The 55214-nt window shown below is 73.4% G+C and carries 48 protein-coding genes and 4 pseudogenes; 26 read left to right on the plus strand and 26 right to left on the minus strand.

Annotated features, from left to right (window positions below):
- Positions 1-209 precede the first annotated feature (209 nt).
- A complete protein-coding gene (locus MOTC310_RS09775; RefSeq protein WP_331301624.1) occupies positions 210-476 on the plus strand; it encodes a hypothetical protein in 267 nt (88 codons plus the stop codon).
- 237 nt (positions 477-713) lie between these two features.
- On the opposite strand, the gene MOTC310_RS09780 is transcribed toward MOTC310_RS09775, so the two are convergent.
- Positions 714-1475 (minus strand): sigma-70 family RNA polymerase sigma factor, encoded by a 762-nt coding sequence (locus MOTC310_RS09780; protein ID WP_331291468.1) that lies wholly within the window; start codon positions 1473-1475, stop codon positions 714-716.
- Positions 1476-1581: 106 nt separating this feature from the next.
- Entirely contained in the window at positions 1582-2574 is a 993-nt protein-coding gene (locus tag MOTC310_RS09785; RefSeq protein WP_331301625.1) for an SDR family oxidoreductase, read from the minus strand.
- Positions 2575-2759: 185 nt separating this feature from the next.
- On the opposite strand from MOTC310_RS09785, the pseudogene MOTC310_RS09790 reads away from it, so the two are divergent.
- The 6 genes and pseudogenes from MOTC310_RS09790 to MOTC310_RS09815 all read left to right on the plus strand — a co-directional run bounded on the left by MOTC310_RS09790 (position 2760) and on the right by MOTC310_RS09815 (position 9121).
- Positions 2760-3957 (plus strand): annotated as a pseudogene (locus MOTC310_RS09790) (YihY/virulence factor BrkB family protein).
- Between the two features lie 392 nt (positions 3958-4349).
- Positions 4350-5060 carry a Crp/Fnr family transcriptional regulator gene (locus tag MOTC310_RS09795; RefSeq protein ID WP_331291467.1) on the plus strand — a complete coding sequence of 237 codons (711 nt, stop codon included), beginning with the start codon at positions 4350-4352 and terminating at the stop codon, positions 5058-5060.
- Positions 5061-5171: 111 nt separating this feature from the next.
- Positions 5172-6461 (plus strand): nickel pincer cofactor biosynthesis protein LarC, encoded by a 1290-nt coding sequence (gene larC / locus MOTC310_RS09800; RefSeq protein ID WP_331301626.1) that lies wholly within the window; start codon positions 5172-5174, stop codon positions 6459-6461.
- On the plus strand, positions 6458-7279 hold the full coding sequence (gene larE / locus MOTC310_RS09805; RefSeq protein ID WP_331301627.1) for an ATP-dependent sacrificial sulfur transferase LarE: 822 nt from the start codon (positions 6458-6460) through the stop codon (positions 7277-7279). Before larC ends, larE begins: the two co-directional genes overlap by 4 nt.
- Positions 7276-7956, plus strand: a complete 681-nt coding sequence (gene larB, locus MOTC310_RS09810) for a nickel pincer cofactor biosynthesis protein LarB (RefSeq protein WP_331301628.1) — start codon at positions 7276-7278, stop codon at positions 7954-7956. The genes larE and larB overlap by 4 nt, the downstream gene beginning before the upstream one ends.
- Positions 7957-8011: 55 nt before the next feature.
- Positions 8012-9121: an aldo/keto reductase gene (locus MOTC310_RS09815; protein ID WP_331301629.1), complete on the plus strand. Its 1110-nt coding sequence runs from the start codon at positions 8012-8014 to the stop codon at positions 9119-9121.
- 179 nt (positions 9122-9300) lie between these two features.
- On the opposite strand, the gene MOTC310_RS09820 is transcribed toward MOTC310_RS09815, so the two are convergent.
- Entirely contained in the window at positions 9301-11577 is a 2277-nt protein-coding gene (locus tag MOTC310_RS09820) for a xanthine dehydrogenase family protein molybdopterin-binding subunit (protein WP_331301630.1), read from the minus strand.
- A gap of 233 nt (positions 11578-11810) precedes the next feature.
- Positions 11811-12380 (minus strand): PepSY domain-containing protein, encoded by a 570-nt coding sequence (locus MOTC310_RS09825; RefSeq protein WP_331291462.1) that lies wholly within the window; start codon positions 12378-12380, stop codon positions 11811-11813.
- A 225-nt stretch (positions 12381-12605) separates the two neighbouring features.
- Between MOTC310_RS09825 and MOTC310_RS09830 the strand changes: the two genes are divergently transcribed.
- On the plus strand, positions 12606-12854 hold the full coding sequence (locus tag MOTC310_RS09830) for a hypothetical protein (RefSeq protein ID WP_331291461.1): 249 nt from the start codon (positions 12606-12608) through the stop codon (positions 12852-12854).
- Between the two features lie 4 nt (positions 12855-12858).
- Here MOTC310_RS09830 and MOTC310_RS09835 read toward each other — a convergent pair whose 3' ends face one another.
- The 4 genes from MOTC310_RS09835 to MOTC310_RS09850 all read right to left on the minus strand — a co-directional run bounded on the left by MOTC310_RS09835 (position 12859) and on the right by MOTC310_RS09850 (position 16300).
- Positions 12859-13635: an SDR family NAD(P)-dependent oxidoreductase gene (locus MOTC310_RS09835; protein WP_331301631.1), complete on the minus strand. Its 777-nt coding sequence runs from the start codon at positions 13633-13635 to the stop codon at positions 12859-12861.
- 332 nt (positions 13636-13967) lie between these two features.
- Complete coding sequence (locus tag MOTC310_RS09840; RefSeq protein ID WP_331301632.1) at positions 13968-14513, minus strand: hypothetical protein; 546 nt, start codon at positions 14511-14513, stop codon at positions 13968-13970.
- Entirely contained in the window at positions 14479-15072 is a 594-nt protein-coding gene (locus MOTC310_RS09845) for a hypothetical protein (protein WP_331301633.1), read from the minus strand. Before MOTC310_RS09845 ends, MOTC310_RS09840 begins: the two co-directional genes overlap by 35 nt.
- A gap of 1 nt (position 15073) precedes the next feature.
- Positions 15074-16300: a phosphopantetheine-binding protein gene (locus MOTC310_RS09850; protein ID WP_331301634.1), complete on the minus strand. Its 1227-nt coding sequence runs from the start codon at positions 16298-16300 to the stop codon at positions 15074-15076.
- Between the two features lie 421 nt (positions 16301-16721).
- Here MOTC310_RS09850 and MOTC310_RS09855 point away from each other — a divergent pair, with 421 nt between their 5' ends.
- From MOTC310_RS09855 to MOTC310_RS09870, 4 genes and pseudogenes are all read left to right on the plus strand, one after another.
- Complete coding sequence (locus MOTC310_RS09855) at positions 16722-17789, plus strand: GNAT family N-acetyltransferase (protein ID WP_331301635.1); 1068 nt, start codon at positions 16722-16724, stop codon at positions 17787-17789.
- Positions 17790-17818: 29 nt separating this feature from the next.
- On the plus strand, positions 17819-19150 hold the full coding sequence (locus tag MOTC310_RS09860; protein ID WP_331301636.1) for a lysine N(6)-hydroxylase/L-ornithine N(5)-oxygenase family protein: 1332 nt from the start codon (positions 17819-17821) through the stop codon (positions 19148-19150).
- Between the two features lie 95 nt (positions 19151-19245).
- The gene (locus tag MOTC310_RS09865; protein WP_473753822.1) at positions 19246-20163 is read left to right on the plus strand and encodes an MATE family efflux transporter; all 918 of its coding nucleotides are present in this window, start codon (positions 19246-19248) and stop codon (positions 20161-20163) included.
- Positions 20118-20303 (plus strand): annotated as a pseudogene (locus tag MOTC310_RS09870) (MATE family efflux transporter); the annotation flags it as partial. The gene MOTC310_RS09865 and the pseudogene MOTC310_RS09870, both read left to right, overlap by 46 nt.
- On the opposite strand, the gene MOTC310_RS09875 reads toward MOTC310_RS09870, so the two are convergent.
- Positions 20274-21098, minus strand: a complete 825-nt coding sequence (locus MOTC310_RS09875) for a sigma-70 family RNA polymerase sigma factor (RefSeq protein WP_331301638.1) — start codon at positions 21096-21098, stop codon at positions 20274-20276. The pseudogene MOTC310_RS09870 and the gene MOTC310_RS09875 sit on opposite strands and share 30 nt — an antisense overlap.
- A 345-nt stretch (positions 21099-21443) precedes the next feature.
- Here MOTC310_RS09875 and MOTC310_RS09880 point away from each other — a divergent pair, with 345 nt between their 5' ends.
- Complete coding sequence (locus MOTC310_RS09880; RefSeq protein WP_331291456.1) at positions 21444-21839, plus strand: DUF3307 domain-containing protein; 396 nt, start codon at positions 21444-21446, stop codon at positions 21837-21839.
- A 32-nt stretch (positions 21840-21871) separates the two neighbouring features.
- On the opposite strand, the gene MOTC310_RS09885 is transcribed toward MOTC310_RS09880, so the two are convergent.
- From MOTC310_RS09885 to MOTC310_RS09955, 15 genes and pseudogenes are all read right to left on the minus strand, one after another.
- The gene (locus MOTC310_RS09885; RefSeq protein ID WP_331301639.1) at positions 21872-24127 is read right to left on the minus strand and encodes an SLC26A/SulP transporter family protein; all 2256 of its coding nucleotides are present in this window, start codon (positions 24125-24127) and stop codon (positions 21872-21874) included.
- Positions 24128-24689: 562 nt separating this feature from the next.
- Positions 24690-24959, minus strand: a complete 270-nt coding sequence (locus MOTC310_RS09890) for a hypothetical protein (protein WP_331291454.1) — start codon at positions 24957-24959, stop codon at positions 24690-24692.
- 144 nt (positions 24960-25103) lie between these two features.
- Positions 25104-26279, minus strand: coding sequence for an FMNH2-dependent alkanesulfonate monooxygenase (gene ssuD / locus MOTC310_RS09895; protein ID WP_331301640.1), 1176 nt, complete (start codon positions 26277-26279; stop codon positions 25104-25106).
- A gap of 118 nt (positions 26280-26397) precedes the next feature.
- Complete coding sequence (locus MOTC310_RS09900; protein ID WP_331301641.1) at positions 26398-27249, minus strand: ABC transporter ATP-binding protein; 852 nt, start codon at positions 27247-27249, stop codon at positions 26398-26400.
- Positions 27249-28031 (minus strand): aliphatic sulfonate ABC transporter permease SsuC, encoded by a 783-nt coding sequence (gene ssuC / locus MOTC310_RS09905; RefSeq protein WP_331301642.1) that lies wholly within the window; start codon positions 28029-28031, stop codon positions 27249-27251. The genes MOTC310_RS09900 and ssuC overlap by 1 nt, the downstream gene beginning before the upstream one ends.
- Positions 28031-29080 (minus strand): sulfonate ABC transporter substrate-binding protein, encoded by a 1050-nt coding sequence (locus MOTC310_RS09910; protein WP_331301643.1) that lies wholly within the window; start codon positions 29078-29080, stop codon positions 28031-28033. The genes ssuC and MOTC310_RS09910 overlap by 1 nt, the downstream gene beginning before the upstream one ends.
- Before the next feature lie 18 nt (positions 29081-29098).
- Positions 29099-30058, minus strand: a complete 960-nt coding sequence (locus MOTC310_RS09915; RefSeq protein WP_331301644.1) for an aliphatic sulfonate ABC transporter substrate-binding protein — start codon at positions 30056-30058, stop codon at positions 29099-29101.
- Between the two features lie 37 nt (positions 30059-30095).
- A pseudogene (msuE, locus tag MOTC310_RS09920) lies at positions 30096-30644 on the minus strand (FMN reductase); the annotation flags it as partial.
- Positions 30645-31114: 470 nt separating this feature from the next.
- Positions 31115-31456 (minus strand): hypothetical protein, encoded by a 342-nt coding sequence (locus tag MOTC310_RS09925; protein ID WP_331301645.1) that lies wholly within the window; start codon positions 31454-31456, stop codon positions 31115-31117.
- A gap of 163 nt (positions 31457-31619) precedes the next feature.
- Positions 31620-32660, minus strand: a complete 1041-nt coding sequence (locus MOTC310_RS09930) for a sensor histidine kinase (protein ID WP_331291448.1) — start codon at positions 32658-32660, stop codon at positions 31620-31622.
- On the minus strand, positions 32647-34155 hold the full coding sequence (locus tag MOTC310_RS09935; RefSeq protein WP_331301646.1) for an ATPase domain-containing protein: 1509 nt from the start codon (positions 34153-34155) through the stop codon (positions 32647-32649). The genes MOTC310_RS09930 and MOTC310_RS09935 overlap by 14 nt, the downstream gene beginning before the upstream one ends.
- A gap of 211 nt (positions 34156-34366) precedes the next feature.
- The gene (locus MOTC310_RS09940; RefSeq protein WP_331301647.1) at positions 34367-35893 is read right to left on the minus strand and encodes a carbohydrate porin; all 1527 of its coding nucleotides are present in this window, start codon (positions 35891-35893) and stop codon (positions 34367-34369) included.
- Between the two features lie 84 nt (positions 35894-35977).
- Positions 35978-36904: a Gfo/Idh/MocA family protein gene (locus tag MOTC310_RS09945; RefSeq protein WP_331301648.1), complete on the minus strand. Its 927-nt coding sequence runs from the start codon at positions 36902-36904 to the stop codon at positions 35978-35980.
- A gap of 2 nt (positions 36905-36906) precedes the next feature.
- Positions 36907-37887, minus strand: a complete 981-nt coding sequence (gene araD1 / locus MOTC310_RS09950) for an AraD1 family protein (protein ID WP_331301649.1) — start codon at positions 37885-37887, stop codon at positions 36907-36909.
- Positions 37888-37959: 72 nt separating this feature from the next.
- Positions 37960-38493, minus strand: a complete 534-nt coding sequence (locus MOTC310_RS09955) for a hypothetical protein (RefSeq protein ID WP_331301650.1) — start codon at positions 38491-38493, stop codon at positions 37960-37962.
- 138 nt (positions 38494-38631) lie between these two features.
- On the opposite strand from MOTC310_RS09955, the gene MOTC310_RS09960 reads away from it, so the two are divergent.
- Positions 38632-39381, plus strand: coding sequence for a FadR/GntR family transcriptional regulator (locus tag MOTC310_RS09960; protein ID WP_331301651.1), 750 nt, complete (start codon positions 38632-38634; stop codon positions 39379-39381).
- 39 nt (positions 39382-39420) lie between these two features.
- Here MOTC310_RS09960 and MOTC310_RS09965 read toward each other — a convergent pair whose 3' ends face one another.
- A complete protein-coding gene (locus MOTC310_RS09965) occupies positions 39421-41220 on the minus strand; it encodes an IlvD/Edd family dehydratase (protein ID WP_331301652.1) in 1800 nt (599 codons plus the stop codon).
- Positions 41217-42380, minus strand: a complete 1164-nt coding sequence (locus MOTC310_RS09970; RefSeq protein WP_331301653.1) for an aldose epimerase family protein — start codon at positions 42378-42380, stop codon at positions 41217-41219. Before MOTC310_RS09970 ends, MOTC310_RS09965 begins: the two co-directional genes overlap by 4 nt.
- 161 nt (positions 42381-42541) lie before the next feature.
- Here MOTC310_RS09970 and MOTC310_RS09975 point away from each other — a divergent pair, with 161 nt between their 5' ends.
- The 12 genes and pseudogenes from MOTC310_RS09975 to MOTC310_RS10030 all read left to right on the plus strand — a co-directional run.
- Entirely contained in the window at positions 42542-43867 is a 1326-nt protein-coding gene (locus MOTC310_RS09975) for a sugar MFS transporter (protein WP_331301654.1), read from the plus strand.
- A gap of 25 nt (positions 43868-43892) precedes the next feature.
- Positions 43893-44756 (plus strand): SMP-30/gluconolactonase/LRE family protein, encoded by an 864-nt coding sequence (locus MOTC310_RS09980; protein WP_331301655.1) that lies wholly within the window; start codon positions 43893-43895, stop codon positions 44754-44756.
- Positions 44757-45193: 437 nt separating this feature from the next.
- Positions 45194-46306: an NAD-dependent epimerase/dehydratase family protein gene (locus MOTC310_RS09985; protein WP_331291440.1), complete on the plus strand. Its 1113-nt coding sequence runs from the start codon at positions 45194-45196 to the stop codon at positions 46304-46306.
- Positions 46303-47367 carry an SDR family NAD(P)-dependent oxidoreductase gene (locus tag MOTC310_RS09990; RefSeq protein ID WP_331301656.1) on the plus strand — a complete coding sequence of 355 codons (1065 nt, stop codon included), beginning with the start codon at positions 46303-46305 and terminating at the stop codon, positions 47365-47367. Before MOTC310_RS09985 ends, MOTC310_RS09990 begins: the two co-directional genes overlap by 4 nt.
- Complete coding sequence (locus MOTC310_RS09995) at positions 47364-48671, plus strand: TIGR04295 family B12-binding domain-containing radical SAM protein (RefSeq protein ID WP_331301657.1); 1308 nt, start codon at positions 47364-47366, stop codon at positions 48669-48671. The genes MOTC310_RS09990 and MOTC310_RS09995 overlap by 4 nt, the downstream gene beginning before the upstream one ends.
- Positions 48672-48700: 29 nt before the next feature.
- Positions 48701-49135, plus strand: a pseudogene (locus MOTC310_RS10000) (glycosyltransferase); the annotation flags it as partial.
- A 321-nt stretch (positions 49136-49456) separates the two neighbouring features.
- A complete protein-coding gene (locus MOTC310_RS10005) occupies positions 49457-50569 on the plus strand; it encodes a CgeB family protein (protein ID WP_331301660.1) in 1113 nt (370 codons plus the stop codon).
- Positions 50566-51675, plus strand: coding sequence for a CgeB family protein (locus MOTC310_RS10010; protein WP_331291434.1), 1110 nt, complete (start codon positions 50566-50568; stop codon positions 51673-51675). The genes MOTC310_RS10005 and MOTC310_RS10010 overlap by 4 nt, the downstream gene beginning before the upstream one ends.
- On the plus strand, positions 51672-52811 hold the full coding sequence (locus MOTC310_RS10015; RefSeq protein WP_331301658.1) for a CgeB family protein: 1140 nt from the start codon (positions 51672-51674) through the stop codon (positions 52809-52811). The genes MOTC310_RS10010 and MOTC310_RS10015 overlap by 4 nt, the downstream gene beginning before the upstream one ends.
- Positions 52812-52826: 15 nt before the next feature.
- Positions 52827-53834 carry a UDP-glucuronic acid decarboxylase family protein gene (locus tag MOTC310_RS10020; protein ID WP_331291486.1) on the plus strand — a complete coding sequence of 336 codons (1008 nt, stop codon included), beginning with the start codon at positions 52827-52829 and terminating at the stop codon, positions 53832-53834.
- Between the two features lie 27 nt (positions 53835-53861).
- Positions 53862-54944 (plus strand): inositol-3-phosphate synthase, encoded by a 1083-nt coding sequence (locus MOTC310_RS10025; protein WP_331301659.1) that lies wholly within the window; start codon positions 53862-53864, stop codon positions 54942-54944.
- 109 nt (positions 54945-55053) lie between these two features.
- A partial coding sequence (locus MOTC310_RS10030) for a phosphoglycerate mutase family protein (RefSeq protein WP_331301661.1) occupies positions 55054-55214 on the plus strand: 161 nt, incomplete at its 3' end.

A 55214-nucleotide genomic window follows, 5' to 3' on the forward strand; every position in this document is an offset into this window, starting at 1 on the left:
GCCCGGCCTGGACGGCGCGCTCGCGCGCGCCCTCGGCCGCCCCGATCCCGCGGCCGCCCGGGACGAGCTGGCCCGCGACGCGGCGAACACCGTGCTGGCCGAGAAGGGCGAGGTCTTCGCCCCCGAGGACGATGCCTGAGGCGGACGAAAGCGGCCCGTCGGACCGGCCGGTGGTTGCCGTGGTGGGGGTGCGGGCCGATGTAGAGGGCATGCCTCATCCCGAACACCGGCCCGAACACCGGCCCGAACACCGGCTTGCCGCCCCGAGACCGACCGAACGCTACGCTCCCGGCGCGGCACCGTCCGCCCTGCGGGTGGTGCCCATCGCGGGCGGCCCGATCCTCGACGCGCAGACGCGCGTGCGGCTCGGCCATCAGATGCGGGCGATGTACGATCCGGTGATCGACGAGGCGCTGGATCCCCGGCTGGCGGAGCTGCTGCAGCAGCTCGACGCGGATCGGGGCGGCGCGACCTGAGATTCGGAGGGGGGAGCATCCGGCCCGCGCACCCGCCGCGGCTGCCGGTGAAGAGGCTCCCATCGGTGGATCGGGGGGATGTCACACCGATGGGAGCCCGGCCGAGTCGACGGATCGACCCAACCCGCTCCATATCGCCCAGGCGGGGGCGCGGCCGCTTTCACCTAAGTCAATTTGTTGACGAATACGGCCGTCGAAGTTTCGGATTGGCGTATTCGATCGTGAAAATCCTCGTGATCAGGCCGAGGTGCCGGTCACCGACAGCATGACCCCGTCGCTGCCGATCTCGTCGCCGCCGTAGCCGAGCATCCGCGCGAGCTGCTCGCGGGCGCGCCAGACCCGGCTCTTCACGGTGCCGATCCGGCAGTTCATCACGACGGCGGCTTCCTCGTAGCTCAGGTTCTCGATCGCCACGAGGACCAGGGCCTCCCGCATCACCGGAGCGAGGCGGTCGAGGGCCGCGCGCACGTCCTGCAGGTCGAGATGGCCCCCCTGCTCGGGGATGCTGGTCAGCCGCTCGGCGTAGTTGCCGTCGGTGTCGGCGACCTCGCGACCCTGCTTCCGGTGCTGGCTGTAGAAGACGTTGCGGAGGATCGTGAACAGCCACGCCTCCAGGTTGGTCCCGGGGGTGAAGCCGCCGCGGCCGCGCCAGCCGCGCAGCAGGGTGTCCTGCACGAGATCGTCCGCCGCGGCGGGGTCGCGCGTCAGCGAGACCGCGAACCGGTGCAGCGCCGGAACCACCTCCAGCAGGCCGGCGCGGAAGGTCTTGTCCCGATCGCCCTCGGCCTGCGCGAGGGCGATCTCCAGGCGCGCGAGCAGGTCGGCGAAGGGGTCCGTGGCGGCGCCCGCGTCCAGGCCGATCCGGTCGTAGGTGCGGCCGAGCAGGGTGCCGAGATGGGCCCGCACGGCCTCCGGCAGGCCGAAGCGGGTCTCCTCCCCGGCCTCCTCTGCGAGATCCGCGACGGGATCGAGGAGCGATGAGCCTTCGGTATCGGGCATTCGGTCCGGTCGTCGGCGGGCGGGCCGGTCAAGCCCCGAGGACCGTTTGTGGCGTGCCCGGGCCACCCATGCCGCAACATGGGTTAGCGCTTCGCCCGATCGGGGCTCAGCCGCGCCGACCGAACCGGCGCGTCGCCGCGAGGCCGGCGAGGATCGCCGCGCAGGCCCCCGCGGCGGCGAGCGCCGCGCTCAGCGTCCCGGCATCGGGGACGTGCTTGCGGGTACGCCAGCCGCCGTCGGCGCGCGTGCCCTGCGGCGTCGGCGCGCGCAGGGCCCCGTGCGTGCGCGGCCCGGGCTCTGCCCGATCGAGGGCCCACCGGAACCCGGCGCCCATCAGGTGCTCGGTTGGGTACGGGGCGAGCGCGTAGCCGACCTGGGCAAGGCGGGCCGGCCAGCCGACCGCGACCTCGTCGCGCGGGTGGCGCACGAGGCGGAGATAGGTCTCGGCCACGGCCTCGGGCGCGTAGTACAGGTGCCCGGGATTGAGCCGCCGGCCGCTGACATTGGCGCCGTGCTCCAGGCCCGGCGTGTCGACGATGGCGGGGAACACGGCGCAGACGTGGACGTGCCGGTGCCGGGCGAGTTCCTGGCGCAGGCTCGCCGAGAAGCCGCGCAGGCCGAACTTGCTCGCCGTGTAGGCCGCGGCGAAGGGCGTCGGCGCCCAGCCGCCCATCGAGACCGTGTTGATCAGCGTCCCCCGGCCGCGGTCGAGGAAGTGCGGCAGCACGGCGTAGGCGCCGTGCACGGCGCCCAGCAGGTTCACCGCGATCGTCTGCCGGTGCAGGTCCAGGGGGGCGTCCAGCAGGGGGCCGAACACCCCGACCCCGGCGTTGTTGATCCAGACGTCGATACCGCCGAAGGCCCGGAGCGCCGCCCGGGCCAGGGCGTCCACGGCCTCGGGCTCGGTGACGTCGGTGGGCACCGCGACGGCCTCGGCGCCCGACGCGCGCAGCTCGCGGACGATTCTGTCGAGCACGTCGGCCCGCCGCGCCGCCAGGACCACCCGGGCGCCCCGCGCCGCGAAGGCCTCGGCCGCCGCCCGGCCGATGCCGCTCGAGGCCCCGGTGATGACCACCGTCCCGCCGTCCAGGCGCGCCATGCCGGTTCTCCGCGTCGTCCGCCGTCGAGTTGCAATTGCACGGCGAACCCATTCGCGCGCCGCGGCGTTCCTCCTCGCAGCTGCGGCCATTCGATCGCGCCGCCCCGGACGCGTCGACCCAAACATGTCCGGGGCGGACCCGAAGGTCCCGCCCCATGTCTGCCCGAATCCTGCCGAGGTCGCCGATGCCTGCCCCCGATCCAGCCCGCGCCGGGACCGCCGCTCCCGAGGGAGGCGCCTCGACGGTCTGGACGCTCGCCCTCGCCACCGCGCTGATCGGCCTCGTCGCCCTCCCCCGCCGGCCGGCGGGGTCGGCCCGAGGCGCGGCCGGTCCCTCGGCCGGCCGACCGGGCCCCCGGCCGGTCCGCCGACCGGGACGGGGCGCGCCGGCCGTCGCCCGCGCACGCCGGGTTGGAGGCCCACGCCGTCGCCCGGACCGAGGCCGATCGCGGGCGGAGGGCCTCGACGCCGACCGAGATCCCCGCGAAGGGCTGGAAGGACATCGCGCTGCGCGCCTATCACGATATCGGCGAGAACCGCCTGTCGCTGATCGCGGCCGGCGTCACCTTCTTCACGCTCCTGGCGATCTTCCCGGCGGTGGCGGCCCTGGTCTCGTGCTACGGGCTCGTGGCCGATGCCTCGACCATCAACGACCAGCTCGCCAGCCTCCAGGGCATCCTGCCCCAGGGCGCCCTGGAGATCGTCGGCGATCAGGTGAAGCGGCTGAACGAGCAGGGTAACACCACCCTCGGGTTCAGCCTGCTCATCAGCATCGTCCTGTCGGTGTGGAGCGCCAATGGCGGCGTGAAGCACGTCTTCGACGCCCTCAATCTCGTCTACAACGAGCGCGAGAAGCGCAACTTCTTCGTGCTCAATCTCGTCTCCCTCACCTTCACGGCGGGCGCGCTCCTGTTCCTCCTGCTGGCGCTGGCCGCCGTGGTGGTGGTGCCGGTGGCCCTGGAATTCGTCGGGCTCGGCGCTGATGCGTGGTGGCTGGCGCTGCTGCGGTGGCCGGTCCTGCTCGTGGCGGTGCTGCTCGGGCTCGCCGTGCTCTATCGCTACGGGCCGAGCCGGGACGCGCCGCGCTGGCGCTGGGTCACGCCCGGTGGCGCCCTCGCGGCCGTTCTGTGGATCGTCGCGTCGCTGCTGTTCTCCTGGTACGTCGCCCATTTCGGCAGCTACAACAAGACCTACGGCTCGCTCGGCGCGGCGATCGGCTTCATGACCTGGATCTGGCTCTCGACCATGATCGTGCTGGCCGGCGCCCAGGTGAATGCCGAGATGGAGCATCAGACCGCCGAGGACACGACCGTCGGCGAGCCGCAGCCGCTCGGCACCCGCCGGGCGCGCATGGCCGATACGGTGGGCGCCGCCGCGGAGTAGCGCCGCACCCGGCCACCCTCACGGGCGAAGGGCCTCGTGGGGAGGGCCTCGTGGGGAGGCCATCGCGGGCGAGAAGGCCGACTTAACACAGGTTGGCGCACGTTTTTCTGCTGCAGGCACAAGCCGATCAAGAAGATCCGGACTTCGATGTTCGGACGACGGTTTGGCCCCCTGCCGATAGAAATATCCGTGCCTCATTATTTCATCGACACCCTTGGTGGCGCCGTCGTGCGGGCCGCTGCGGACGGACGCGCCCTCGCCCGGTCCCGTGCCGTTGCCGGCTCGGGCGCCCGCCCTCCCGTCCGCAGCGCCGTCGCGCCGCCGGTCCCGGTCGCGCTCCGCCTGACGGCCGCCGGCACGCCGGCGCCGCGGTGATCTGACCGGAGGCGGACGTGGAGAACCCGTTCGTTCGGAAGATGGAGCGGCATGTCCGGCTCGCGCCCGAGGACCGCGCGGTGCTCGACGGGTTGGGGCGCCTGCATGTCCGCCACGTCGCGGCCCGGCAGGATATCGAGGGGCAGCAGAGCGACCCGTATCACACGCATCTGATCCTCGACGGCTGGGCCTGCCGGTACAAGCAGTTCCCGGACGGGCGGCGGGCGATCGTGGCGCTGCTCCTGCCGGGCGACCTGTGCGATCCGTTCGTGTTCCGCCGGGCGCGCATGGACCACGCCATCGGTGCGCTGACCCCCGTCACCGTCGCGCGGATCGCCCCGGACCAGATCGGCGAGGCGATCCGCGGCCGCCCCGCCGTCGAGGAATGCCTGTGGCGGGAATTGCTCGCCGCCACGGCCATCCACCGCGAGTGGATCGCCAGCGTCGGCCGGCGCTCGGCGATCGAGCGGCTGGCGCACCTGTTCTGCGAGCTGCATCTGCGGCTGACGCGCGTGGGCCTCGCGGACGGGATGACGCTGCCGATGCCGGTGACCCAGCCCGACCTCGCGGACGCCCTCGGCCAGACGAGCGTGCACATCAACCGCACCCTGAAGGAGCTGCGCACCGGCGGCCTCGTCGCCCTGCGCAGCCGGCGCCTGACGATCCGCGACCTCGACGGGCTGCGGGAGCGCGGGCTGTTCGATCCCGCCTACCTGCAGCTCTCCTGAGCGGCGCGGGCGATACGCCGCGGCACCGGAGGCCGCGCGCGCCTTGTCGCGGGAGCGCCGCGGCCGATCTGAGGCGGACTGTCACCCGCCACGGGCCCCGCGCGACACACGATGCACATCCATCTCGACGCGCTCGGCGGCGTCGCCGGCGACATGTTCGCCGCCGCCCTGCTGGACGCCTTCCCCGAGCATCAGGCCGGCGTGTCCGCCAGCATCCGGGCGGTCGACGCGCGCATCGCCTGCGCGGTCCGGGCGCACAATGACGGGATCCTCAGCGGGGCGCGCTTCGCCGTGTCGGCGCCCGGCCCGGAGCCCCGGCCCGCGCCACTTCGGCACGAACACCCCGCGCCGCACGACCATGCCCACGGGCACGATCACCCTCACACTCACAGTCACGATCACAGTCACGCGCACGACCACGGCCACCGGCCCTGGTCGGAGATCCGCGCCGCGCTGGGAGCGGCCGATCTCGCGCCCGCCGTGCGGGCGCACGCGCTCGGCATCTTCGGGCATCTGGCCGACGCCGAGGCCCGGGTGCACGGCATCGCGGTCGAGGCGGTGGCGTTCCACGAGGTCGGGGCCTTCGACTCGATCGCCGACATCGTGGCGGCCGCCCACCTGATCGCCGCGCTGGAGGTCCGGAGCTGGAGCGTCTCGGCCCTGCCGCTCGGCTCCGGACGGGTGCGGACCCAGCACGGTCCCCTCTTCGTCCCGGCGCCGGCCACGACGCTGCTGCTCGACGGCTTCGCGACCCTCGACGACGGGATCCCCGGCGAGCGCGTCACCCCCACAGGGGCGGCGATCCTGCGCCACCTCTGCGGCGACGATCCCGGGCGGGGCCGCCCCCGGGGCATCCTCGGGCGCACCGGCATCGGCTTCGGCACGAAGGTCCTGCCGGGCCTGAGCAACTGCCTGCGCGCCCTGGTGCTGGAGGAGGCCTCCCCCGGTCCGGGCCGGCGGGCGCTCACCGTCATCGCGTTCGAGGTCGACGACCAGTCCGGCGAGGATCTCGCCATGGGCCTCGACCGGCTGCGCGCGGAGCCCGGTGTCGTGGACGTCGTTCAGATGCCGGTCATCGGCAAGAAGGGCCGGATGATGGCCCGGATCCAGGTCCTGGTCCGCCCGGAATGCCTGGAGGCGGCGATCGCTGCCTGCTTCCGGGAGACCACGACCATCGGACTGCGTTACCACCGGGTGGAGGGCGCGGTGCTCGAACGCGCCGCCCGCGCGGTGGAGCACGACGGCCGGTCCGTTCGCGTGAAGATCGTCGATCGCCCGGGCGGGCGCACCGCCAAGGCCGAGGCCGACGACGCCCGCGATCGTGCGGGCCACGCGATGCGGGTCGCCCTGCGCCGCGAGGCCGAGCGCCTCGCCCTGGAACAGGAGCAGGAGGAGCGGTGACGCGCCAGAATCTCGAATCTGTCCTGGCGGGGCTCGGCCCCGTCGCGGTGGCGGTGAGCGGCGGGGTCGACAGCCTGACGCTCGCCACCCTCGCCCACCGGCTGGCGCCGGCCGCCACCCTCGTGGTGCACGCGGTCTCGCCGGCCGTGCCCGCGGAGGCGACCGCGCGGGTCCGCGCCGAGGCCGCCCGCGAGGGCTGGTCCTTACGGGTGATCGAGGCCGGCGAGTTCGCCGACCCGGCCTACCGGGCGAACCCGGTCAACCGCTGCTTCTTCTGCAAGACCAACCTGTACGGCGCGGTCCGGCGCGTCACCGACCGGCAGATCCTGTCGGGCGCCAACCGCGACGACCTCGGCGAGTACCGCCCCGGCCTCGACGCCGCCCGGGAGCACCGCGTGCGCCATCCCTACGTGGAGGCGGGGTTCGACAAGGCCGCCGTCCGGGCGCTGGCCCGCGACCTCGGCCTCGGCGCCGTGGCGGAGCTGCCGGCCGCGCCCTGCCTGTCGAGCCGGGTCGAGACCGGCATCGCGATCGAGCCGGAGACCCTGGGCTTCATCCACGCCGTCGAGCGGCTGGTCGGCGGGGCGCTCGATGCGGATAGCGGCGCCAAGCGCGCCGTCCGGTGCCGGGTGCGCGCCGAGGGGGTGGTGGTGGAGCTCGATCCCGGGAGCCTCGCCGCCCTCGACGCCGCGGATCGCGAAAAGCTCGGGGCCGGCATCCGGGCGATCGCGCCGGCGCGTCTCGCCGGCCTCGTCCGGTTCGCCCCCTACCGGGTCGGGAGCGCCTTCCTGGTCGAGCCGCGGGAGGCCCGGGCGTGAGCATCGCCGAAGAATTCACCCTGGATTTCGCCCGGTCCGAGCGGATCGGGCTGGAGGAGGCGATCTTCTGCGCCGGCAAGAGCCCGGAGCAGATCGACGCGATCTTGGAGGCTGCCCAGGCGCGCGGCGCCTCGCTGCTCCTCACCCGCCTCGACCCGGAGAAGCGCGACCGGCTCAGGGATGCGGCGCGGCTCGACTATTGCCCGGTCTCGCGCACGGCGGTGTTCGGCGAGGCGCCGCGGGTCACCGGCCCGGCCCGGGTCGCCGTGGTGGCGGCCGGCACCTCGGACGTGCCCGTCGCCCGCGAGGCCCTGCGGGTGCTGGCCTATGCCGGGCGGCCGGCCTCGCTCTTCGCCGATGTCGGCGTCGCCGGCCTGTGGCGGCTGACCACGCGGATCGAGGAGATCCGCGCGCATCCGGTGGTGATCGTCGCCGCCGGCATGGATGCGGCGCTGCCCAGCGTCGTCGGCGGCCTCGTGGCCGGCGCGGTGATCGCGGTCCCGACCTCCGTGGGCTACGGCGTCGCGGCGGGCGGCCGGGTGGCGCTCGAGGCGGTGCTGGCGAGCTGCGCGCCGGGCATCACGGTGGTCAACATCGACAACGGCTACGGCGCCGCCTGCGCCGCCCTGCGCCTGCTCCACGCGGCGGGACGCCTCGCCACGGGGACCGAACGATGACGCGGCCCGACGCAATACTTCCCCTCACCAGGACATCCTCGAACGGAGACAGCCGATGGAACGCCGCAGCTTCCTCCAGGGCGCCGTGCTCGGCGCGGGCCTTGCCGGCGCCGGCAGCGCGGGTGCGGCCGTGAACGCCCCCGCGCTCCCGAACACCCGCCCGCAGGACCCCGCGGACCTGCCCTTCGTCAACGATCCCGGCGAGCGCCGGGGCGAGATGCTCTATCGTTCCTTCGGCCGGACGTCGGAGAAGATCTCGGCGATCGGCATGGGCGGGTTCCACCTCGGCAAGAGCGCGGTGACCGACGACGAGGCGACGCGGCTGATCCATGCCGGGATCGACCGCGGCATCACCTTCATGGACAATTGCTGGGACTACAACGACGGGCGCTCGGAGCTGCGCATGGGCGCGGCCCTGGCCCAGGGCGGCTACCGCGACAAGGTCTTCCTGATGTCCAAGATGGACGGGCGGACCAAGGAGGAGGCGCTCAAGCAGATCGACCAGTCGCTCCTGCGCCTGCGCACCGACCGGATCGACCTCGTCCAGCACCACGAGATCCTGCGCTACGACGACCCGGACCGGGTCTTCGCCGAGGGCGGCGCCATGGAGGGCTTCCTGGAGGCCAAACGCCAGGGCAAGCTGCGCTACATCGGCTTCACCGGCCACAAGGATCCGCGCATCCACCTGCAGATGCTGGAGGTGGCGGCCGAGCGCGGCTTCCACTTCGATTCCGTGCAGATGCCCGTCAACGTGATGGACGCGCATTTCCGCTCGTTCAGCCACCTCGTCCTGCCGTATCTCGTGCAGAACGGCATCGCGCCGCTCGCCATGAAGACCTTCGGTGACGGCGTTATCCTGAAGGCGGACGCGCCGATCAAGCCGATCGAGTACCTGCACTTCTCGCTGAACCTGCCGGTCTCGGTGGTGATCACCGGCATCCAGAACCAGCGCGACCTCGACCAGGCCTTCGAGGCGGTGAAGACCTTCAAGCCGATGGACAAGGCGGCGGTGGCCGAGCTGCTGTCGCGGTCGAAGCCCTACGCGCTGGAGGGCAAGTACGAGCTGTTCAAGACGAGCGCCACCTTCGACGGCACCGCCAAGAACGCGGCGTGGCTCGGCGAGGACGTCGCGAGCGTGAAGAAGCTCGCGCCGACGATGGAGTAGGGGGCGGGACGTCCGGCCCTCGGGCGACGTCCAACCCTCCCCTCATCCTGAGGTGCCGGAACGCAGCGGAGGCCTCGAAGGAGACCTCCGCTGCGTTCCCTGGAGCCCCCCCTTCGAGGCGGCTGCGCCGCAGCTCACGATGAGGGGGGCGATTTGCAAGTCCGCGCCCGTCCTCTCCCTCACGCCACGTCCTCCAGCCGGATCGGCAGGCTCCGGATGCGGCGGCCGGTGGCGTGGTGGACGGCGTTGGCGATGGCGGCGTTCACGCCGATGATCCCGAGCTCGCCCAGGCCCTTCAGGCCCAGCGCGTCGACCTGATCGTCGGGATCGGGCACCAGCAGCGCCTCGACCTCCGGCGCGTCGGCCGCCGTCGGGACGAGGTACTCGGCGAGGTCGGGGTTGCGGTAGGCGGCGCCGTCCAGCACCGTCTCCTCGAGCAGCGCCGAGCCGAGGCCCCAGATCATCCCGCCCATGAGCTGGCTCTTCGCGGTCAGCGGGTTGAGGATCCGCCCCGCCGCGAAGGCGCCGGTGAGCCGGGCCACCCGGATCTCCCCGGTCTCGGCGTGGACGTGGACTTCCGCGAACTGCGCGCCGAAGCCCCAGGACACCGCCTTCCCCGCGCCGCCCAGGCTGAGCCCGATATGGCCGCCGCGCAGACCCTTGAGCGCCGTCTCCCGGTCGCTGCCCTCGGGCACGAACTCCGCGACCGTCTCCGCACCCCCGGTGCCGACCGCCTCGGCGAAGGTGATCCCGGTCCCGTCCGGGGCCGCGAGCCGACCCCCGACGAGGCGCAACGAGCCCGGATCCCGGCCGGCGAGGCGCCCGCCCTGCCCAGTCGCCGCCTGCGCCAGGGTTTCGCGGAGCTGCGCACAGCCCAGCGCCAGGGCGCCCATCAGGCTGGTGGTCGTGCTCGACCCGCCCGAGATGCCCGCCGCCGGCAGGTCCGTGTCGCCGAGCCGGACCCTGACCCGCTCGACCGCCACGCCGAGCCCGTCCGCGGCGCCCATCGCGAGCAGCGTGGTGATACCGTTGCCGATCTCGTGGTGCGCGCAGGCCACCTCGGCGGACCCGTCCGGGCCGAGCCGGACCCGCATCGTCGCCGCGGCGATCTTGGTGGGCCGCACCGAGGTCGCGCAGCCCAGGCCCACCCGCCAGGGTCCTTCGTGCATCGAGCCCGGGCGCGGCACCCGGCGCGACCAGCCGAAGGCCCGCGCGCCGGCCTCGAAACAGGCCATCAGCGGCCGGGTCGAGAACGGTTTTCCGCTGACCGGATCGACCGCCGTGTCGTTGCGCCGGCGCAGCTCGATCGGGTCCAGGCCGAGGGCCGCGGCCATCTCGTCGACGGCGCTCTCCAGGGCGAACAGGAACGGCACTTCCGGCGGCGCCCGCATCGGCCCGGGCGTGTTGCGGTCGACCCGCACGGCCCGCTCCTCGGTGCGGATGTTCGGGCAGGCGTAGAGGCTCGCGGTCACCTCCGCGCCCTCCATCACGAAGGGATCGAAGCGCGACGTCACGGTGTCGGCCTCGTGCACCAGGGCGCTGAACCGGCCCGTCCGGTCGGCGCCGAGGCGGATGCGGTGGCGCGATTCCGGCCGGTAATTGGCGATGGTGAAGCACTGCCGGCGGCTCGGCACCAGCGAGACCGGCCGGCCGAGGCGCCGGGCCGCCAGGGCGACCAGCGCGGTGTGCTGCGACAGGGCGAATTTCGAGCCGAAATGGCCGCCGATCAGGCCCGCCACCACCCGCACGTTCGCGGGATCGAGCCCGAGCTGCGCCGCGAGCCCGTGCTGCACGGCGCCGACGTAGCGGGTCGGCTCGTGGACGGTGAGCCGGTCGCCGTCCCAGGCGGCCCGGGTGGTGAACAGCTCGATCGGGTTGTGGTGCTGGACCGGGGTCTCGTAGCGCGCCTCGACCCGGACGGCCGCGTCCGCCAAGCCAGCCTCCGCCTCGCCCCGGGCGATGTCCTCGTGGTGGGGCTTCAGGTCGGCGAGGCGCACGGTCTCGGCACCGGGCGCGTCGAAGCCGCCGGCGGCGGGCTCCTCCGCGTAGGCGACCCGGACCGCGCCGGCCGCCGCCTCGGCGGCTGCCAGGGTCTCGGCGACCACGAGGGCCACGATCTGGCCGGCATACGCCACCGCGTCGGAGTCGAGGGGCCGGTGCGAGCTGTTGGCGAAACCGCCCGCCATCAGGTGCTTCACCGGCGCCACCGCGCCCGCGAAGTCCCGGTGGGTGAAGATCCCCAGGAGTCCCGGCACCCGCTCGGCCACCGCGAGGTCGAACCCGGTGACGCGGCCCCGGGCGATGGTGCTGGTCACCAGGGCCGCGTGGGCGATGCCGGTCTCCGGCCCGGTGTGGTCGGAGCTGTACAGGGCCCGGCCGGTGACCTTGTCGGGTCCCTCGACCCGGGTGTGGGACTGGCCGAGATGGCCGTCGGTTTCCCCTGCGCGCGCGTCCATGCCGCCCTCCCCGCCCCGCGGCCGCTCGGGCCGCCGCGTGCGAGGGCAATGGCCGGGACGGGCGTTCGGGTCCGGGGCGACAGGTTGCAGCGGCCGACGCGACCGTGCTGCTGTCGCGCCGGAGTGCGGCGACCCGGGGCGGCGCGCCCCGGATCAGCGCGGCGCCGCCCTGACGGCCGCGCGCCGCGCGGAGACGTGGGGGCTGCGACGGGCTTCCGTCGCAGCCCGAGGCCTCAGTTCAGGACCTTGCCGTCCGGCCCGACCTTGACCTCCTGCTCCTTGTCGGCGCCGGCGACCTTGATCTCGTACTGGACCGCGGAACCGTCCTTCTCGACCTCGGCCTCGTAGGCCTTGCCGCCGCCAGCCTTCTGCTCGGCGATGGCGAGCGCGTCCTTCAGCGAGGTCTTGGCGTTCTGGAAGTCGGAGGCCTTCAGCCGGGTGAAGTAGCGCTCGATCGGCTGGTTCTCGGTCTTGTAGAGGGCGCCGGTATCGGCGTTGATGCCGTACTCGACGAGCTTGCCGCTCGGGTACACGACCTTGATCGCGTAGTGGGCCGGATCCTTGCTGCCGGCCTTCTCGAAATCGGCGTCGATGGCGCGGCCGCCCTTCTCGTCGCCCTGCGACTCGGCGGTGGCGAGCGCCTGGGCGAGGCCGACCTTGGCGGCCTTGGCGACCTGCCACTCCTTCAGGTTGCTGTCGGCCTTGGAGGCGGGCTCGGCGGGGGTCGCGGTGGGCGTCTGGGCCAGGGCGAGGCCGGTGGAGAGGGCGAGGAGGCCGGCGGCGGCGGTGAGACGGGTGATCATGGCGGGGTGTCCCTTCGCGGGTTCATTCACGGGTGCGTGAAACGTCGGGTCCGGAAATCCGGTTGCCCGCGATCGGGAAAAAATTCGGCTCCGGTCTCCCGGCGGAGCATCGGGCCGCGCGGGCTCGACCGTCCGGCGAGACGGGCGGCCGGCGCCCCTGTATGACACGCGGACGATCCGGCGCGCCCCTGGGCGACGGCGGAGGTCCCCCCGATGGAGCAGGCCATGACCGCGCACGAGCCCGAGCCGCTGGACGAGTTCACCCGCCTGCACGCCAAGCTGTCCGCCCTGGAGATCGTGCTCGGCGTCCTGATCGGGCGGCTCTCCGAGGAGAACCCGGAGATCCGCGAGGATGTGAAGCGCGACGTCGCGGCGATCCTGTCGGACATGCCGATCGACGGCCCGAGCGAGGAGATGATCGCCGCCGAGGTCCGCCGCGCCGCCGATGTCCTGACCAGCGTGTCGATCGGCTGAGCCGTCAGCGCGGCGGCATCCGGAGCGCCCCGTCGAGCCGGATGGTCTCGCCGTTCAGCATCGGGTTCTCGCAGATGTGCCGGACGAGATCGGCGTATTCCGACGGGCGGCCGAGGCGCGGCGGGAACGGCACGCTCTGGCCGAGCGTGTTCTGCACGTCCTGGGGCAGGCCCGCCATCATCGGCGTCTCGAAGATGCCAGGGGCGATGGTCACCACCCGGATGCCGTGCCGGGCGAGTTCCCGGGCGACGGGCAGCGTCATGGCGACCACGCCGCCCTTCGAGGCCGCGTAGGCGGCCTGCCCGATCTGACCGTCGAAGGCCGCGATTGAGGCGGTGTTCACGATCACGCCCCGGGCGCCCGCCGCGTCCGGCGCCTCGCGGGCGATGGCGTCGGCGGCCAGCCGGATCATGTTGAACGTGCCGACGAGGTTGACCGAGACCGCCCGCGCGAAGGTCTCGAGCCGGTGCGGCCCGTCGCGGCCGACCACCTTCTCCCCCGGCGCGATGCCGGCGCAGTTCACGAGCCCGTGGAGGTGCCCGAACGCGTCCAGCGCCGTCCGGACCGCCGCCGCGCCGTCCGCCTCGCGGGTGACGTCCGTCTCGGCGAAGCGGGCCTGCGCCCCGAGATCCGCCGCCACCCGGGCGCCGGCCTCGCGGGCGATGTCGGCGACGACCACCCGGGCCCCCGCCGCCGCGAGGCCCCGCGCGGCCGCCTCCCCCAGGCCCGAGCCCGCGCCCGTGACGATGAAGACCCGGTCCCTGATCATCTCGCTCGCCATCCTGGCTCCCCGACGCTCCCGGGCGGCCGACGGCGCCCCGCGATCTCCGAGGTAGCGCGGCGGCGCGGCCGCCGGAAGGCGTCCGGCCCGCCACCGGGGCCCGTCACCCCGGCCGCCCGATTGACGTGTGATTTTTTCCCACATACAGATCGGGAAGACGGCCCATGTATCGGATCGTCTCTCCAAGTGTTTCCGACGCCTCATCGCGCGGCGGCAAGTCGTCCGGCCGCGCGCGGCCTGTTGCGGCCCGTCTTCGGGCGACGGGCCGGCCCCACCCGTCGTCCTCCGGTCCCGCCCGTACGGGAGCGGCCGATCCCTCACGCCTGATCAGGTCAGCCATGGGCGCCCACTGGATCGAGACCGCCGCCCGCCACTGGCGGCACGGCCGGATCGTCGGGCATCGCTTCGCCGAGCGGAATCCCGGCATCCGCGCGGCGCTCCGGGCGGCCAAGCCCGGCAGCGTGCTGCTCGCCGGCAATTCCCACGCCGAGTTCGTCGGAACGCCGGATCTCGGCGGCCGGCGCTGCATCAACATCGCGGCCGGCGGCAGTACCGCGGCCGCGGTGCTGATCATCGGCACCAACGACATCCCGCTCTGGCGGCATCCCGAGCGGGCCCGGGTGGTCGACCGGTTCGAGGCCGATGTCCGGGCCATCCTGCGCAGCCTGGAGGCCTGGGCCGCGCAGGTCTTCGTCGCGGCCGTCCCGCCGATCGGGGCCGACGCGACCGGCCGGGATCCCGCCGCCGTCGCGGTCTTCTCGGATCGCCTCGCGGCGCTCTGCGCCGCGGGGGGCCACGCCGTCTTCGACCCGTTCGCGGCGTGGCGCGTCGGCACCGGGGGGCTCACCGGCCCGGGCCCGCACCGGGACGGCGTGCATCTGGCCGATTGCGCGCCCCTGGCGGCGGCGCTCGCCCGCGCGGTGGCGATCGACATCGGGGTGATCGACGCGGCCCCGCCCGCGCCCGTCCGGAGGCCCGCAGCGCCGGGATGTAGTAGCGGCGCAGATGCGCCCGCACGCCCGGCGCGTCGGACAGGTGGGCGAAGACCCGCTCGAAATCCGGCCCCGGCGCGGGCCTCGCCTGCACGGTGACGGCGCTGCCGGCCGGGGCCGGCGCCGGAAGCGGCCGTGCCACCATCCAGCTCGCCGGGTAGAGGATCGCGGGCTCGAACAGGGCGCGCAGCAGCGCGATCTCCCCGTCGTCCCGGGCCAGGAAGGCCGGCGCCCGGGCGCGCCCGAGGGCCGCCGCGCCCGCCCAGGCGAACTGGTCGGGACGGTGCACCCCGAAGGCGAAGTTCAGGGTCGGGTCCGGGATGCTGCGCGACCAGACGTAGCCGGCGCCCCCGGGGCCGTGCTCGAGGCCGTCGATCAGGGAGCCGGTGAGCGCCGCCACATGGGCGTCGCGCAGGGTCTCGAAGGTCGGTTCGGGCTCCCGCATGTCAGGCGGCGGTCCAGGCGGGGGCGTGTGCAGGGCCCCGGGCGGCGGGCGCCGTCAGCGCGGCGATCCGGTCGTGGAGGTGCGGCGACAGGACGATGTCGAGGTGATCCGTCTCGGGGACGGTCTCCACCCCGAGGAGCCGGTCGGTGAGGGGCGCCCAGTCGATCACCGGCAGGCCGCGGGCCCGCGACTCCGCCGCCACGAAGCTGCGGACCGGCACCGTGCCGGGATCCAGGCGGAGGGACCGGAACTGGATCGCGTGGTCGACGAGCGTCCAGAGCATCCGCTCCCGGCTGCCGACCTCGGGACCGTCGGCCGGCAGGGGCTGCGGCTCGGCGGCCAGGAAGCGCAGGAACTGCACGGCGGCCTCCGGGTCCATGCGGGCGCGCAGGGCCTCCCAGTGCGCGCGCATCGGCGCGCGCGCGAGCCACGCCTCGACGAGGGCCTCGTGCGCCGCCCGCTCCGCGGGCTCGACCGGCCGGCCGGCGCCGGGGGCGAAGTTGGCCTCCAGGCCGCAGGCGTCGAGCATGCCGACCCAGTCCAGGGGGAAGCCGGGGCCGAGCCGCCGGGCGGTCTCGTAGGCGAGCACGCCGCCCCAGGACCAGCCGAGGAAGACGCAGGACCCCGCGCGGCCGCGCATCAGGTCGCGGACCCGCTCGGCGTAGGCCGCCGCGAGGTCGGCCACCGGCGGCAGCGGCCGGACCGCCTCGACCAGGGAGGCGCAGAGGAAGCCGTGCGCCTCCTGCCCGGGGCCGAGATGGGCGACCAGGGGCTCGTATTCGCGGGTGCTGACGAGCAGCCCCGGGAACAGCACCAGCAGCGGCCGGCCGCTCTCCGCCCGGCCGGCGGACAGCCGGACCAGGGGGGCGAGGCCCTCGTCGGCGGCCTCCGATCCGGCGTCGATCCGGTCCGCCAGCTCCGCGACGGTCGGGTCGCGCAGGAGATCCGCCACGCCGATCCCGCCCCGCGGGGCGATGAGGCGCAGGCGCGCCACCAGCCGCAGGGCCGACAGGGAATCGCCGCCGAGCGCGAAGAAGCGCCGGTCCGCCGCCCGGACCGGGAAGCCCAGGCACTCGGACCAGATCCCGGCGAGGCGCCGCTCCGTGGCGGTGCCGGGCGGGCGCCCGCGCGGGTCGTCGGCGGCGGGATCCGGCAGGGCGTTGCGGTCGACCTTGCCGTTGGCGGTGACCGGCAGCCGGTCGAGGATCGTCAGGCTCGCCGGCACCATCGGCTCCGGCNGTGCGCCGGATCCGCGATCCAGTCCCGCGCCGCCGCGATCCCGCAGGGGCCGTGCGCCCTGGTCCAGCCGGCGGGCAGCGCTCGGTCGGGCGGCCAGAAGGCGCCGTGCCCGGCCCGGTCGAAGGCCACCACGACCGGCCCGCGGGTCCAGTCCGCGGCCGCTTCGTCGACCGTGCTCGGGGCCGCGCCCGCACCCGTGTCCGCGCTCGCCTCCTGGCCGTCCCTGTCCATCCGCTCGCTCCTGCGCCGCTCCGGGCTTCGACGGAGTGACGGTTGAGGCGGGGCGCGGTTCACGATCGCGCGCCCGGAGTCGGCGGACGCCGCCCGCACGAAACTCCTGAACGCCGGGCGGTCCCATCCGTCAGGAAGGTGCCGGCGACGCGGCGGTGCCGGCGACACGCGGAGGACGGATGACGGACGCTTCGAGGCCACGGTCGCGCGATGCCGGCGCGCATCCGGCGCGGATCCACGATGACGGAGCGCAGGCAGCCGCGCAGGCGGCCGCGCAGGTGGTCGCACAGGTGCCTCTCACCCTGGGCGGGACCCGGGACGCACCGGTGATCCGCCTCGCCGAGCCGGTCGAGCCGGCGGCGGCCGCGGAGGCAATCCTGGCGCGCGCCGAGGCGCTGACCGCCGAGGACACGCAGGTCCTGCGCATCGGCGTCGCGGCCGATCCGGCGACGTACGGACGGCTGCTCGACCTCGGCGCGGCCCGGCCCGCCGGCGACGGGGTCGAGATCCTGCCGGGGCTCCTCTGGCAATGCGCCGCCCGCTGGCTCCCGGCGGCGCGTCCGCCCTTCCCCGAGCTGTTCACCGTCACGGCCGGCCGCCGCCACCCGCTGCGGCCCCGGACGCCCGCCGGCACGGTCTACGCGCGGGCGATCCCCTGGCTCGGCCGGCGCCTGAGTTTCCGCACGATGACGGAGCCGGGCGACGTCGCCCTGTTCTCGGCCTGGATGAACGACCCCCGGGTCGCCGCGGTCTGGCAGGAGACCGGCACCCTGGAGGCGCACGCCGCCTACATCGCCGCGCTCCGGGCCGACCCCGCGACCCTGCCGCTGTTCGGCTGCCTCGACGGCAAGCCCTTCGGCTATTTCGAGCTGTACTGGGCGCGGGAGAGCCGCCTCGGGCCGCTCTACGAATCCGGTCCCTACGACCGCGGCTGGCACGTCGCGATCGGCGACGCGGCCGTGCGCGGGCGGCCCTATCTCTCCGCCTGGCTGCCGTCGCTGATGCACTACCTGTTCCTCGACGAGCCGCGCACGCGGCGCGTCGTCGGCGAGCCGCGGGCCGATCACGCCCAGCAGATCCGGAACCTCCACGGCTCCGGCTTCGCGACGATCGCCACCGTCGACTTCCCCCACAAGCGCGCGGCCCTCGTCGCCCTGTCGCGCGAGCACTTCGTCCGCGACCGGCTCTGGGTGCCGGGCGCGGCCGCCGCCGACGCCGCGCCGCGGCCCCCCGCCGTGCCGGCCTAGACCGCCCTGCGCGAACAGAGATGCGAGCGATGACGGATCACCCCGCGACCGACGACATCATCGGGATCGGCTTCGGCCCGGCCAACCTGTCCCTGGCCATCGCCCTCCGGGACGCGACCGGCGACGGGCCGCCGCGGCCGTCGCTGCGGTTCATCGAGCGGCAGGAGCGGTTCGGCTGGCACCGGGCGATGATGCTGCCCGGCGCCGACATGCAGATCAGCTTCGTGAAGGACCTCGTGTCCCTGCGCGACCCGACGAGCCCGTTCAGCTTCCTCAACTACCTGCACGTGAAGGGGCGGCTCAGCACCTTCCTCAACCTCAAGACGTTCACTCCGTCGCGGGTCGAGTACAACGACTACCTCGCCTGGGCGGCGGACCAGTTCTCGGACGCGGTCGCGTACGGCGAGACCGTCGAGATCGTGCGGCCGGAGATCCGCGACGGCCGGCTCGCCGCCTTCGTGGTCGAGGCCCGGGACGGCGCCGGGACGCGCCGCCCGCGCCGCTGCCGCCACCTCGTCGTGGCGGCGGGCGGTGACCCGGCGATCCCCGCCCCGTTCGCGGCCCACGCGCGGGACCGGCGGCTGATCCACTCCTCCTGGTACCTGCCGGGGATCGCCCAGGCCCTCGGGGCGCCGCGCTTGGACGGGCCCGAGCCCCGCATCTTGGTGGTGGGCGGCGGCCAGAGCGCCGTGGAGATCGTCACCGATCTCGGCGCGCGCTACCCGCGGGCGCTCGTCGACCTCGCGATCCGCGGGCCCGCCCTGAAGCCCGCCGACGACAGCCCCTTCGTCAACGAGATCTTCGACCCGGCCTCCGTCGACCGGATCCACGACGCCCCGGCGCCGGTTCGGGCGGAGCTGATCGCGGCCCACCGCGCCACCAACTACGCGGTGGTCGACGCCGACCTGATCCAGGACTTCTACGCCACCCTCTACGAGCAGACGGTGAGCGGGGTGACCCGCTACCGGCTGCGGCGCAGCACCCGGGTCGTGGCGCTGGACCCGGCCGCCGAGGGCTTGAGCGCGACCCTGCGCGACGACGTCGACGGGACCACGGAGCGGCAGAGCTACGCGGCCGTGATCTGCGCCACCGGCTACCAGCGCGCCACCGTGCCGGCGCTCCTCGAGCCCCTGCGCCCGTTCATGGCCGCCACGACCGCCGACCGGAACTACCGCCTGCCGCTGCAGCGGGCCGAGCCCCGGGTGAGCCTGCACCTCCAGGGCTTCAGCGAACCGACCCACGGGCTGACCGAGACGCTGCTGTCGATCCTGCCCGTGCGGGCCGGCGCGATCGCGCGGACGATCCTCGCCGAGGAGCGGGCCGCCCGCGCGGCGATCCGCTCGGCCGCCGCGACCCCGTGATGCGGCCGGTCGATCTCGACCAGGACCGGGTCGTCGCCCTGGTCCTGCGGCTGTCCGGGCCGGCGATCCTCGGCATCTCGGCCCACGCGCTGCAGATGCTGGTCAACGCGTGGTTCGTGGCCGATCTCGGCGCCGCCGCGATCGCCACCATCGCCCTGGCGTACCCGGTGACGCTGCTGGTCGCGGCGCTCGGCTACGGGGCCGGGATCGCGGCGGCCTCGCAGGTCTCCCGCGCCCTCGGGGCGGGGGATGCCGACCGGGCCGCGGCCGCCGCCGGCCTGGGCTTCTGGCTGAGCCTGCCGGCCGGGCTCGCCGTCACGGGGGCGATCGCGGCCGACACCCCGTTCTGGCTGCGACTCCTCGGCGCCGACCCCGCCCTCGCCGCGGAGGCCGCGCCCTACACGGCGCTGGCCACGATCGGCACGGCCCTCATGCTGGTGATGATCGTCGGCGGGTTCGTCGTGCGCGCCCAGGGCCACGCGCGCCTCAGCGGCGCCGTCATGGTCGGCAGCTTCGGCCTCAACATCCTGCTCGACGTGCTGCTGATCCGGGTCTGCGGCCTCGGCACCGTCGGCGCCGGCTGGGCGGCGATCGGCGCGCAGCTCGCGGGGGCGGCCGCCTACGGCCTGCATTTCGCTCGGGCGCGGGGACCGGACCGGGTGTCGATCCGGTGGCCCGGCGGCCGGATCGGGCGCGGGGCCCTCGGCGAGGCCCTGACGCTCGCGCTGCCCGCCACCGGCTCCAGCCTGCTCGCGGCCTTCGCGATGGCGCTGTTCGTGGAGGCGGCCGCCCCCTACGGCGACGCCGCGGTCGCCGCGCAGGGGATCGCCCTGCGTCTGACCCTGGTGGCGGCGCTGCCGCTCCTCGGGACGATGGCGGGCGCCCAGGCGGTGCTCGGCCACGCCGCCGGCGCGGGCCGCCGGGACCGGCTGCACCGCGCCNCCGGCTGCACCGCGCCCTCGCCTTCGTGCTCGCCGCCGCCCTCGCCTACGGGCTCGTCGTCGGTGGCCTGATGCTCGCCTGGGCCGAGCCCCTCGCTGGCCTGTTCGCGCGGGATCCCGCGACCGCCCGCGAGGGCGCGCGCGCCACCGCGGTCTTCGCTCTCGCCTTCATGCCGGTGGGCCTACAGCTCACGGCCGCGACCCTGTTCCAGGCGATCGGCGCGCCGCGCCGGGCCGCCGCCGTGTCGCTGGCGGCGCAGGGGCTGGCGCTGATCCCGCCGCTGCTGATCCTGCCGCCGCTCCTCGGCTACGCAGGGGTGCTCGCCAGCCGGGTCGCGGCCGAGTTCCTGGCCGACGGGCTCGGCCTCGCGCTGATCCTGGCCTGGGGCGTCGCCGCGCGCCGGGCAGGCGGCGCAGCGCCGGTCGAGGGCCGCGAGGCAGTGCAGGTGGCCGCGGCGCACGAGACCGCACACCAGGGCGCGTGAGACCCCGAGCCGGGCCGCGATCTCGATCTGCGGCACGCCCTCGACACGGTGGAGCCGGAAGGCCGTGCGCACCGGCTCCGGCAGCTCGGCCACAGCGGCCTGCACCTGCCGCAGGGATTCCCGCGATGCCGCGGCCGCCTCGGGGGTCCCCGTACCGGGATCGGCCGGGTCCGGGGCGGCGTCGAGGCCGGTGAACAGGCGCCGCTCGAAGCCCTGCCGCCGCGCCCGGTCGAGGGCGAGATTGCGCACCATCCGCCCGACATAGGCGGCCTGGATCGCCGTCTCGGCCGGGGGCGGTGGATCGGCGATCAGCCGGAGCAGCACGTCCTGGACGACGTCCTCCGCCTGGGCCGGGCAGCCGAGGATGCGGCGCGCGCCCGCGAGATAGGCGGCGCGGTGGCGCTCGAACGCCGCGAGATTCCAGGATCCGCCGGGCGGCGGCCGGCCGGGCCGGCGCACCGCGACGATCCCCCGGCCGGAGGCGCCGGCGTCGCAGTTCCAGGTCGTCACTGTCCCGCTCACGATGTCCCACCGGCATGGCCGGTGCGGGTAGGACGATTATCATGCGGCTGTTCTGTGCAACAACGTCTATCTTCGCGGATTAGAATGATTAAAACTTACCGCATCAGCGCGTTGCTAGCGGAAATAGCTGAGATGCTCCGGATTTCTCCGTGGAGAGCGGCAAAACATCGGACTGAGTTTTGAATTCTACAGTGCGGCGTCCGCGAACGGGCCGGCCGCCGCGCCGGGTTTCGGTCCGCGCCAGGGTCCGTCGGCGCGTGTATGCTGACGCTTCCTCGATTCGGGGCGCGGTGCGCGCATCCGAACCCTTCCCCGCAGGATCGCGGCAGGAGAGCCAGGGCCGCGATGCCGTCCGTCGATACGCTCGTCCCGGTGGGTGCCTTCGCGCTGCTGGTCTTCGCGTTCGCCGTGAAGCACCTCGCGGCGGATTTCTTCTTGCAGACCAACTGGATGGCGCGGGGCAAGCAGCGGTCCTCCGCTTGGCTCGGCCCCCTCTGCGCCCATGCCGGCCTGCACGGCCTCGGCACGCTGCTGATCGCGCTCGCGGTGAAGCCGGCCCTGTGGTGGCTGGCGCTCGTCGATTTCGCGATCCACACGGCGATCGACCGCGGCAAGGTGCTGGTCGGCCAGCGGACGCGCCTGCCGACCACGGATGCCCGGTTCTGGTGGCTGATCGGCATCGACCAGTTCCTGCACCACGTCACCCATCTCGGGCTCGCCGTGGCGCTGGCGGCGGGCTGATCCGCCCTGGATCCGCGGCGCCGCCGGGCGCGCTACTGCATCTCCGCCTCGAGCAGCCGGTTCGTGTCGGAGACCTTGCCGGCCAGTTCCAGCATCAGGAAGCGCTGGAAGGCGAGCGCGAGGTCCGGGCGCTCCCGCTCCATCCGGGCGAGGGCGGCGCGGTCGATGCCGACGACCCGGCAGGCGCTCTCGGCGACGGCGGTGGCGGTGCGTCGCCCGCCTTGGACCAGCGCGATCTCGCCGATCACCGTGCCGGCCGTGGTGGTGCGCAGGCGCAGGTTGCCGCGGCCGGGGACCTCCATCTCGATGGAGACGAGGCCCTGCTCCAGGAAGTAGAGGGCGTCGGCCGCCTCCCCCTGGCGCATCAGCGCCGCGCCCGCCGGGAGTTCGCGGACCGCCAGATAGGGTGCGAAGTCGTCCGGCCCGAACGTGCTGCCCAGGCGGTCGGCCATGTGGCGGGCGAACAGGGCGACCTCCCCCGGGCCGGCGCCGCCGGCCTCCGCCAGCAGCGTCGCCTCGGCGGCGCGCAGGGCCTCGTCGAGCGTGTCGAGGATCCGGACCCGCGGGTCGGCGGCGAGCCCGTTGCGGGTGATCTGCAGGCGCGCCGCGGGATCGAGATGGACCAGCAGCACGTCGAAGCGCCGCTGCTCCGCGAGCTGGCCGACCTTGCGGAATGCGATCAGCGCCGAGCTGTCGAGCCCCACGGTCTCGCGGAAATCCAGGATCAGGACGCGCAGATCCCCGGCCTCCGCGGCGGCCCGGCGGTAGATCGCCTGCGCGTTGAGGAAGAACAGGTAGCCCTGCAGGGTGTAGATCCGGGTCCGGCCGCCGGCCGCCTCGAGCCGCGCGGCCGCGTCGGGACCGCGGATGACGCTGCTGCGCCGCTCCGCCCCGGAGAGCGACCGGCGGATCGCGCCGATCTGCCCGTACTGGACCCCGAAGATCAGGATCGCCAGCAGGACGCCGACGAGGAAGCCCGTGGTGGCCCCGAAGAACGCGGTGGCGGCGCAGACGACCAGCGCGATGGCGATCTCCCAGCCCGGAAGGGTCCGGCTGGCGACGCCGAGGTTGAACAGAAGCCCGATGCCGATGGCGATCAGGGCGCCGCCGGCCAGCGGGCGGGGCAGCAGCGCCAGGGGGCTCGCGCCGACGATGAGCAGAGCCGCCATGACCGCGAGGGTCAGCCACCAGCCGAGCCAGTGTCCGCCGCCGATATTGTGCAGCAGGAGCGTCGATGTACGGCCGAAGCCCATCGCGGAGCTGCCGAACACGCTGCCGACCAGGTTGGTGGCGCCCGAGGCGACGAACATCCGGTCGATGTCGAGGTCGCGCCGGATCTCCAGCTCGACGCTCACCACGTAGAGGATCTGGATGATCACCGCCACGACGACCAGGGTGGCGATCTTGGGCCAGATCGGCAGGAGCAGGTGCGGGTCGAAGGCCATCAGGCTGCCGATGGCGGGCGGCCGCAGCAGCGTGCCGGTCGGCAGCGGCTCGATCAGCCATCCCGATGCCTGCCCGGCGGCGACGCTGGTGCCCGTCCAGGCCAGCCCGAGATGGACCACCGCGAGGCTCGACAGGATCACCGCGGGGTAGGTCCCCCAGTGCCGGACGATCCGGGGCATGTAGAAGGCGCAGAAGCCGATGACGAGGGTCAGGGCGATGCGGGCGAGCGCCCCGGCATCGATCCGGCCCGGATCGAGGTTCGCCGGGTCGACGGCGCGGAGCAGCGCCGCGAGCGGGTCGTCGACATGGCCGCCGATCTGCACGCCGCTGCGCAGGAACAGCAGCCCGACGCCGCCGAGGAAGCCGGCGAGCACCGGGTAGGGCAGGAGCTGCACCAGCAGGGAGGCTCGGAGGGTGCCGAGCAGCGCGAAGATCACGCCCGTTGCGAAGGTCGAGACGCCGCAGGCCACGAGGACGAGCTGCCCGACCGTCTCGGGATCGGTGATGCCCGCGGCCTCGAGCTGCCCGGCGACCGCCGCGGCGATCGCCGCCTGCACGATCGCGGCCGCGCCGATGAAGGACAGCGAGACCCGCGCGGTCCGGCGGAGCGCGATGAAGACGAGGCTGCCCAGGACGTAGGCCGCGAGCAGCGCCGACAGGCCGGCCGCGCGGCTCTCCGCCAGCGGCCCCGAGAAGATGAGCTGGGAGTAGCTGATGAGGTCGAGCAGCAGCACCATGACGGTGACGGCCGCGGCCGCGACGATGCGCGCCCCGCGCAGCATCGCCTCGCGGCCACCGGCCGGGGATGCGGTCCCGGCGGTCGTCAGGTCGGTCGTCGTCATCGGCACGGCACCCGCGTCTCGAGATTCCGATGGGGCGGACCGCGCAGATCCCGGGGCAGATCCCGTGCAATCACGCGCACGGATCGTCGCCGAATCGCAGGACCTGACCTTGGCCGCGCCAGTTCTTATCGGATGGCAGGTGCCGGCTTAAATTATCGTGCAGGCCGCTTCGGCGCGGCAGCATCGTGGGGATTGCTGCGGTGGATCGCGCCGCGCATCGGCCGATCCGTCGCGCCTGGGCGGTGCCGGCCGGCATTGTCCGGGAGAACCGGTTCCGTGTCCGGTCGCGAGGCGGCATCGGCCAGGACAGGTGCGCCGGATTCCCGCGCCCGTGCGGGCAGAGGGTTGTCCAAGACGCTATTTAGGGAGGCCAGGGCGCCGGTTTCACACCGTCATCCCCGGGGCCGCGCAGCGGCCACCCGGGATCGGGACCGGCCGAGGCACCGAGATCCTGCGGGGATGCCGGCTCCGGGCTGCCCGGCTTCGTGCCCCTTCGGCGCGGGGCTCGAGCGCGCCGCGGCGGCTTCGGCCCGGGGCCGCGGACGCGTCGGGCTTTCTGCTCTCAGCGCGCCTCGCTGACGCGCTTGGTCGCCCGCTGCTCCTTCTTGTAGGCGGTGATCGCCGCCGAGCAGTTCGGGGAGAGCTTCTTGAGATTGGCCTTGAAGCAGGCCTCGACCTCCGGACCGCCCGGCGCGTAGGCGCTGCAGAAATCCATGTAGTCGCCGGTGCAGTACTGCTTGAGCGCTTCCCGGGCCGGGGATTGCTCCGCAAAGGCCGCGGCCGGGCCGAGGCACAGACCGATGGCCAGGAGGGCCGTCTTGGTCGCAGTCATCGAAATCCTTCGCTCGTCCAGGCCGCGCGACCGGGTCGCGCGGCGATGGGCGGTGCGGATGGGCGCCAAGGATGGCATGACCATGACGCCCGATCTGTTCGAATGCAGATCAGCCATGCCCCGTGCCGGCGGGGCCGCCGCCGGTCAGTGCGCGCCGACGCGGCGGGTCGGCACGAGGTCGTTGGCGATGATCTCGCCGAACGGGCCGTCGTTGCGGGCATTGCCGACCGGCCGGCCGGTGGTGGCGCGCAGCGGCAGCTTCGGGAAGACCAGCTCGGCGAACCGGTAGGCCTCCTCCAGGTGCGGGTAGCCCGACAGGATGAAGCGGTCGATCCCGAGATCGATATACTCCTTCATCCGGTCGGCGACCTGGTCGGCCGAGCCGACCAGGGCCGTCCCGGCGCCGCCGCGGACGAGGCCGACGCCGGCCCAGAGGTTCGGCGCCACCACGAGCTTGTCGCGGTTGCCGCCGTGGAGCGCCATCATGCGGCTCTGACCGACGGAATCCTGCCGCTTGAGGGTCTCCTGGGCCTTGGCGATGGTGGCGTCGTCGAGCTTCGAGATCAGGGTTTCGGCGGCGTCCCACGCCGCGGCCTCGGTCTCGCGGGCGATGACGTGCAGGCGGATCCCGTACGAGAAGGTCTTGCCCTTCGCCTCGGCGGCCTGCCGGGCGGCGGCGATCTTCTCGGCGACCTGGGCCGGGGGCTCGCCCCAGGTCAGGTAGACGTCGCAATGCTCGGCCGCGACCGCCATGCCGGCCGCCGACGAGCCGCCGAAATAGAGCGGCGGGTAGGGCTTCTGCACCGGTGGGAAGATCACCCGGCCGTTCTCGGCGCGCAGGTGTGCGCCCTGGAAGGTCACGGTCTCGCCCGCGAGCAGGCCGCGCCAGATCGTCAGGAACTCGTCGGTGACGGCGTAGCGTTCGTCGTGGGAGAGGAACACGCCGTCGCCGGCGAGTTCCACCGGGTCGCCGCCGGTGACGACGTTGATCAGGAGGCGCCCGTCCGAGATCCGGTCGAGGGTCGCGGTCATGCGGGCCGCCGCGGAAGGCTCCATCAGGCCCGGCCGCACCGCCACGAGGAAGCGCAGCTGCTTGGTCAGCGGCGCCAGCGCCGAGGCGACGATCCAGGAATCCTCGCAGGAGCGCCCGGTGGGCAGCAGCACGCCGTAGTAGCCGAGCTCGTCCGCCCCCTGCGCGATCTGCCGGAGATAGCTGAGCGAGACGTCCCGGGCCCCCTCCCGCGCGCCGAGATAGCGGCCGTCGCCGTGGGTCGGCAGGAACCAGAGGACGTCGGCGCGCCCGTCATTGGCTGCTGTCATCGGAATCTCCTGTGCGGCCCGGTGGCCGGATGCGGAAAAGCCGGACCCGACTGCGCGGATCCGGTAATCGTCGAGAGCTAGGGCGGGCCGCCGCTTCCGGGAAACGGCGGCCCCGCGTTCAGGCGGTCGGCTGCGATCCGAGCAGGTGATCGAGGATGCGGCCCTCGAGGCGGGCGAGGTCCGGATCCCCGCGCCGGCGCGGCCGCGGCACGTCGACCCGCAGGTCGAGGGCGATCCGGCCGGCCTCGACCACGAGGATGCGGTCGGCCAGCGCCACGGCCTCGGTGACGTCGTGCGTGACGAGGAGCGCGGTGAACCCCTGCGCCCGCCAGATCCGCTCGATCAGGTCCTGCATACCGATCCGGGTCAGGGCGTCGAGGGCGCCCAGCGGCTCGTCGAGGGCGAGCAGGCCCGGCCGGCTCACCAGCGCCCGGGCCAGGGCCACGCGCTGGCGCTGGCCGCCCGACAGGGTGGCGGGCCACTGCCCGGCCTTGTCGGCGAGGCCGACCTCGGCGAGCGCCGCCAGTGCCCGCTCCCGGCGCTCGGCCCGGGTGCCGTGCCCGGACAGGCCGACCGCCACGTTGTCGACGACCCGCGCCCAGGGCAGCAGCCGCGGCTCCTGGAACATGATCCGCTTCGGCGGCTCGGACCGGCGGGGGGAGCGCTCCGACCCCTCCAGATCGACCCGGCCGCCGGTGGGCGTCTCGAGCCCGAGGATGAGGCGCAGCAGGGTGCTCTTGCCGCAGCCGGAGCGGCCGACCACCGCGGTGAACCCGCCGGCCGGCAGGAACAGGTTCAGGCCCTCGATGACGGCGTTGCCGTCGAAGCTCTTGTGCAGGTCGCGGACGGTGACGGCGATCCCGCGGCCGACGGGCTCCGCCAGGGCGCGCCCCGGCGCGGCACTCGCGGCCGGCCGGGGATCGGGGCCGAGGTCGGGAAGGGCCTCGCGGCGGACGGCGTCGAGCAGCATCAGGCGCTCCTGTAGGCGGGGTTCCAGGCGAGGCAGGCGCGCTCGAGCTGGCGGGTCAGGGCGTCGGCGAGCTTGCCCAGCGCCGCGTAGATCAGGATCGCCAGCACGACGACGTCGACCAGCATGAACTCGCGGGCCTGCATGGCCATGTAGCCGAGCCCCGACGAGGCCGAGATCGTCTCGGCGACGATCAGCGTGAGCCACATGATGCCCAGCGCGTAGCGCAGGCCCACGAAGATCGACGGCAGGGCGCCGGGCAGCACCACCCGGGTGAACAGCTCGGTGCGGGACATGCCGTAGACCCGACCCATCTCCACGAGGCCCGGATCCACCGAGCGGATCCCGTGCAGGGTGTTGGCGTAGATCGGGAAGAACACGCCGAGCGCCACGAGGAACAGCTTGGCCTCCTCGCCGATGCCGAACCACAGGATCACCAGCGGGATCAGCGACAGGTGGGGCACGTTGCGCACCATCTGCACCGAGGTGTCGGTCAGCCGCTCCGACAGCCGTGACAGGCCGTTGGCGAGGCCGAGGGCGAAGCCGATGCCGCCGCCGACCACGAAGCCCGCCAGCGCCCGCAGCGTGCTGACGCCGAGATTGGTCCAGAGCTCCCCGGTCCGCCCGGCCTCCCAGCCGGCCCGGACCACGTCGAGGGGCGCCGGCATGAAGCGGTTCGAGACGAGGCCGGTCGTGACCGCGGCCTGCCATCCGAGCAGGATGGCGGCCGGCAGCAGCCAGGGGGTCGCGGAGTCGCGCAGGCGGTCGAGCTTGGAGGGGCGCATCAGCGGTTCTCCGTCCGCGTCTCGGACTTGACGGCGGCCGTGGTCCCGGGCGGCGTCCAGACCGCGTCGGCGACCCGGACGGGTTTCGGCAGGAGGCCGAGGTCGTGGAAGGCGTCGGCGACCTTCTGCTGGTCGGCGATCGCGTCCGCGTCGAGGGGCGCGACGCCGTAGGACAGGCGGCCGAGCGCCACGGCGAGGACCGGCGCGGGGATGCCCACCGAGGGGGCGAGTTCCGCCGCCACGGCGTCGGCATGGCCCTCGGCCCAGGCATCGATCTCCCCGATCGCCCTCAGCACGGCCGAGACGACCGCGGGGCTCGTGTCGGTGAAGCCGCGCCGGGACAGGTAGAACTGTCGGTTGGGCGCGAGCGCCTGCCCGTCGGCCCCGCGCCCGTCGACCAGGATCCGGGCGCCCGCGGCGCGCTCGGCGGCGGCCTGGAACGGGTCCCAGATCACCCAGGCGTCGACCGAGCCGCGCACGAAGGCGGCGTTGGCGTCGGCCGGCGCCAGGAAGGCGAGTTTCACCGCGTCGTAGGGCACGCCCGCCTGCTCCAGGGCGCGCACCAGCAGGTAGTGGACGTTCGATCCCTTGTTGAGGGCGACGGTCTTGCCGCGCAGGTCGGCGACGCTGCGCACCGGGCTGTCCTTGGGCACCAGGATCGCCTCACCCCGCGGCGCCGGCGGCTCGGCGGCGACGTAGCGCAGCTCCGGGCTCGCGGCCTGGGCGAAGATCGGCGGCGCCTCGCCGGCCGAGCCGAAATCGATCGCCCCGGCATTCAGCGCCTCCAGGAGCGGCGGGCCGGACGGGAATTCCGACCACGAGACGGCAGTGCCGAGAGGCTGAAGCGCCTTCTCCAGGGTGCCGCGGCCCTTCAGCAGCACGAGGGACCCGTATTTCTGGTAGCCGATCCGGATGCTGCCGCCCGCGCGGGCCGGGCGCAGCAGCGCGACCGCCGCGAGGCCGAGGCCGGCGGACAGGAGATGGCGGCGGTTCGGGGCGCGGCCGCTGGCGGGCGACAGGGACGGCGCGCGGGGCGATCGGTCGGTCATGGCTCTCTGCGGTCGGTCTCAGCCGTTGCGGGCGGGGGGCGTCCAGACCGCGTCGGCGATGCGGATCGGCTTGGGAATCAGTTTCAGGGCGTGGAAGCGGTCGGCGATCCGCTGCTGCTCGGCGGCGACGCGGTCGGTCATGGGGCCGATCACGTAGTCGGTCCGGTCCACCGCCCGCCGGGTCGCGGAGAGCGGCACGCCCGTGCCCTGGGACAGGAGCGCGGCGACCGCGCCGCGGTTCTGCGTGCACCAGGCCGCCACCTCGCCCAGCGCGTCGATCGCCGCGGTGAGGACCGGGGCCCGGCTCTCCGCGAAGGGCCGGCTCGCCAGGAAGAAGTTGTTCTGCGGGGTGACGTCGCTCGCGCGCACCAGCACGCGCACGCCCTCCCCCTGCTCGGCGATGGCGAAGTACGGGTCCCAGATCGTCCAGGCGTCGATGCTGCCCCGGGCGAAGGCGGCCGCGGCGTCCGCGGGAGCCAGCGTCACAGGCTCGATGTCGGCGTAGCTCAGGCCGGCCTTCTCCAGGGCCGCGATGGTCAGGTTGTGGGAGCTCGACGCCTTGGCGAAGGCGACGCGCTTGCCCTTCAGCGCGGCGAGGCTGCGGATCTCCGAGCCCTTCGGCAGCAGGATCCCGGCGCCGGAGCCGCCGGCCTCCTGGGCGGCCGCGTAGACCAGCTCGGACCGGGCGGCCTGGGCGAAGATCGGCGGCGCGTCGCCGGTCTGACCGAGATCGATCCCGCCCACCGACAGGGCCTCCAGCAGCGGCGGCCCGAAGGAGAACTCGACCCAGCGCACCGCGTGCCCGAGGGGCTCCAGGCGCTTCTCGATCAGGCCCTGCTGCTTGGCGACGACCAGGATGCCGTTCTTCTGGTAGCCGATCCGCAGCACGCCGGGCTCGGCAGCCCGGGCGACCGGGGCGAGAGGGGGCGCGAGGGGCAGGGCCGCGAGGGCGGCCAGCAGGGCGCGACGGTCGAGCATCGGCCGGCTCACTCGGCGGCGGCGAGGGTGAGCGGCGCTGCNCTGCGGCCGCCCGGTGCACGAGCAGCGCGGCGAGCTGCCCGCCGGCCTCGCGGGCGCGGGCACGCACCCCGGCCTCGGTCAGCGCGCCGTCGCTGAAATCGGGATCGGAGGCGTAGACCGCGGTCGGGATCTGGAGCGCCCCGAAGAAGCCGAAGAGCGGCCGGAAGGCGTGCTCGACCACGAGGGCGTGGCGCGCGCCGCCGCCCGTGGCCACGATCGCCACGGGCTTACCGGCGAGCGCCCCCGGATCGACCAGGTCGAACAGGTGCTTGAACAGGCCGGTATAGGCGCCCTTGTAGACCGGCGAGCCGACGACCAGCCCGTCCGCCTCCTCGATGGCCGCGAGCACGCCGCGCGCGGCCGGCGCGAGCTGGTCGCGTGTCCAGGCGGCGCCGAGGCCGGTCCCGGCATCGACGAAGTCGAGGATCTCCGCGTCGAGGGGAGCCTGGGCGCTGGCCTCGCGGAGCACGGCATCCACCAGCGTGCGGGTCTTCGAGGGCCGCTGCACGTTGGCGCTCAGCCCGACGAGTCTCGGTCGTGTCATTCCGGATGCCTTGCTGCGAGACAGGATGACGGACCGCCCCGATCCCGAAGAACGGAGGTTGCGCGGCCGGACATCCGAACAGGCCGCTAGAATTGATGGCTGCGACTTCCGCCGTCAATGAAATGGCGTTCCCAATTGGCCGGTGAAGGAAAAACGTTCTCCCCGAAATCGGGCGACAAATATGGAATTTCATCTCGACCGCCGCGCAGAACGGGCGCGAGATCTTGCGTGCCGGCGGTTCATCCGCGCGAGAGGCGGGGTTTTATTCTCTCGGAGCGCCCGGCGGGAGAAGCGTGTTCTCGGTGCGCGGGCGGACCTGGAACCGAATCGCCAAGTCCGGGATCCGGGGCGGAGGGGGAATCCAGCGCGACCGGAACGCTGCCTGCGGTGACACCTTCGCGGTCGTCAGCGCCGTCGTCACCGCCGTCCTCGACGACGCGCCCTGCGGCTCCAAAGCGGCAGGCGTGTGCCTACTTGCGGACGAGGAGGTGCTGCACGGTGCCGTCGTCGCCGTACTTGGTCCACATCTGCGCGCAGGCCTCCTCGGGACGCTGCCGGAGCTGCGCCAGCTCCGCGTCGAGGTCGTGCTGCAGGGCGACCGAGCGCTTCTTCGTGAAGAAGTCCGCGTGATTCAGATGGTTCTCGCGCGAGAATTGACGGAAGCGCTCCGTGTCGATCCGGACGGCCGGACAGTGTCTCGCGGCCAGATCGGCCTCGATCCCCGGGCGGAGCGCCGGAATGTCCTTCTGCAAAGACGAGCGACGGGCTTCGGCCCAGGTACCGAACACGGCCCAGGCCAGTGCGGCCGCCACGAGAGGAGCAAATCTATTCATCGCAAGACGTATCGCTGTGCTGCGACATCCTAAATCTCGCACCTGCGATAAGTTCGATCAGGACCGCAGAAGGCAAGACACTTCTGTGTGAAAGCGCACGCCCCGCGACAGACGCGGCGTCGGGTCCGGAACCCTGACGGCCTCAGTACGCCGGGACGACGCGCGTCTCGGGCAGCGGCGCCCGCATGGTGAAGTGCAGCCCGGCCGGCTGGAAATCGAAGGCGATGTCCGCCTGGCACTGGACCTTCAGGACGCGCTGCAGCAGCGTCGAGCCGAAGCCCTTCCGCGTCGGCACCGCCGTGGCCGGACCACCCCGCTCGGTCCAGTCGAGGTGCAGCATGCGGGCGGCCGGCGTCTGCTCGATATCCCACCGGATCGCGATCCGGCCCTCCGGAACCGACAGGGCGCCGTGCTTGGCCGCGTTGGTCGTCAGCTCGTGGATGGCCATGCCGGTCGGGACCGCGAGGTCGCCCATCAGGTCGATCGGAGGGCCCTCCAGCTGGATGCGGGCGCCCTCGACGTCGTTGTAGGGGCCGAGCTCGTTCATCAGCATGTCGCGCAGGGGCGCCTGCTGCCAGTAATCCTCGGTCAGGAGATTGTGGGTCTTGGCCAGCGAGATCACCCGCGCCGAGAACGACGCGTAGAACGCGTCGACGCTGGTGGCGGAGCGCGCCGAGGCCCCGAGCAGCGCCTGCACGGTCGCCAGCGTGTTCTTCACCCGGTGATGCAGCTCGCGGATCAGGAGCGCCTGCCGCTCGGTCGTGCGCTCGCGCTCCTCGAGATGGGCCCGCGCCTCGAGCTGCCGGCGCTTGGCGCGATGGGCGGAGCGGGCGGCCATGACCAGCGTCGCCGGATGGAACGGACGTTCCAGCACGCTCACGTTGCCCAGCATGTCGGTCAGCTGCGCGTCGGGCTCGGCGCCGCGCAGCCGCAGGAGGATGAACGGGAAGTCGGACCAGGGCGGCTGCGCGGCGATCCAGTCCGCCAGGGCCTGGCGGTTCGAGGACAGCAGCGCCTCCTCGGTGAGGACCGCGCAGGCGGCCGTGTCGAGCCGGGAGACCACCTCGGCGAGGCTGTCGCAGATCTGCGTCGCGATCCGTCCCTCGCCGAGGATGGCCGCGGCGACGACGGCGTCGCGGCCACCCGGGGTGAAGATGAGAACCGGCGGTTCAGCCTCGGTCATCAGCCGTGCGGGCGGGCAAGAGGGACGACCGCTCACCTTCGAATGTCGGAATGCCGGTCATGACTCCTCGGAACGCACTCAGCGGTTCGCCAACGCGGATCCCGTCGGAGTCGATCCGCAATTCGCGGATCGTGTCCTCGTGGCTGCCGGTGCGCTTCTTCACGACCGAGATCGCGCGCCGAAGCCGCCCCTCGGCCTCGAAGGTGCGGAACAGCAGGATCGTGTCGCTGAGATACGTCAGGTCGACATTCGCGCCCATCGCCCCGATCATCCCGTGCTGGGCCAGGACCAGGAGCGAGATGACGCCCTGCTGGTTCAGGTAGGTCAGCAGCTCGTGCATCTGCAGGAGCAGGTAATTCTCCTCCGGCATGGCGTTGTGATAGCCGGTCAGGGAATCGATCACGACCGTCTTCACGCCCTGGTGCTCGACCGCGTTCTGCACGATGTCGGCGAGTTCGCCGGGCGAGACCTCGGCCGGGTCGATCTGCTCGACGAGGAGCGCTCCGGCGTTGATCGCGTCGTCGATCGGCATCGCGAGGCCGCGGGCCCGGCGACGCAGGACGCCGGTGGTCTCGTCGAAGCTGAGGATCAGCACCCGCTCGCCGCGGGCGATCGCCGCGGTGACGCAGGTGAGCGCCACCGTGGACTTGCCGACGCCGGACGGGCCGATCAGCATCGTGCTGGTGCCCCGGTCGAGGCCGCCGCCGAGCAGCTTGTCCAGTTCGGGGCTGCCCGTGCCGCACTGGTCCTCGGGGAAGGTGCCGAGATGCTCGGCCGCGACGAGGCGCGGGAACACCGTGAGCCCGCCGCGCCGGATGACGTAGTCGTGGAACCCGCCCCGGAACGGCGTGCCGCGCATCTTGATCACCCGCAGGCGCCGCCGCGCGCCGCCGTACAGGGGCGCGAGCTGCTCCAGCCGGACCACGGCATGGCTGAGACTGTGGAGGTTCAGGTCGTCCGTCTCGGCGGTGAGATCGTCGAGGAGCAGCGCCGTGGTGTTCTGGATGAGCAGGAAGCTGCGCAGGGCGTGGACCTGCCGGCGGTAGCGCAGCGATCCCTGCGAGAGCAGCCGGATCTCCGACAGGCTGTCGAACACCACGCGCTGCGGCTTGAGCCGCTCGATCTCGGCGATCGCCAAGCGGACGGTCTCGCCGAGTTCGAGGTCCGACGTGTGGACGAGGCTCTGCTGCTGCCCGGGATCGAGACTGAGTTCCGGCGCGACGAGCTCACAGATCTCGATGCCGTCGAGGGACCAGCCGTGGCGCTCCGCGACGTTCAGGAGCTCGCGCCGGCTCTCCGAGAGCGTGATGTACAGGCAGCGCTCGCCCCGCCTCACGCCGTCGAGGAGGAACTGCATCGCCAGTGTCGTCTTGCCGGATCCGGGCCGCCCCTCGATGAGGTGCGAGCGCTGGGACGCGTAGCCGCCGGCCAGGATGTGGTCGAGGCCGGTCACCCCGGTGGAGACCGGTGCCGCGTCGTGATCGGTCACTGCCATGTCCAGGTCCCTGCCGTCGTCCCGCGGGCGGGCGGCCCGTCGACCGCGTGACGGAACGCGGAGCCCGGTCTCGTACACGATGGCGCGCGGGGCGCGAAACGCCGCCGGCGGTCGCGCCCCGCGTCTCACGGTTGCAGGATGCCCCTCCCCGGCGCCCGGTTCCCGGGGAACGCGACGCGCGCAGGGCGCGGACGCCGGGGTGGTCGGCGCGTCACTGGCTGCCCGGCCCCTTCGCGAGGCCCGCCAGGGTGAACAGGTCCACCGACAGTTTCGCGCCGATCACGAAGGCATCCGGGATCGGCTTCGGGCGGAACGGGAAGCGGGTCTGGTCCGGGTCGATCACGTATTGCAGGTTCGGCATCAGCCGCACCGCCGGGGTGAGCTGGATGCCGTAGCTCAGCTCCAGGATGGTCTGCAGGGACTCGACGTTCCGGGTGCCGAGCCCCAGCGACGCGCGCGCCGCCCGGATGTTGGCCGTGCCCAGCGGCGAGAGCTTCTCCATGGCGAAGACGAGGCCGAGGGTGTCGTAGGGCCGACCCGGGAAGGTGCCGGTCAGCACGGCGCCGCCCTCCAGGAAGTAATCCTGGGTCTGCCGGCCGCCGGTGCCGCCGATCACGACGCCGAACACAGACAGGCCCTGGACGCCGCTCGGGTCCGGCCGCCAGACCATCTGGTCGAAGCGCGCGTAGACCGCCGAGCGCCCGAACCGGGTCAGCGGATCGAGACCGCTGAAGACCTGGGCCCCGCCCCGCTGGTCGAGCACGGGATCCTTGTAGTCCGACCGGTCGAAGACGGCGCCGATGCTGTAGTTGCGCGGCAGCGGATCGTTGCCGAAATTGGTCGAGTAGCCGACCTCCACCGGCACCAGGAATCCGGTGGCGCCGCTGGTCGACCAGTCGATGCCGTTCCGGGTCGGCAGCTGGTCGCGCGGGTTCACCTCGTAGATGCCGGCGTGCAGGAATACCTTGTCGTTGACCCAGGCCTTGGCGTGGCCGCCCCAGGTGGCGATCGGCCAGTAGGTGAAGTTCGTCAGCTTGAAGATGGACTTGGGCGCGCCGCAGGTCGCGTTGTTCTGGAAGTTGCAGTAGAGCGGCGAAGCCAGGAAGTTGGGGTTGGCGAGCAGGCGGCCCACCTCGATGTCGAGCCGGTTGTCGAACAGCTTCTGCTCGTAGGACAGCAGCGTCAGATGGGCGGTCTGGCCGCCGCCGTAGATCTCCTGCACGCTGCCGTTGAAGCCGATGTCATCCTGGGCCAGGCTCCGGCCGTGGCGCTGGGTGACGATCGTGTGGACCGAGCCGCCGTCGATGCCGGCGAGGCGGGCGAGATCGGCGTCGAGGCCGAACGCGATCTGGCCCGCATAGGCCGATCCCTGCCGGATGCCGCCGGACGGGTTGGCGGCGAACTCGCCCGTGTAGTTCAGGATCATGCTGATCCCGTTGCCCAGATCGAGGGTGCCCGGCGGCAGGCTGGGCGGCGTCGCGCTGCTGCCCTGCACGTCGAGGCTGGCCGCGGCGCTGCTGGCGCCCGAGAAGCTCCGCGCCTCCCGGATGACCCGCCGCCGGGCGCGGTTCGCCCGATACGTCGCCTTCTGCGCCGGGCTCGCCTTCGGTCCCGGATTCACAAGGGGCGGTCCCCCGTCCGGAGCCGTCGCTTCGACCTGCGCGCCCGCCGGGCGCGCGCCTACCGTGACCGTCGCGGCGCAGAATGCGAGCGCGGCCCACCGCCAATGCTTTCCCATGTGTGCTCCCCCTTAACCGCGCGGCCTTGCCTGGCTCTGTCGCGTTCGTGTTCCGCAGGGGCCCGCCCGGGCAGTCCGGTTCGGTCAGTCCGTGAAGGCCTCCACCGTGCGGCGCTCGCCGCGCATGAAGGCGTCGGCGGCGTGGATCAGCGGATTCAGGTCGACGTCGCTGGCGCCGGAGCGGACCAGGGCGGCGAAGCGGTCGTAGAGGCCGCGGTACTCCGCCTCGGGCGGGAGCGGCTGGTCGCGGCCGGCGATCGACAGGGCGGCCCCGCCCCGCGACAGGACCAGGGGACCGTCGTCGGTCTCGACGCGGATATCCCAGGTCTGCGGCCCGGCCTGGCGCCAGTCGAACCGGGCGCGGATCGGAGTGCCGGCGGCATCCGCGAAGTGCAGGTCGGCGGCGATCGGCGCCTGCCGGTTCTCCGGCACCGACAGGGTCGCGCCGGTCAGGAAGAACGGCGGCAGGATGTGGGTGGCGATCGACAGGGCGTTGATCCCCGGATCGAACACGCCCATCCCGCCGGCATCCCAGATCCAGTCCTGGCCTGGGTGCCAGTGCCGGACATCCTCCAGCCACGCGATCTCCACCGACCGGATCCGCCGGCCCGACAGCCACCGGCGTGCGGGCTCCACCCCCGGCGCGCAGCGGGAGTGCCAGCTCGCGAACAGGCTCACGCCCCGGTCCCGCGCGGCCGCGGCGAGGAGCCCGACCTCGGCCAGCGTCGCCCCCGGGGGCTTCTCGAGAAAGACGTGGCGGCCCGCCGCGATCCCCGCCAGGGCCGCCGCGAACCGCGCCTGAGGCGGCTGGCACAGGGCGACGGCGTCGAGGTCGACGTGCGCCGCCAGCATCGCCTCCAGGGTGGCGTAGCTCGGCACCCCGTCGAGGCCGCCGTGCCGGCTCGCCACCGCCACGAGGCTGTAATCTGGCGAGGCGGCGATGACCGGCAGATGCTGGTCGCGGGCGATCTTGCCGATCCCCACCAGGCCGATGCGGATCGGCTCCGCCATGGTCAGAGCACCCGCACGGTCGCGTCGGCGGCCGGAGCCGCCGCCAGCGGGTTGCGCAGGGGCCGCGTGAACGGCGCGGCCTCGATCTCGAACACGTCGCCCGGCCGGGTCGCGACGCCGTCGCTGAACGACAGGGTCGCGGTCCCGAAGAAGTGGACGTGCACGTCGCCGGGGCGCCGGAACGGCGCGTACTTGAAGTGGTGCCGCTCCAGGTTGTCGATGCTGTGGGACATGTTGGCCTCCCCGGAGAGGAACGGCTTCTCCCAGAGCACGGCGCCGCCGCGCAGGATGCGGCTGGTCCCGCGCACGTCCGGCGGCAGGGCCCCGAGCCAGAGCTCCGGGCCGAGGGCGGCCGGGCGGAGCTTGGAATGCGCGAGCCACAGGTAATTGCCGCGCTCGGTCACGTGGTCGGAGAACTCGTTCGCCAGGGCGAAGCCGAGGCGCACCGGGGTCCCGTCGGCGTCGATCAGGTAGATCCCGGCGATCTCCGGCTCCTCGCCGCCGTCGCGGGCGAAGGCCGGCGAGACCAGCGGCTCGCCGGAGGCGACCAAGCAGGAGCCGTCGCCCTTGTAGAACCATTCGGGCTGCACGCCGTCTTCGCCCGGTGCCGGCTTGCCGCCCGCGACGCCCATCCGGAACATGCGCATCGAATCGGTCGGGGCCGGGTCGGCCGCCGCCGCGCGGTGCATCGCGTCGCGGCCCTCCGCGGAGCCGAGATGCGTGAGGCCGGTGCCGCTCAGCATCAGGTGGGCGGGATCAGCGTGGTCGATGGGCAGCAGCAGCCGGACCGCGTCGAGATCGACGGGCGCGCCGAGCCCCGCCCGCTCCGCCGTCCCGGCCAGGTCGTCCCCCGCCGCGAGCGCCTCGCGCGCCAGCGCCAGCACGCTGTCCGCGCCGAGTACCCGCCGCGCCCGGCCGGCGGCGAGCAGCGCGACGCCCCGCTCCCCGTCGGCGGCGCGGAATTGTAGGAGTGATTGTCCCATCTGTGTCCTCCCGGGGACGTCCGCTTCGGGGCGTCATGAACGCGCGGCCATCGAGGGTCGCGCGGCGGCCCGTCAGCGGCCAGGTTGCGGGGCGAGAACGCCGTCGATCCGGCGCGCGGGACGCAAGGGATTGGCCGGGCGCAGCGGCGGCAGGCGTGCGTCGGGCAGGTCCCGGTAGCGGGCCGGGTGGGGGAACCGCTCGGTCGCCGGTGTGCCGGCCGAGCTGCTGCGATCGTCCGAGGTCGCCGGGAGCGGGCCGCCATGCACCGGCGCCGGGGCGACCTTCATGCCGGTCGGCCAGCCGTTCGCCAGGATCCGGCCAGCCTCGTGGACCCGCAGCGGCACGGGCCCGGCGGCGGGATGCTCGTCCGCGCGGCCGAGATGCAGCGTCGCGGTGAACTGGCCGCCGAGTGGGTCGAGGCTTCGGGTGACCTCCGCCACGTCGGCGGCCGCGACCTCCGCAGGGCCCGCGGCCGAGATCGCCGGCTCCAGGGCCGCGCCGGCGGCGGGATCGACGGCCCGGAAGACCTCGGCCGCGGTCACCTCAGCAGCGCCGATCAGGGCGCTGCCGCGGACCGTGACGGACCCTGGCGGATGACTACTCATACAAATAAGCTAGAGCAGTTCGTCTCCGGCCGCAAGCGCGGCCGTGCCTCAGCTGCGGCGGGTGTTCCCCTTTCCGCTCCTACAACTTCAGGATACGATCGCGCCGTTCCTGCCCCGACCCGGTGGCCCGGACCGGAGGTGGACGCGGTGAGGCAGGAGCGCAGCCCGGAGAACATCACGCTGCCCCTGGCCTCGGGGTCGCGCCGCATCCACGGCTCGGTCGCCCGCGATCTGGGCGTGGCGATCCTCGGCGGCCGCTACGCCCCCGGGGACGTGCTGCCCGGCGAGATCGAATTCTCGGAGAAATTAAACGTCTCGCGCACAGCCTATCGCGAGGCGATCCGCATCCTGAGCGCCAAGGGGCTCGTCGAGAGCCGCCCGCGCACCGGCACCCGCGTCAGCCAGCGCAGCCGCTGGAACCTGCTCGATCCCGACATCCTCGCCTGGGCCTTCGAGTCGGAGCCGAGCGAGTCCTTCATCCGCGACCTGTTCGAGCTGCGCATGATCGTGGAGCCGGCCGCGGCCGCGCTCGCGGCCGAGCGGCGCTCGGGCCTCGACATCGCCCGGATGGGCCACGCCCTGGAGGAGATGGGCCGCCACGGCCTCGCCACCGAGGCCGGGCGGGCCGCCGATCAGGCCTTCCACAACACGATCCTGGAAGCGGCCCGCAACGGGGCGCTGATGGCCCTGTCGAGCTCCATCGCCGCCGCGGTCACGTGGACGACGATCTTCAAGCACCGCCGCCAGGCCCTGCCCCGGGACCCGATGCCGGATCACCGCGCCCTGTACGACGCGATCGTGGCGGGCGACCCGGCCGCCGCCCGCGCGACGATGACCGAGCTGGTCCGCCTCGCCCTCGCCGACACCGAGCTGGCGCTGCGGCCCTGACGGGGCCGGTGGCGGGGCGCCGCCGGCCCGCGTCCCGTGTCAGTGGTTGTCGCGCGGCACGCCCCGCGTCTGCGCGATGCGCTGGAACGCCTCGGCGCCCTCCAGGATGGCGCCGGTGTGCATCTGCCCCACCGCGGCGCGCTGCATCGCCTGCCAGGGCGTCTGCGAGGCCGGATAGGCGTAGCCGCCCGCCGCCTCCAGGGCGCTGCGGCGGCGGGCGATCTCGTCCGCGTCGACCAGCATGTCGGCGGTGCCGCGGCGCAGGTCGATCCGCACCCGGTCGCCGGTGCGCAGGAGCGCGAGGCCGCCGCCGGCCGCCGCCTCGGGCGAGGCGTTGAGGATCGACGGCGAGCCGGAGGTGCCGGATTGGCGCCCGTCGCCCAGGCAGGGCAGCGCGTGCACGCCGGCCCGGATCAGCTGCGCGGGCGGGCGCATGTTCACCACTTCGGCGGCCCCCGGATAGCCCACGGGCCCGGCCCCGCGCATGACCAGGAGGGTCTCCTCGGTGATGCCGAGGCTCGGGTCGTCGATCCGGGCGTGGTAATCCTCCGGCCCGTCGAACACCACTACCGGACCCTCGAAGGCGTCCGGATCCTCCGGGTTCGACAGGTAGCGGCCGCGAAACTCCTCGCCGATGACGCTGGTCTTCATCACCGCGGCCTCGAACAGGTTGCCGCGCAGGACCAGGAAGCCCGCGGCCTCCTTCAGGGGCCGGTCGATCGGCCGGATCACGTCCTCGTCCTCGATCGTCGCGCCGCGGCAATTCTCGCCGAGGGTGCGGCCGTTCACCGTCAGCGCGCCCTCGCGGATCAGGCCGCGGCGCATGAGCTGCGCCACGACCGCCGGGAGGCTCCCGGCGCGGTAGTAATCCTCGCCGAGATAGGCGCCCGCCGGCTGCAGGTTGACGAGGAGCGGCACGTCGAGCCCGTGGGTCTGCCAGTCGGCGATGTCCAGCTCGACCCCCATGTGGCGGGCGATCGCCGCGAGGTGGATCGGCGCGTTGGTCGAGCCGCCGATCGCGGAATTGACCGCGATGGCGTTGAGGAAGGCGTCGCGGGTCAGGATGTCGGAGGGCTTCAGGTCCTCGGCCACCATGGCGACGACGCGCTTGCCGGTCTGGTAGGCGGCCTCCTGCCGGTCGCGGTAGGGCGCCGGGATCGCGGCCGTGCCGGGCAGCATCATGCCCAGGGCCTCGGCGAGGGTGTTCATCGTGGTGGCGGTGCCCATCGTGTTGCAGAAGCCGGTCGAGGGCGCCGACGAGGTCACCAGCTTGATGAAGCCGTCGTGGTCGATCTCGCCGGCCGCCAGCATCTCGCGGGCCTTCCAGACGATCGTGCCGGAGCCCGTGCGCTGGCCCTTGAACCAGCCGTTGAGCATCGGCCCCACCGACAGGGCGATGGCCGGGATGTTCACGGTGGCGGCCGCCATCAGGCAGGCCGGGGTGGTCTTGTCGCAGCCCGTGGTCAGCACGACCCCGTCCAGCGGGTAGCCGTAGAGCAGCTCCACGAGGCCCAGATAGGCGAGGTTGCGGTCGAGGCCCGCGGTCGGCCGCTTGCCGGTCTCCTGGATCGGGTGGACGGGGAATTCCAGGACGATCCCGCCCGCCTCGCGGATGCCCTCGCGGATCCGCTCCGCGAGGACGAGGTGGTGGCGATTGCACGGGGACAGGTCCGAGCCGGTCTGGGCGATGCCGATGATCGGCTTGCCCGAGCGCAGCTCCTCCAGGCTGAGGCCGAAGTTCAGGTAGCGCTCCAGGTAGAGCGCCGTCATGTCGATATTGTCGGGGTTGTCGAACCAGGCGCGCGAGCGCAGGGGCCGTGCAATCGGTCGGTCGGTCATTTCTGGGTCCGGTGGGCGGGGCTGGTCGAGAAGCGGTAGGTGATCACGTTCCGGTAGGTCTTGCCCGGGTCGAGCCGGGCCGAGCCGAAGGCCGGCTGGTTCGGCGTGTCGGGGAAGAGTTCCGGCTCCAGGGCCAGGGCGTCCGACTGCCGGTAGGCGAGGCCGGATTTGCCCACCACGGTCGCGTTGAGGAAGTTGCCGGCATAGAACTGGATCCCGGGCTGGTTGCTCGCCACGTCGAGGACGCGGCCCGATTCCGGGTCCTCGACGCGCGCCACGGAGTGGGGCTCGGCCGTGGGCGCGTCGGCCAACACCCAGTTGTGGTCGTAGCCGCGCCCGCGCACGATCTGCACGTCCCGTCCGTCGCGGATCCGCGCGCCGATCACCGCGGGCTCGCGGAAGTCGAAGGGCGTGCCGGCCACCGGCAGGTGCTCGCCGGTCGGGATCAGGGTGGCGTCGACCGGCGTGAAGCGCTCCGCCGGGATGGTCAGGGTCTGGTCGAGGATCGAGCGGCCCGAGCCCTCGCCCGCGAGGTTGAAGAAGCTGTGGTTGGTCAGGTTGACGATGGTCGGCCTGTCGGTGGTGGCCTCGTAGGTGACCGTGAGCGTGTTCGTGTCGTCCAGCGTGTAGGTGGCGGTCGCCGTCAGCGTGCCGGGATAGCCCTCCTCGCCGTCCGGGCTGACGTAGCGCAGGGTGACCGACGGGGACGCGCCGCCCTTGACCGCAGTGATCGTCCAGAGCCGCTTGTCGAACCCGGCCGTGCCCCCGTGCAGGGCGTTCGGACCGTCGTTGGTGGCCAGCGCGTAGGTCTGCCCGTCGAGGGTGAAGCGCCCGGCGCGGATGCGGTTGGCGTAGCGCCCGACGCTCGCGCCGAAATAGCTGCCCTTGCTCAGGTAGGCGGAGAGGTCGTTGTAGCCGAGCACCACGTCGGCGGCCTTGCCGGACCGGTCCGGCACGTCGAGGGTCCGTAGGAGCGCCCCCCACGACAGGATCCGCGCCGTGATGCCCTTGCCGTTCCTCAGCGTCACCTCCTCGACCGTCCTTCCGTCCGGCAGCGTGCCGAACACCGTCCGGGTCAGCTCGGCCGCCAGGGCCGGTGCCGGGGTCAGGCCCGGTATGGCCGCGCAGGCGCACAGCGCCAGGGATCCCACTCCACGCATCGCGTTCTCCCCCCTCGTGACTCCGCCCGTCCCGCCGGTCCTGCGCTGGCCCGCGACGGCGCGCGCGGTTGACGTCCGCGAACCCGATATATACTCAGACAAATAAAATGGACAACATGGGACGCCGACATTGCGGCCCGGAAGACGGAGGACGGCGCCGGATGGCAGGACCGATCGCGACCGCCGGAACGGCGGCGCCCCGGACGGGGGCGGGGGCCGCGCGCGACCGGGGCGGCTACCGCCCGGCCCTGTCGCTGCTGGCGAGCCTGTTCTTCATGTGGGGCTTCATCACGGTCATCAACAACACGCTGCTGCCGCACCTGCGCAGCGTGTTCGACCTCGATTACACGCAGACCACGCTGATCGAGTCCGTCTGGTTCGTCGCCTACTTCGTCGCCTCGATCCCGGCGGCCAAGCTGATCGAGCGGGTCGGCTACCAGCGCGCCCTGGTGACGGGGCTGGGTATCATGGCGCTGGGCACGCTCGGGATGATCCTGGCCTCCCACCAGGTCTCGTACGCGATCACGCTCACGGCGCTGTTCGTGATCGCCAGCGGCATCACCCTGCTGCAGGTCGCCGCGAATCCCTACGTCGCGGTGGTCGGCCCGGCCGAGAGCGCCCCGGCGCGGCTCAACCTCGTGCAGGCGTTCAACTCCCTCGGGACGACCCTGGCGCCGCTGTTCGGCGGCTACCTGATCCTCGGCCGCTCCGCCTCGGGCAACGCCGCGGCCGGGGCCACCCTGACCCCGGCCGAGCGCCTGGCCGACGCGCAGTCGGTGCAGCTGCCTTACCTGATCGTGGCGGTGATCCTCGTCGTACTCGCCGTGGCCATCGCCCGCTTCCCGCTGCCCGCCATCGGCGGTGCCAGCGGCGCCACGGCCCGGGCCGCCGGGGCCGACCGCGCCGGCCTGTCGCTCTGGCGCCACCGCAACCTCGTGCTCGGCGTGCCGGCGATCTTCATCTACCTGATCGCCGAGATCGGGGTGTCGAACCTGTTCATCAACTTCGTCTCGCAGCCCGAGATCGGCGACCTGACCCACGCCCAGGCCTCGCGTTACCTGTTCCTGCTCTGGGGCGGCATGATGGTCGGCCGCTTTGTCGGCAGCTACCTGATGCAGCGGCGCCCGGCCGAGACCGTGCTGGCCGGCGCGGCGATCGGCGCTTGCGCGGTGATGCTGGTGGCGGCCTTCGCGACCGGCCACTTCGCGATGTGGGCGCTGATCGCGGTCGGCCTGTTCCACGCGATCATGTTCCCGACGATCTTCACCCTGGGGATCCGCGGCCTCGGCCCGCTCACCGAGGAGGGCGCCGGGCTGCTGATCATGGCGATCGCGGGCGGGTCGCTGGTGGTGGTGCAGGGCTGGGCGGCGGACCGGTTCGGGCTGCAGCACTCCTTCCTGATCACCGCCGCCTGCGAGCTCTACGTCCTGTTCTACGCGCTCTGGGGCTGCCGGACCGGTGCCGCAGCGCGGCCGGCCGGCGCCTGAGAATCGGCCAGATCGGAGGACCCCGATGGACCCGCGGATCCGCATCCTGGACCGGCCCCGGCGCGACCGGCTCGGCGAGGGCCCGGTCTGGGTCCCCGAGCGGGGCCTCTTGTTCTGGGTCGATATCGAGGCCCCGGCCCTGAACTGGCTCGACCTCGCCGACGGCGCGACCGGCGCGCGGCCGTTCCCGGAGCCGCTCGGCTGGATCATCCCCCGCGCCGGCCGGCGCGACTTCATCGTCGGGCTGAAGAGCGGCTTCGCGATCTACGACCTGGAGGCCGATCGCCTCGTCCCGATCGGCGACCCCGAGCCCGACGATCCGGACAATCGCCTGAACGACGCCAAGGTCGACGGCGCCGGCCGCATCTGGGCCGGGAGCATGCATCAGGCCGAGACCGCGGTGTCGGGCTCCCTGCACCGGCTCGACCCGGACCTGACGTGGCGGCGGATGGATACCAGCTACGGCGTCGCCAACGGGCCGACCTTCAGCCGCGCCGGCCGGATCCTCTATCACAGCGACAGCGCCGCCCGGACGGTCTACGCCTTCGATCTCGCGGCGGACGGGGCGCTGACCGGCAAGCGGCCCTTCCTGCGCTTCCCCGACGATTGGGGCTGGCCCGACGGCATGACCACGGATGACGAGGGCTGCCTGTGGATCGCCCATTGGGGCGGCGGCCGGCTCAGCCGCTTCGATCCCGCGGGGCGCCTGATGCGCGCGATCCCCCTGCCCGCCCCCAACATCACGAGCTGCGCCTTCGCGGGGCCCGGCCTCGACCGGCTCTTCGTCACCTCGGCGTCGCGGGGAGCCGAGCACGTGAAGGAGGCCGGCGCGCTGTTCGAACTCGACGTCGGCGTGACCGGCCCGCCGCCCCGCGCCTTCGGGGGCTGACGGACCCGGCGCCTAAGACAATAATCCCCTGCGGCGATCTTCCCCGTCGCCCGGCCGGCCCGGTTCACCCGCGACCGGAGAGCGGGATGCCGGGGCCCGCGCGTGGCAACGGATCCCGCGGATCCCGCGACGGGACCGCGGCGCCATGTGGCCGCACGGTGCCGGTGATCCTCGGCCAGTACAGCCGGCGCGGGTTTGCTGGAGGAATAGGGCGCTGATCGGCGCCCCCGGGGCCGCGCATACTGGCAACCGGCGCGGATCGACTGCTGCCCGATGATCCGTTGTTGTCGATAAGTAAGCGGCCGTATTTTCTCGTCTTCGCCGTTATAGCCCCGCTTTCCGGCACACAAATCCGGCTCTTAACCTGAGTTATTTCATCGGGACGGGATTCCCGATCTACATAGCTTTAAGTCCTTGCAGGGGAGTTTCCACGCCTCGTGCCGGAATCCGTGCTCATTACCGGTGGCGCCGGCTTCATCGGTCGCCATCTCTCCGCCGAATTGCTGCGCCGCGGCTACCGCGTGCGGGTGCTCGACAGCCTGATCGAGCAGGTCCACGGCGGCAAGAGCGGCGCCGAGGCGCTGCCGTCGGAGGTCGAGTTCCAGGCGGGCGACGTCCGCGACGGTGCGGCGGTGGCGCGCGCCCTGTCGGGCATCGACCGGGTCGTGCACCTCGCCGCCGAGGTCGGCGTCGGCCAGAGCATGTACGCGGTCGAGCGCTACGTCTCGGTCAACGATTGCGGCACGGCGGTGCTGTTCCAGCAGCTCATCGACGCGCCGGTGAAGCGCGTGGTGGTGGCCTCCTCCATGAGCATCTACGGCGAGGGGCTCTACCGCACCTCCGACGGGTCGACCGCCGAGGAGGTGGTGCGCCGCCCGCGCCGGCCCGGGGAGCCCTGGGACCCGCTCGACGGGCACGGGCAGCCCATGCGGCCGATCCCGACCCCGGAAACGAAGCGCCCGGCCCTGGCCTCCGTCTACGCCCTGACCAAGTACATGCAGGAGCGCCTGACGCTGACGCTCGCCCCCGCCTACGGGATGGAGGGCGTCGCGCTCCGCCTGTGGAACGCCTACGGGCCGGGCCAGGCCCTCTCGAATCCCTATACCGGCGTGCTGGCGATCTTCGCGGCGCGCCTCCACAACGGCCAGCCGCCGATGATCTTCGAGGACGGCGCGCAGCGGCGCGACTTCGTCCACGTGGAGGATGTCGCCCAGGCCTTCGCGCTGGCCCTGGAGCACCCGGCCGCCGCCGGGCAGGTCTACAATGTCGGCAGCGGTGAGGACCGCACGGTCAGCGAGGTCGCCCGGCTGCTCGCCCACGCCATGGGGCGCGACGGGATCGAGCCGGAGGTGACCGGCCAGGCGCGGCTCGGCGACATCCGCCACTGCATCGCCGATATCGGCAAGATCCGGCGGGAGCTCGGCTACGCGCCGCGCCGCGACTTCGCCGAGGGACTCGCCGAGCTCGCCGCCTGGGTGGCCGAGCAGCAGGCCATCGACCGCGTCGCCGAGGCGCGGCGCGAGCTCGAAGCGCGCGGTCTCGTCGCGTGAGCGGCCGGCCGATCCTCGTCACCGGCGGCGCCGGGTTCATCGGTGCCAACCTGTCCGACAGTCTCGCGGCCGACGGCCACGCGGTGATCGTCTACGACATCCTCTCGCGCCCCGGCGTCGAGGCCAATCTCGCGTGGCTGCGGCAGCGCCACGGCGCCCGGATCGTCCCGATCGTCGCCGACATCCGCGACATCCAGGAGCTCGGCCGCGCGGTGGCGGAGGCCGGCGCGGTGTTCCACTTCGCCGCCCAGGTGGCGGTGACGACGAGCCTCGTCGCCCCGCGGACCGACATGGAGATCAACCTCCTCGGCACCGTGAACCTGCTGGAGGCCCTGCGGGCGCAGGCGCGGCCGGTGCCCCTGCTCTACGCCTCGACCAACAAGGTCTACGGCGACCTGCCCGACATCGCCCTGGAGGCGGTCGGCGACGCCTATCTGCCGGCCGATCCGGAGCTGCGCCGGCGCGGCATCGGCGAGACCCGGCCCCTCGACTTCCACACGCCCTACGGCTGCTCCAAGGGGGCGGCGGACCAGTACGTCCTCGACTACGCCCGCAGCTTCGGCATCCCGGCGGCGGTGATGCGGATGAGCTGCATCTACGGCCCGCGCCAGATGGGCAACGAGGACCAGGGCTGGGTCGCCCACTTCCTGATCCGGGCGCTCGCCGGCGAGCCGGTCACGCTCTACGGCGACGGCCGACAGGTGCGCGACATCCTGCACGTGCGCGACGTGGTGGCGGTCTACCGGGCGGCGCTCGCCCGCATCGACGACGCGGCGGGCCGCGCCTTCAACATCGGCGGCGGCCCCGGGAACGCCGTGAGCCTGCTGCAGCTCCTCGACCATGTCGGCACCCTGCTGGGGCGCCCCGTCTCGCGCAGCTTCCAGGCCTGGCGCCCGGGCGATCAGCGCTACTACGTCTCGGACACGTGCCGGGCCGTCGCGCGGCTCGGCCTCGCCCCCTTCACGGGCTGGCGCGACGGTGTCGCCGACCTCGCCGGCTGGCTCGCCGCCGCGCGCGCACCGTCGGACGGCGCGGCACCGATCGCGGGAGCCGCCGCATGAGAGTCGCCCTGGTCAACCCGCCCTGGGACTACCGCAACAGCATCTATTTCGGCTGCCGCGAGCCGCACCTGCCGCTCGAACTCGGCTACTCCGCCGCGCTGCTGGCGGCGTCCGGCCACGAGACGCTGCTCGTGGACGCGCATCTCGAGGGGCTGAGCGCCGAGACCGCCGCCGACCGCGTCGCGGCCTTCGCCCCCGCCATGACGGTGGTGGCGACCGCCCCCACCTACCTGTTCTGGCGCTGCGCCCCCCCGGAGCTGCGGGTGCCGCGCGCCTTCCTCGACACCCTGGCGGGCCGGGGCGGGACGACCGTGGCGGTCGGCCCCCACGGCTCGGCCACCCCGCGGCCGGCGCTCGACAAGCTCGGCTGCGACATCGTCGTGCGCGGCGAGTGCGAGGAGGTCGTCGCCCGGCTCGCCGGTCTCGGCGACCTGCGACCCGAGAGCCTGCGGGCCGTGCCCGCCCTCGCCTACCGCGACGGCGAGGCCATTGAGGTCACCGGCGCGCCCCATGCCGGCCGCTTCACCGACCTGCCGGCCCTGCGCTGGCCGGATCACTGGATCGCCCGTCACCGGCACCATCACCACCGGTTCGACGCCGCGCCGGACGGCCCGGGCGCGGAGGTCGAGGCCTCCCGCGGCTGCCCTTACACCTGCTCGTTCTGCGCCAAGATCGACTTCCGCGACGCCTACCGGCGCCGGGATCTCGGGATCGTCCTCGACGAGATCGACGGGCTGATCGCGCAGGGCGTCACCTACGTCTACTTCGTCGACGAGATCTTCCTGCCGCAGAAGCCGCTTCTGGAGGCGCTGGTCACGCGGGACATCCGCTTCGGGATCCAGACCCGGATCGACCTGTGGAAGCCCGACATGCTCGACCTCCTCGGGGCCGCGGGCTGCGTCTCCATCGAGGCCGGGATCGAGAGCCTGACGGAGGAAGGGCGCGCCGCCCTCGACAAGCGCTGCCGCGCCTCGACCGACGATCTCGCCGAGCGCCTGATCCACGCCCGCCGCACGGTGCCGTTCGTGCAGGCGAACCTCATCGCCGTGGCGGGCGACGATCCCGACCTCGTGGCCACGTGGCGCGACCGCCTGCGCGGCCAGGGCGTCTGGGCGAACGATCCCGTCCCGCTCTACCCGTATCCGAGCTCCCCCGATTACCGACGCCTCTGGGGCGAGCCGGACGACCGCGCCTGGGAGCGGGCGCACGCGCACTATCTCGGCCAGTTCACGCAGTTCAGCGAGATCCAGGACGAGCGTCCCCTGCCGCTGTCCGAGCTGGAGGCCGCATGCGGGTGCTGCTGAGCCCCTCCCGGACCGCGCCGCACGTCCTGATGAGCGCGGACGCGGTGGGTGGCGTCTGGCAGTACAGCCTCGATCTCGCGGCCGGCCTAGTCCGGCGGGGCTTGGCCGTGACCATCGCGGTGCTGGGTCCGGCGCCGTCCGAGGCGCGGATCGCGGCGGCTCAAGGGGTCACGGGCGCGCGCATCCGCGCCACCGGACTGCCCCTGGACTGGACCGCCGAGACGCCCGACGCCGTGCTGGGCGCCGCGCGGGCGCTCGCCGAGCTCGCCCGGACCCTGCGCGCCGATCTCGTCCACCTGCACAGCCCCGCCATGGCGCTCGCGGATTTCCCCGTGCCGGTGGCGGCCGTGTGCCATTCCTGCGTTGCGACGTGGTGGGACGCGGTCGAGACCGGGCCGCTCCCGGCCGACCTCGCGTGGCGCCACGACCTCACCGGCCGGGGCTGCCGCGCCGCCGACGCCCTCCTCGCCCCCACCCGGGCGCACGCGCTGGCGGGCGTCCCGCGTGGCGGTGCGCAGGGCCGCCTCGACCGCCTTGCGCTCGGTGATGTCGAGGTGGAGGCCGACCATGCGCTGCGGCTGGCCGTCGGCGCTGGAGAGCGTCCGGCCGCGCGCGTAGAGCCAGCGCCGGCCGACCCGGAACTCGGCCGCGTAGGGGGTGCCGGACTCGACCGCCCGCCGGATCTCGGTCCAGACATCGGCGACGTCGTCGGGATCGATCAGCGTGCTCGGGGTGCTGCGCGGCCTCCTCGACACGGCCCCGGCCCGGCTCGGCGGAGCCGCCGCATGAGGATCGCCTACTTCACCCACTCCCTGGCTTCGTGCTGGAACCACGGCAACGCGCATTTCCTGCGCGGCGTCCTGCGCGAACTGATGGCGCGCGGCCACAGCGTCCGGGCCTACGAGCCGGAGGGCGCCTGGAGCCTCGCGAACCTGCTGCGCGACCACGGCGCGGCCGGTCTCGACGCCTACCGGACCGCCTATCCGGAACTGGCCTCCGACCGCTACGCCGCCATCGACGCGGTGGTCGAGCGCGTGTCCGACAGCGACCTCGTGCTGGTCCACGAGTGGAGCGAGCCGGCCCTGGTGGCGGCCCTGGGTGCCGCCCGGCGCCGCGGCGCGCGCTACACGCTCCTGTTCCACGACACCCATCACCGGGCGGTGAGCGCCCCGGCGGAGATGGAGCGCTTCGACCTGTCCGGCTACGACGGCGTGCTCGCCTTCGGCGAGACCCTGGCCGCCGTCTACCGGGCGAGGGGCTGGGGACGCCGCGCCTTCGTCTGGCACGAGGCCGCCGACACGCGGCAGTTCCACCCGCCCGCCGAGGAGGGCACGCGCACCGGGCTGATCTGGATCGGCAACTGGGGCGACGACGAGCGCAGCGCGGAGCTCGAGACCTACCTGTTCCGCCCGGCCGCGCAGGTCGGCCTGCCCCTCGACATCTACGGCGTGCGCTATCCCGAGGCGGGGCTCGCGACGCTCCGGCGCTACGGTGCCCGCTATCACGGCTGGGCGGCGAACGCCGCGGCGCCGGACCTGTTCGCCCGCCATCTGGCGACGGTGCACGTGCCCCGGCGCTTCTATGTCGAGCGCCTGCCCGGCATCCCGACGATCCGGGTGTTCGAGGCGCTCGCCTGCGGCATCCCTCTGGTCTGCGCGCCCTGGGACGACGCGGAAGGGCTGTTCCGGCCGGGCCGGGACTACCTCGTGGCCCGCAATGGCGCCGAGATGGAGAGCCACCTGCGCGCCCTGCAATCGGATGCCGGCCTGCGGACCGCGCTCGCCGCCTCCGGCCTCGCCACGATCCGGGCGCGCCACACCTGCGCGCACCGGGCCGAGGAACTTCTGTCCGTCGCCGCGAGCCTGCGGGCGCCCGCCACCCTGGAGGCCACCGCGTGAAGATCGCCTTCTACGGCTCCTCCCTTCTGTCGTCCTACTGGAACGGCGCCGCGACCTACTACCGGGGGATGCTCGCCGCCCTGGCCCGGCACGGCCACACGATCACGTTCTACGAGCCCGATGCTTTCGACCGGCAGCAGCACCGGGACATCGAGCCCCCGCCCTACGCAGCGGTCAAGGTCTACCCGGCGACCGTCGAGGCGGCGCGCGCGGTCATCGCCGAGGCGGCGCAGGCCGACGTGGTGGTGAAGGCGAGCGGCGTCGGCGTGTTCGACGACGAGCTCCTCCACGGCGTCATCGCGGCGTCCCGCCCCGAGGCGGTGCGGATCTTCTGGGACGTGGACGCCCCGGCGACGCTCGCCGAGATGCGCGCCGACCCCGATCACGCCCTGCGCCGCGCCCTGCCCGACCTCGACCTCGTGCTGACCTACGGGGGCGGCCCGCCGGTGGTCGCGGCCTACGAGGGCTTCGGGGCCCGGGCCTGCATCCCGATCTACAACGCGCTCGACCCGGAGACCCATTTCCCGGTGCCGCCGGAGCCGCGCTTCGCGGCCGACCTCGCCTTCCTGGGCAACCGCCTGCCGGATCGCGAGGCGCGGGTCGAGAAGTTCTTCCTCGCGGCCGCGGCCCGCCTGCCGGAGCGGAGCTTCCTGATCGGCGGCAACGGCTGGGAGAGCCGCGGCCTGCCGCTCAATGTCCGGCATCTCGGCCACGTCTACACGCGCGAGCACAACGCCTTCAACACGACGCCGCTCGCCGTCCTGAACATCGCCCGCGACAGCATGGCGGCGGTGGGCTTCTCCCCGGCCACCCGGGTGTTCGAGGCGGCCGGCGCCGGCGCCTGCCTGATCACCGACGCCTGGGAGGGCCTCGGCCTGTTCCTCGACGAAGGGAGCGAGGTGCTGGTCGCCCGGGACGGCCGCGACGTCGCCGACCACGTCGCGGCCCTCACGCCGGAGCGGGCCCGCGCCGTCGGCGAGGCCGCCCGCCGCCGGATCGTGGCCGAGCACACCTACGCGCGGCGGGCCGTGGAGGTCGACGCGATCCTGCGGGCGGAGGCAGCCCGGAAGGTGGAAGCCGGCGGCGTCCAGCGGAGCGTCGCGTGAGCGCGGCCCCGATGCGCCTCGTCGTCCTGGGGCTCAGCCTGTCCTCGTCCTGGGGGAACGGTCACGCGACCACCTACCGGGCGCTGCTCAAGGCCTTCGCGGGCCGCGGCCACGACGTTCTGTTCCTGGAGCGCGACGTGCCCTGGTACGCCCAGCACCGCGACCTGCCCGATCCCGATTTCTGCGACCTTGCCCTCTACGCCGACCTCGACGGGCTCGAACAGCACCGCGCCGCCATCGCGGCGGCCGATGCCGTGATCGTCGGCTCCTACGTGCCCGACGGCATCGCGGCCGGCGCCCGGGTGCTCGAATGGGCGCGGGGGGCGCGCGCCTTCTACGACATCGACACGCCGGTGACCCTGGCGGCCCTGGAGGCCGGCACCTGCGCCTACCTCGCGGCCGGGCAGATCCGCGATTACGACCTCTACCTGTCCTTCACGGGCGGCCCGACCCTGCGGCGCCTGGAGCGGGCCTACGGCGCGCCCGCCGCCAGGGCCCTCTACTGCTCGGTCGATCCGGAGGCCTACCCGGCCCTCGACCGTCCGGCGCGCTACGATCTCAGCTATCTCGGGACCTACAGCCCGGACCGTCAGCCCACGCTGGAGCGCCTGCTGATCGAGCCGGCCCGCCGTGCCCCGGAGCTGCGCTTCGCGGTCGCCGGACCGCAATACCCGGGCGGCATCGACTGGCCCGCCAACGTGGAGCGGATCGAGCACCTGCCGCCCGACCGGCACCCGGATTTCTACGCTTCGAGCCGCTACACCCTGAACGTCACCCGCGCCGACATGGTCCGGGCCGGCTGGAGCCCGAGCGTGCGCCTGTTCGAGGCGGGCGCCTGCGGCACGCCGGTGATCTCCGACACCTGGGACGGGCTCGACACGCTGCTCGTGCCGGAGGGCGAGATCCTGCTCCCCGACGGCCCGGACGCCGTTCTCGCCATCCTGCGCGGGCGCTCCGAGGCGGCGCGGCGGAGCCTCGGCGCGGCCGCCCGCGCGGCGATCCTCGCGCGGCACACCGCCGCCGCCCGCGCCGAAGAGCTCGAACGTTTCCTCGGCGACGCGCGCGCGCGGCCCGAACCCGCGGGTTCCGAATCCGCGCGTTCCGGCGCGCCCGATCTCGCGATCATCGGTCACTAGGCACTCGGGAGAATGATGGTGGGAACCAGGAGCGGCATCCGAGTCCTCGTCGCCGGCGGCGCCGGGTTCATCGGCTCGCATCTGATCGACGCGCTCCTCGCCGACGGGGCGCGCGTCACCTGTGTCGACAGCCTGCTGACCGGGCGGCGGGCGAATCTCGCGCATCTCGCCAACGATGCGCGCTTCGACTTCGTCGAGGCGGACGTGACCGAGCCGCTGCCGGCGCTGCCGCGGGTCGACTGGGTGTTCAATCTCGCCTGCGCGGCCTCGCCGCCGCATTACCAGGCCGACCCGGTCCACACGATGATGACCAGCGTGCTGGGCACCGGCCGGCTCCTGGAATTCGCCCGGGACGGGGGCGCGCGCTTCCTCCAGGCCTCCACCAGCGAGGTCTACGGCGATCCGGAGCGGCACCCGCAGCAGGAATCCTACTGGGGCAACGTCAACCCGACCGGGCCGCGGGCCTGCTACGACGAGGGCAAGCGCTCCGCCGAGACCCTGACCTTCGATTTCGAGCGCCAGCACGGCCTCGACATCCGGGTGGCGCGGATCTTCAACACCTACGGGCCGCGGATGCGCGCCGACGACGGCCGGGTCGTCTCCAACGTGATCTGCCAGGCGCTCGCGGGCGACGACATCACCGTCTACGGCAACGGCGAGCAGACCCGCTCCTTCTGCTACGTCAGCGACCTGGTGGACGGGCTCCTCCGGCTGATGGCGGCGGAGACGCCCCTCGACGGGCCGGTCAACCTCGGCAACCCGCGCGAGCTGACGGTCGGCGCGCTGGTCGACCTCGTGGTGCGGATGACCGAGACCCCGTCCCGGATCGTGCGCCGGCCGCTGCCGGTGGACGATCCCCAGCGCCGCCGTCCGGACATCACCCGCGCCGAGACCCTGCTCGGCTGGTCGCCCCGGGTGCCCCTGGAGGAGGGCCTGGAGGCGACCATCGCGTGGTTCTCCCGCGAGATCGCCCCGCGCCGGGCGCGGCCCGCGATCGAGGAGCGCGCCGTTGTCGCCGGCTGAGCCACGCCCCGGGCGGTCGAGGCGCTGATGGACGCCGCCCCCATCCGCGTCGGCCTCGTCGGGATCGGCAACTGCGCCTCGTCCTTCGTGCAGGGGCTGCACCATTACCGCGACGCGGCGCCCGGCGAGGCCGTGCCCGGCCTGATGTCGCCGGACCTCGGCGGCTACCGGGTGCGCGACATCGCGGTCGTCGCGGCCTTCGACGTCGCCGCCGCCAAGGTCGGCCGCGACCTCGCCGCGGCGATCCTGGCCGAGCCCAACAACACGCAGGTCTTCGCCGCGGTGCCGGCGACCGGCGTCACGGTGCGGCGCGGGCCGACGCTGGACGGGATCGGCCGCTACCTCGAGGGCGTGGTCGCGGAATCGCCGGAGCCGGTGGCCGACGTGGTCGCGGAGCTGCGGCGCACCGGCACGCAGGTGCTCGTCTCCTACCTGCCGGTGGGCTCGCAGGCGGCCACGGAGTTCTACGCGGACTGCGCCCTGCAGGCCGGCTGCGCCTTCGTGAACTGCATCCCGGTCTTCATCGCGTCGAACCCGGAATGGGCGGAGCGCTTCGCTGCCCGGGGGCTGCCGATCGTCGGGGACGACATCAAGAGCCAGGTCGGGGCCACCATCGTGCACCGGGTGCTGGCCAATCTCCTGCGCGAGCGCGGCGTGCGGCTCGACCGGACCTACCAGCTCAATTTCGGCGGCAACGCCGACTTCCTGAACATGCTGGAGCGCGAGCGGCTGGAATCGAAGAAGCTCTCGAAGACCCGGGCGGTGACGAGCCAGCTCGACAGGGCCCTGGCGCCGGGCGACATCCATGTCGGCCCGAGCGACCACGTTCCGTGGCTGACCGACCGGAAATGGGCGCATATCCGGCTGGAGGGCACGGCCTTCGGCGGCGTGCCGCTCAACATCGAGCTGAAGCTCGAAGTGTGGGATTCGCCGAACTCCGCCGGCATCGTGATCGACGCGGTGCGCTGCGCCCGCCTCGCCCTCGACCGGGGCCTCGGCGGGGCGCTCGAGGGTCCGTCGAGCTACTTCATGAAGTCGCCGCCCCGGCAGTTCACCGACGCGGAGGCGCGGGAGCGGACCCTGCGCTTCGCGGCGGGCGAGGGCGTGTGATGGGGAGCGGTCCGGACCTGACACGCGCCGCTCCCGTCCCCGCAGTCGCTGGAGGGAGAGGCGCGCGAGCGGGGCGCGAGTTCGGCGCCGCGCCGGGCCGGAGTCCCGGATGAGGCAGGTCTTCCTCGTCCGCCACGGCAGCCACGACCGGCTCGGGCGGATCCTGTGCGGGCGCATGCCGGGCGTGTCCCTGAGCGAGACCGGCCGCGCCGAGGCCCGGGCCCTCGCCCGCGGCCTCGCCCGCCGCCTCGCCGGACGCGGCGACGGCAC

Origin of the sequence: Methylobacterium oryzae (assembly GCF_036441375.1) — a bacterium.
Classification (GTDB): domain Bacteria; phylum Pseudomonadota; class Alphaproteobacteria; order Rhizobiales; family Beijerinckiaceae; genus Methylobacterium; species Methylobacterium oryzae_A.

Excerpts from the sequence above, each read along its gene's own strand:
- MOTC310_RS09775 (WP_331301624.1), top strand. The coding sequence starts at position 210 with ATGCCTCATCCCGAACACCGGCCCGAACACCGGCCCGAACACCGGCTT.
- MOTC310_RS09780 (WP_331291468.1), bottom strand. The coding sequence starts at position 1,475 with ATGCCCGATACCGAAGGCTCATCGCTCCTCGATCCCGTCGCGGATCTC.
- MOTC310_RS09785 (WP_331301625.1), bottom strand. The coding sequence starts at position 2,574 with ATGGCGCGCCTGGACGGCGGGACGGTGGTCATCACCGGGGCCTCGAGC.
- larC (WP_331301626.1), top strand. The coding sequence starts at position 5,172 with ATGCACATCCATCTCGACGCGCTCGGCGGCGTCGCCGGCGACATGTTC.
- MOTC310_RS09815 (WP_331301629.1), top strand. The coding sequence starts at position 8,012 with ATGGAACGCCGCAGCTTCCTCCAGGGCGCCGTGCTCGGCGCGGGCCTT.
- MOTC310_RS09820 (WP_331301630.1), bottom strand. The coding sequence starts at position 11,577 with ATGGACGCGCGCGCAGGGGAAACCGACGGCCATCTCGGCCAGTCCCAC.
- MOTC310_RS09825 (WP_331291462.1), bottom strand. The coding sequence starts at position 12,380 with ATGATCACCCGTCTCACCGCCGCCGCCGGCCTCCTCGCCCTCTCCACC.
- MOTC310_RS09830 (WP_331291461.1), top strand. The coding sequence starts at position 12,606 with ATGACCGCGCACGAGCCCGAGCCGCTGGACGAGTTCACCCGCCTGCAC.
- MOTC310_RS09835 (WP_331301631.1), bottom strand. The coding sequence starts at position 13,635 with ATGGCGAGCGAGATGATCAGGGACCGGGTCTTCATCGTCACGGGCGCG.
- MOTC310_RS09840 (WP_331301632.1), bottom strand. The coding sequence starts at position 14,513 with ATGCACGCCGTCCCGGTGCGGGCCCGGGCCGGTGAGCCCCCCGGTGCC.
- MOTC310_RS09845 (WP_331301633.1), bottom strand. The coding sequence starts at position 15,072 with ATGCGGGAGCCCGAACCGACCTTCGAGACCCTGCGCGACGCCCATGTG.
- MOTC310_RS09850 (WP_331301634.1), bottom strand. The coding sequence starts at position 16,300 with ATGGTGCCGGCGAGCCTGACGATCCTCGACCGGCTGCCGGTCACCGCC.
- MOTC310_RS09855 (WP_331301635.1), top strand. The coding sequence starts at position 16,722 with ATGACGGACGCTTCGAGGCCACGGTCGCGCGATGCCGGCGCGCATCCG.
- MOTC310_RS09860 (WP_331301636.1), top strand. The coding sequence starts at position 17,819 with ATGACGGATCACCCCGCGACCGACGACATCATCGGGATCGGCTTCGGC.
- MOTC310_RS09880 (WP_331291456.1), top strand. The coding sequence starts at position 21,444 with ATGCCGTCCGTCGATACGCTCGTCCCGGTGGGTGCCTTCGCGCTGCTG.
- MOTC310_RS09885 (WP_331301639.1), bottom strand. The coding sequence starts at position 24,127 with ATGACGACGACCGACCTGACGACCGCCGGGACCGCATCCCCGGCCGGT.
- MOTC310_RS09890 (WP_331291454.1), bottom strand. The coding sequence starts at position 24,959 with ATGACTGCGACCAAGACGGCCCTCCTGGCCATCGGTCTGTGCCTCGGC.
- ssuD (WP_331301640.1), bottom strand. The coding sequence starts at position 26,279 with ATGACAGCAGCCAATGACGGGCGCGCCGACGTCCTCTGGTTCCTGCCG.
- MOTC310_RS09900 (WP_331301641.1), bottom strand. The coding sequence starts at position 27,249 with ATGCTGCTCGACGCCGTCCGCCGCGAGGCCCTTCCCGACCTCGGCCCC.
- ssuC (WP_331301642.1), bottom strand. The coding sequence starts at position 28,031 with ATGCGCCCCTCCAAGCTCGACCGCCTGCGCGACTCCGCGACCCCCTGG.
- MOTC310_RS09910 (WP_331301643.1), bottom strand. The coding sequence starts at position 29,080 with ATGACCGACCGATCGCCCCGCGCGCCGTCCCTGTCGCCCGCCAGCGGC.
- MOTC310_RS09915 (WP_331301644.1), bottom strand. The coding sequence starts at position 30,058 with ATGCTCGACCGTCGCGCCCTGCTGGCCGCCCTCGCGGCCCTGCCCCTC.
- MOTC310_RS09930 (WP_331291448.1), bottom strand. The coding sequence starts at position 32,660 with ATGACCGAGGCTGAACCGCCGGTTCTCATCTTCACCCCGGGTGGCCGC.
- MOTC310_RS09935 (WP_331301646.1), bottom strand. The coding sequence starts at position 34,155 with ATGGCAGTGACCGATCACGACGCGGCACCGGTCTCCACCGGGGTGACC.
- MOTC310_RS09940 (WP_331301647.1), bottom strand. The coding sequence starts at position 35,893 with ATGGGAAAGCATTGGCGGTGGGCCGCGCTCGCATTCTGCGCCGCGACG.
- MOTC310_RS09945 (WP_331301648.1), bottom strand. The coding sequence starts at position 36,904 with ATGGCGGAGCCGATCCGCATCGGCCTGGTGGGGATCGGCAAGATCGCC.
- araD1 (WP_331301649.1), bottom strand. The coding sequence starts at position 37,887 with ATGGGACAATCACTCCTACAATTCCGCGCCGCCGACGGGGAGCGGGGC.
- MOTC310_RS09955 (WP_331301650.1), bottom strand. The coding sequence starts at position 38,493 with ATGAGTAGTCATCCGCCAGGGTCCGTCACGGTCCGCGGCAGCGCCCTG.
- MOTC310_RS09965 (WP_331301652.1), bottom strand. The coding sequence starts at position 41,220 with ATGACCGACCGACCGATTGCACGGCCCCTGCGCTCGCGCGCCTGGTTC.
- MOTC310_RS09970 (WP_331301653.1), bottom strand. The coding sequence starts at position 42,380 with ATGCGTGGAGTGGGATCCCTGGCGCTGTGCGCCTGCGCGGCCATACCG.
- MOTC310_RS09975 (WP_331301654.1), top strand. The coding sequence starts at position 42,542 with ATGGCAGGACCGATCGCGACCGCCGGAACGGCGGCGCCCCGGACGGGG.
- MOTC310_RS09980 (WP_331301655.1), top strand. The coding sequence starts at position 43,893 with ATGGACCCGCGGATCCGCATCCTGGACCGGCCCCGGCGCGACCGGCTC.
- MOTC310_RS09995 (WP_331301657.1), top strand. The coding sequence starts at position 47,364 with ATGAGAGTCGCCCTGGTCAACCCGCCCTGGGACTACCGCAACAGCATC.
- MOTC310_RS10005 (WP_331301660.1), top strand. The coding sequence starts at position 49,457 with ATGAGGATCGCCTACTTCACCCACTCCCTGGCTTCGTGCTGGAACCAC.
- MOTC310_RS10020 (WP_331291486.1), top strand. The coding sequence starts at position 52,827 with ATGGTGGGAACCAGGAGCGGCATCCGAGTCCTCGTCGCCGGCGGCGCC.
- MOTC310_RS10025 (WP_331301659.1), top strand. The coding sequence starts at position 53,862 with ATGGACGCCGCCCCCATCCGCGTCGGCCTCGTCGGGATCGGCAACTGC.